General features: G+C 64.1%; 54 protein-coding genes, 1 tRNA gene and 2 riboswitches (2 of these 57 only partly in view). Of the genes, 28 read left to right on the forward strand and 27 right to left on the reverse strand.

Annotated features, from left to right (window positions below; all coding sequences use genetic code 11):
- The 3 genes from P7F60_RS13955 to P7F60_RS13965 form a co-directional block, all read right to left on the reverse strand.
- A protein-coding gene (locus P7F60_RS13955) for a GNAT family N-acetyltransferase (protein WP_277918340.1) crosses the window boundary here: on the reverse strand, positions 1–431 show its 5' portion. 76 nt of this gene lie to the left of the window's left edge; only the first 431 of its 507 coding nucleotides appear in the window; the start codon lies at positions 429–431; its stop codon lies off the left edge, out of view.
- A gap of 280 nt (positions 432–711) precedes the next feature.
- A complete protein-coding gene (typA, locus tag P7F60_RS13960) occupies positions 712–2,532 on the reverse strand; it encodes a translational GTPase TypA (RefSeq protein ID WP_277918341.1) in 1,821 nt (606 codons plus the stop codon).
- 147 nt (positions 2,533–2,679) lie between these two features.
- A complete protein-coding gene (locus P7F60_RS13965; RefSeq protein ID WP_277918525.1) occupies positions 2,680–4,770 on the reverse strand; it encodes a M3 family metallopeptidase in 2,091 nt (696 codons plus the stop codon).
- Positions 4,771–4,980: 210 nt separating this feature from the next.
- Between P7F60_RS13965 and P7F60_RS13970 the strand changes: the two genes are divergently transcribed.
- The 5 genes from P7F60_RS13970 (at position 4,981) to P7F60_RS13990 (ending at position 9,535) form a co-directional block, all read left to right on the forward strand.
- On the forward strand, positions 4,981–5,406 hold the full coding sequence (locus P7F60_RS13970; protein ID WP_277918342.1) for a hypothetical protein: 426 nt from the start codon (positions 4,981–4,983) through the stop codon (positions 5,404–5,406).
- Positions 5,407–5,705: 299 nt separating this feature from the next.
- Positions 5,706–6,167, forward strand: a complete 462-nt coding sequence (locus tag P7F60_RS13975) for a MarR family winged helix-turn-helix transcriptional regulator (protein ID WP_277918343.1) — start codon at positions 5,706–5,708, stop codon at positions 6,165–6,167.
- A 129-nt stretch (positions 6,168–6,296) separates the two neighbouring features.
- The gene (locus P7F60_RS13980) at positions 6,297–6,986 is read left to right on the forward strand and encodes an OmpW family protein (protein ID WP_277918344.1); all 690 of its coding nucleotides are present in this window, start codon (positions 6,297–6,299) and stop codon (positions 6,984–6,986) included.
- Between the two features lie 63 nt (positions 6,987–7,049).
- Entirely contained in the window at positions 7,050–7,700 is a 651-nt protein-coding gene (locus tag P7F60_RS13985; RefSeq protein ID WP_277918345.1) for a thiamine diphosphokinase, read from the forward strand.
- A 5-nt stretch (positions 7,701–7,705) separates the two neighbouring features.
- Positions 7,706–9,535, forward strand: a complete 1,830-nt coding sequence (locus P7F60_RS13990; RefSeq protein ID WP_277918346.1) for an ABC-F family ATP-binding cassette domain-containing protein — start codon at positions 7,706–7,708, stop codon at positions 9,533–9,535.
- Between the two features lie 6 nt (positions 9,536–9,541).
- Here the strand turns inward: P7F60_RS13990 and P7F60_RS13995 are convergent, their stop codons facing one another.
- On the reverse strand, positions 9,542–11,320 hold the full coding sequence (locus P7F60_RS13995) for an ABC transporter ATP-binding protein/permease (protein WP_277918347.1): 1,779 nt from the start codon (positions 11,318–11,320) through the stop codon (positions 9,542–9,544).
- Positions 11,321–11,488: 168 nt separating this feature from the next.
- Here P7F60_RS13995 and P7F60_RS14000 point away from each other — a divergent pair, with 168 nt between their 5' ends.
- From P7F60_RS14000 to P7F60_RS14025, 6 genes are all read left to right on the forward strand, one after another.
- Positions 11,489–12,325 (forward strand): MoxR family ATPase, encoded by an 837-nt coding sequence (locus P7F60_RS14000; RefSeq protein WP_277918348.1) that lies wholly within the window; start codon positions 11,489–11,491, stop codon positions 12,323–12,325.
- 29 nt (positions 12,326–12,354) lie between these two features.
- Positions 12,355–12,432: riboswitch (SAM riboswitch) on the forward strand.
- Positions 12,433–12,488: 56 nt separating this feature from the next.
- Entirely contained in the window at positions 12,489–13,412 is a 924-nt protein-coding gene (metA, locus tag P7F60_RS14005; RefSeq protein ID WP_277918349.1) for a homoserine O-succinyltransferase, read from the forward strand.
- The gene (locus P7F60_RS14010; RefSeq protein WP_277918350.1) at positions 13,402–13,866 is read left to right on the forward strand and encodes a GNAT family N-acetyltransferase; all 465 of its coding nucleotides are present in this window, start codon (positions 13,402–13,404) and stop codon (positions 13,864–13,866) included. The genes metA and P7F60_RS14010 overlap by 11 nt, the downstream gene beginning before the upstream one ends.
- Positions 13,866–15,059 carry a VWA domain-containing protein gene (locus tag P7F60_RS14015; RefSeq protein WP_277918351.1) on the forward strand — a complete coding sequence of 398 codons (1,194 nt, stop codon included), beginning with the start codon at positions 13,866–13,868 and terminating at the stop codon, positions 15,057–15,059. The genes P7F60_RS14010 and P7F60_RS14015 overlap by 1 nt, the downstream gene beginning before the upstream one ends.
- Positions 15,060–15,150: 91 nt before the next feature.
- Positions 15,151–16,167 (forward strand): aldose epimerase family protein, encoded by a 1,017-nt coding sequence (locus P7F60_RS14020; RefSeq protein WP_277918352.1) that lies wholly within the window; start codon positions 15,151–15,153, stop codon positions 16,165–16,167.
- 97 nt (positions 16,168–16,264) lie between these two features.
- Positions 16,265–16,696: a glyoxalase/bleomycin resistance/extradiol dioxygenase family protein gene (locus tag P7F60_RS14025; RefSeq protein WP_277918353.1), complete on the forward strand. Its 432-nt coding sequence runs from the start codon at positions 16,265–16,267 to the stop codon at positions 16,694–16,696.
- Here the strand turns inward: P7F60_RS14025 and P7F60_RS14030 are convergent.
- From P7F60_RS14030 to P7F60_RS14045, 4 genes are all read right to left on the reverse strand, one after another.
- Positions 16,662–17,864 carry a GGDEF domain-containing protein gene (locus tag P7F60_RS14030; protein ID WP_277918354.1) on the reverse strand — a complete coding sequence of 401 codons (1,203 nt, stop codon included), beginning with the start codon at positions 17,862–17,864 and terminating at the stop codon, positions 16,662–16,664. The genes P7F60_RS14025 and P7F60_RS14030 overlap by 35 nt on opposite strands.
- A gap of 144 nt (positions 17,865–18,008) precedes the next feature.
- Positions 18,009–19,052 carry an NAD(P)-dependent alcohol dehydrogenase gene (locus P7F60_RS14035; protein WP_277918355.1) on the reverse strand — a complete coding sequence of 348 codons (1,044 nt, stop codon included), beginning with the start codon at positions 19,050–19,052 and terminating at the stop codon, positions 18,009–18,011.
- Between the two features lie 70 nt (positions 19,053–19,122).
- Positions 19,123–19,494 (reverse strand): DUF983 domain-containing protein, encoded by a 372-nt coding sequence (locus tag P7F60_RS14040; RefSeq protein WP_277918356.1) that lies wholly within the window; start codon positions 19,492–19,494, stop codon positions 19,123–19,125.
- A 187-nt stretch (positions 19,495–19,681) separates the two neighbouring features.
- Positions 19,682–21,022: an MFS transporter gene (locus tag P7F60_RS14045; RefSeq protein WP_277918357.1), complete on the reverse strand. Its 1,341-nt coding sequence runs from the start codon at positions 21,020–21,022 to the stop codon at positions 19,682–19,684.
- Between the two features lie 364 nt (positions 21,023–21,386).
- On the opposite strand from P7F60_RS14045, the gene cyoA reads away from it, so the two are divergent.
- The 5 genes from cyoA to P7F60_RS14070 are packed head-to-tail and all read left to right on the forward strand — an operon-like array spanning position 21,387 to position 26,389.
- A complete protein-coding gene (gene cyoA / locus P7F60_RS14050; RefSeq protein ID WP_277918526.1) occupies positions 21,387–22,517 on the forward strand; it encodes a ubiquinol oxidase subunit II in 1,131 nt (376 codons plus the stop codon).
- Positions 22,518–22,574: 57 nt separating this feature from the next.
- Positions 22,575–24,587: a cytochrome o ubiquinol oxidase subunit I gene (gene cyoB, locus P7F60_RS14055; protein WP_277918358.1), complete on the forward strand. Its 2,013-nt coding sequence runs from the start codon at positions 22,575–22,577 to the stop codon at positions 24,585–24,587.
- Complete coding sequence (cyoC, locus tag P7F60_RS14060; protein WP_277918359.1) at positions 24,587–25,213, forward strand: cytochrome o ubiquinol oxidase subunit III; 627 nt, start codon at positions 24,587–24,589, stop codon at positions 25,211–25,213. The genes cyoB and cyoC overlap by 1 nt, the downstream gene beginning before the upstream one ends.
- A complete protein-coding gene (cyoD, locus tag P7F60_RS14065) occupies positions 25,210–25,602 on the forward strand; it encodes a cytochrome o ubiquinol oxidase subunit IV (RefSeq protein ID WP_277918360.1) in 393 nt (130 codons plus the stop codon). The genes cyoC and cyoD overlap by 4 nt, the downstream gene beginning before the upstream one ends.
- A gap of 55 nt (positions 25,603–25,657) precedes the next feature.
- The gene (locus tag P7F60_RS14070; protein ID WP_277918361.1) at positions 25,658–26,389 is read left to right on the forward strand and encodes an SURF1 family protein; all 732 of its coding nucleotides are present in this window, start codon (positions 25,658–25,660) and stop codon (positions 26,387–26,389) included.
- Positions 26,390–26,401: 12 nt separating this feature from the next.
- Here the strand turns inward: P7F60_RS14070 and P7F60_RS14075 are convergent, their stop codons facing one another.
- The 7 genes from P7F60_RS14075 to obgE form a co-directional block, all read right to left on the reverse strand.
- The gene (locus P7F60_RS14075) at positions 26,402–27,769 is read right to left on the reverse strand and encodes an AcvB/VirJ family lysyl-phosphatidylglycerol hydrolase (RefSeq protein WP_277918362.1); all 1,368 of its coding nucleotides are present in this window, start codon (positions 27,767–27,769) and stop codon (positions 26,402–26,404) included.
- 65 nt (positions 27,770–27,834) lie between these two features.
- Positions 27,835–29,469, reverse strand: a complete 1,635-nt coding sequence (locus P7F60_RS14080; protein WP_277918363.1) for a SulP family inorganic anion transporter — start codon at positions 29,467–29,469, stop codon at positions 27,835–27,837.
- Positions 29,466–30,194 carry a DUF1003 domain-containing protein gene (locus P7F60_RS14085; protein WP_277918364.1) on the reverse strand — a complete coding sequence of 243 codons (729 nt, stop codon included), beginning with the start codon at positions 30,192–30,194 and terminating at the stop codon, positions 29,466–29,468. The genes P7F60_RS14080 and P7F60_RS14085 overlap by 4 nt, the downstream gene beginning before the upstream one ends.
- Before the next feature lie 61 nt (positions 30,195–30,255).
- On the reverse strand, positions 30,256–30,846 hold the full coding sequence (locus tag P7F60_RS14090) for a nicotinate-nucleotide adenylyltransferase (RefSeq protein WP_277918527.1): 591 nt from the start codon (positions 30,844–30,846) through the stop codon (positions 30,256–30,258).
- A gap of 55 nt (positions 30,847–30,901) precedes the next feature.
- Entirely contained in the window at positions 30,902–32,185 is a 1,284-nt protein-coding gene (locus P7F60_RS14095; protein ID WP_277918365.1) for a glutamate-5-semialdehyde dehydrogenase, read from the reverse strand.
- Complete coding sequence (gene proB / locus P7F60_RS14100) at positions 32,178–33,332, reverse strand: glutamate 5-kinase (RefSeq protein WP_277918366.1); 1,155 nt, start codon at positions 33,330–33,332, stop codon at positions 32,178–32,180. Before proB ends, P7F60_RS14095 begins: the two co-directional genes overlap by 8 nt.
- Before the next feature lie 5 nt (positions 33,333–33,337).
- Positions 33,338–34,402, reverse strand: coding sequence for a GTPase ObgE (gene obgE / locus P7F60_RS14105; RefSeq protein WP_277918367.1), 1,065 nt, complete (start codon positions 34,400–34,402; stop codon positions 33,338–33,340).
- 85 nt (positions 34,403–34,487) lie between these two features.
- Here obgE and P7F60_RS14110 point away from each other — a divergent pair, with 85 nt between their 5' ends.
- A complete protein-coding gene (locus P7F60_RS14110) occupies positions 34,488–35,354 on the forward strand; it encodes an endonuclease/exonuclease/phosphatase family protein (protein ID WP_277918368.1) in 867 nt (288 codons plus the stop codon).
- 82 nt (positions 35,355–35,436) lie between these two features.
- On the opposite strand, the gene P7F60_RS14115 is transcribed toward P7F60_RS14110, so the two are convergent.
- From P7F60_RS14115 to rplU, 4 genes are all read right to left on the reverse strand, one after another.
- The gene (locus P7F60_RS14115) at positions 35,437–36,024 is read right to left on the reverse strand and encodes a GNAT family N-acetyltransferase (protein ID WP_277918369.1); all 588 of its coding nucleotides are present in this window, start codon (positions 36,022–36,024) and stop codon (positions 35,437–35,439) included.
- A complete protein-coding gene (locus P7F60_RS14120) occupies positions 36,021–36,650 on the reverse strand; it encodes a GNAT family protein (protein WP_277918371.1) in 630 nt (209 codons plus the stop codon). Before P7F60_RS14120 ends, P7F60_RS14115 begins: the two co-directional genes overlap by 4 nt.
- A 132-nt stretch (positions 36,651–36,782) precedes the next feature.
- Positions 36,783–37,052 (reverse strand): 50S ribosomal protein L27, encoded by a 270-nt coding sequence (gene rpmA, locus P7F60_RS14125; RefSeq protein ID WP_277918372.1) that lies wholly within the window; start codon positions 37,050–37,052, stop codon positions 36,783–36,785.
- Between the two features lie 30 nt (positions 37,053–37,082).
- Positions 37,083–37,397, reverse strand: coding sequence for a 50S ribosomal protein L21 (gene rplU, locus P7F60_RS14130; protein ID WP_277918373.1), 315 nt, complete (start codon positions 37,395–37,397; stop codon positions 37,083–37,085).
- Positions 37,398–37,713: 316 nt separating this feature from the next.
- Between rplU and P7F60_RS14135 the strand changes: the two genes are divergently transcribed.
- Together P7F60_RS14135 and P7F60_RS14140 are read left to right on the forward strand one after the other, a co-directional pair.
- Positions 37,714–37,803: transfer RNA gene (locus P7F60_RS14135), tRNA-Ser, on the forward strand.
- 207 nt (positions 37,804–38,010) lie between these two features.
- Positions 38,011–38,475, forward strand: a complete 465-nt coding sequence (locus P7F60_RS14140) for a hypothetical protein (RefSeq protein WP_277918374.1) — start codon at positions 38,011–38,013, stop codon at positions 38,473–38,475.
- Positions 38,476–38,799: 324 nt separating this feature from the next.
- Here the strand turns inward: P7F60_RS14140 and P7F60_RS14145 are convergent, their stop codons facing one another.
- Together P7F60_RS14145 and P7F60_RS14150 are read right to left on the reverse strand one after the other, a co-directional pair.
- A complete protein-coding gene (locus P7F60_RS14145; RefSeq protein ID WP_277918375.1) occupies positions 38,800–39,000 on the reverse strand; it encodes a hypothetical protein in 201 nt (66 codons plus the stop codon).
- Between the two features lie 24 nt (positions 39,001–39,024).
- Entirely contained in the window at positions 39,025–39,501 is a 477-nt protein-coding gene (locus P7F60_RS14150; protein WP_277918376.1) for a MarR family winged helix-turn-helix transcriptional regulator, read from the reverse strand.
- 44 nt (positions 39,502–39,545) lie between these two features.
- Between P7F60_RS14150 and P7F60_RS14155 the strand changes: the two genes are divergently transcribed.
- Together P7F60_RS14155 and P7F60_RS14160 are read left to right on the forward strand one after the other, a co-directional pair.
- Entirely contained in the window at positions 39,546–41,066 is a 1,521-nt protein-coding gene (locus P7F60_RS14155; protein WP_277918377.1) for an FAD-dependent oxidoreductase, read from the forward strand.
- Complete coding sequence (locus tag P7F60_RS14160; RefSeq protein WP_277918378.1) at positions 41,059–41,556, forward strand: hypothetical protein; 498 nt, start codon at positions 41,059–41,061, stop codon at positions 41,554–41,556. The genes P7F60_RS14155 and P7F60_RS14160 overlap by 8 nt, the downstream gene beginning before the upstream one ends.
- A gap of 163 nt (positions 41,557–41,719) precedes the next feature.
- On the opposite strand, the gene P7F60_RS14165 is transcribed toward P7F60_RS14160, so the two are convergent.
- Positions 41,720–42,247 (reverse strand): MarR family transcriptional regulator, encoded by a 528-nt coding sequence (locus tag P7F60_RS14165; protein ID WP_277918379.1) that lies wholly within the window; start codon positions 42,245–42,247, stop codon positions 41,720–41,722.
- Between the two features lie 114 nt (positions 42,248–42,361).
- On the opposite strand from P7F60_RS14165, the gene P7F60_RS14170 reads away from it, so the two are divergent.
- The 5 genes from P7F60_RS14170 (at position 42,362) to P7F60_RS14190 (ending at position 49,395) form a co-directional block, all read left to right on the forward strand.
- Positions 42,362–43,852 (forward strand): MDR family MFS transporter, encoded by a 1,491-nt coding sequence (locus P7F60_RS14170; RefSeq protein ID WP_277918380.1) that lies wholly within the window; start codon positions 42,362–42,364, stop codon positions 43,850–43,852.
- Between the two features lie 51 nt (positions 43,853–43,903).
- Positions 43,904–44,023, forward strand: a riboswitch (TPP riboswitch).
- A gap of 49 nt (positions 44,024–44,072) precedes the next feature.
- Positions 44,073–45,101 (forward strand): thiamine ABC transporter substrate binding subunit, encoded by a 1,029-nt coding sequence (thiB, locus tag P7F60_RS14175; protein ID WP_277918381.1) that lies wholly within the window; start codon positions 44,073–44,075, stop codon positions 45,099–45,101.
- Positions 45,102–45,165: 64 nt separating this feature from the next.
- Positions 45,166–46,791: a thiamine/thiamine pyrophosphate ABC transporter permease gene (thiP, locus tag P7F60_RS14180; protein WP_277918382.1), complete on the forward strand. Its 1,626-nt coding sequence runs from the start codon at positions 45,166–45,168 to the stop codon at positions 46,789–46,791.
- Positions 46,788–47,561: an ATP-binding cassette domain-containing protein gene (locus P7F60_RS14185; RefSeq protein WP_277918383.1), complete on the forward strand. Its 774-nt coding sequence runs from the start codon at positions 46,788–46,790 to the stop codon at positions 47,559–47,561. The genes thiP and P7F60_RS14185 overlap by 4 nt, the downstream gene beginning before the upstream one ends.
- 436 nt (positions 47,562–47,997) lie before the next feature.
- Positions 47,998–49,395, forward strand: coding sequence for a M48 family metalloprotease (locus P7F60_RS14190; protein ID WP_277918528.1), 1,398 nt, complete (start codon positions 47,998–48,000; stop codon positions 49,393–49,395).
- A 53-nt stretch (positions 49,396–49,448) separates the two neighbouring features.
- On the opposite strand, the gene P7F60_RS14195 is transcribed toward P7F60_RS14190, so the two are convergent.
- From P7F60_RS14195 to P7F60_RS14215, 5 genes are all read right to left on the reverse strand, one after another.
- On the reverse strand, positions 49,449–50,312 hold the full coding sequence (locus P7F60_RS14195) for an RNA polymerase factor sigma-32 (protein WP_277918385.1): 864 nt from the start codon (positions 50,310–50,312) through the stop codon (positions 49,449–49,451).
- Between the two features lie 186 nt (positions 50,313–50,498).
- The gene (locus P7F60_RS14200; protein WP_277918386.1) at positions 50,499–51,068 is read right to left on the reverse strand and encodes a CarD family transcriptional regulator; all 570 of its coding nucleotides are present in this window, start codon (positions 51,066–51,068) and stop codon (positions 50,499–50,501) included.
- 387 nt (positions 51,069–51,455) lie between these two features.
- Positions 51,456–51,794: a ferredoxin FdxA gene (fdxA, locus tag P7F60_RS14205; RefSeq protein ID WP_277918387.1), complete on the reverse strand. Its 339-nt coding sequence runs from the start codon at positions 51,792–51,794 to the stop codon at positions 51,456–51,458.
- Between the two features lie 198 nt (positions 51,795–51,992).
- A complete protein-coding gene (locus tag P7F60_RS14210) occupies positions 51,993–52,400 on the reverse strand; it encodes an RNA-binding S4 domain-containing protein (RefSeq protein ID WP_277918388.1) in 408 nt (135 codons plus the stop codon).
- Between the two features lie 3 nt (positions 52,401–52,403).
- A complete protein-coding gene (locus tag P7F60_RS14215) occupies positions 52,404–55,475 on the reverse strand; it encodes a helicase-related protein (protein ID WP_277918529.1) in 3,072 nt (1,023 codons plus the stop codon).
- A gap of 311 nt (positions 55,476–55,786) precedes the next feature.
- Between P7F60_RS14215 and P7F60_RS14220 the strand changes: the two genes are divergently transcribed.
- Together P7F60_RS14220 and P7F60_RS14225 are read left to right on the forward strand one after the other, a co-directional pair.
- A complete protein-coding gene (locus P7F60_RS14220) occupies positions 55,787–55,942 on the forward strand; it encodes a DUF3309 family protein (RefSeq protein ID WP_277918389.1) in 156 nt (51 codons plus the stop codon).
- Positions 55,943–56,003: 61 nt separating this feature from the next.
- Positions 56,004–56,237: the 5' portion of a YMGG-like glycine zipper-containing protein gene (locus tag P7F60_RS14225; RefSeq protein WP_277918390.1), read on the forward strand. 18 nt of this gene lie beyond the right edge of the window; 234 of the gene's 252 nt are visible here — the first part of the coding sequence; it begins with the start codon at positions 56,004–56,006; its stop codon lies beyond the right edge, outside the window.

The following is a 56,237-nucleotide window of genomic DNA, read 5'->3' on the forward strand; positions in this document are numbered from 1 at the left end:
CCATTGGAGCGGAAGAAGCGGTCGGCATTTTCGCTGTCTTCGAGGCACCAGACGACCAGCCCGTTGCAGCCGATGGATTTCAGCTGGTGGCGGGCTTCCTGAAACAGGCGGTAGCCGAGGCCGATGCCCTGATATTCCGGGCGCAGGTAGATTTCGTAGATTTCGCCTTCCTGCGGCAGCGAGCGGGCGCGGTTGAGCCCGAGCGTCGCATAACCGGCGACGACGCCGGCAACATCGGCGACGAGGATCGTCGCCGGGCCGCGCGTCGCCTTGCGCCACCAGGCTTCGCCGCGGCGCTCCAGCATCTGCGTCAGGGCCTTGTGCGGAATGAGGCCGCCATAGCTGTATTGCCAGGCGCTGCGATGGGCATCCGAAATGGCGCGTGCATCCGCCGGTTCCGCGTGCCGAATCTCGATCGTCAACGTCTTCATAACGCCACTCTGCCTTTGCCCCAACGAAGCACCCCACGCAATCATTGCAGGGGGACCGTTCCGCGGCGCAGAATCACTTCGCGCACGCAGACGGATTTAAGTCATTTTTAACGAAATCAACAAGCCGCAAACCGCGCCGAAGACAAAAAAACGCCCCGCACCTTGGGAGCGGGACGTTTCGCAAACGATGTTTCGAAGGTAGGTCCTCAGGAAGAAACTAAAATCGAAACAATTAGATAGGACACCCTTCCCTTAAAAGGGGCAGCGCCTGAAAACCGTGTCAGGCGTAGCGGGCCTTTTCGAAACGCTTGCGCTCGTTCGGGTCGAGATAGAGCTTGCGCAGGCGGATCGACTTCGGCGTCACTTCCACCAGTTCGTCGTCCTGGATCCAAGAGAGCGCGCGCTCCAGCGTCATCTTGATCGGCGGCGTCAGGCGGACGGCTTCGTCCTTGCCGGCGGCGCGGATGTTGGTGAGCTTCTTGCCCTTGAGCACGTTGACTTCGAGGTCGTTGTCACGCGTGTGGATGCCGACGATCATGCCGGCATAGACCTTCTCGCCGGCATCGATGACCATCGGGCCGCGATCTTCCAGGTTGAACAGGGCATAGGCGACGGCCTCGCCCGATTCGTTGGAGAGCAGCACGCCGTTGACGCGACCGCCGATCTCGCCCTTGTAAGGCTGGTAGTCATGGAACAGGCGGTTCATCACGGCCGTGCCGCGCGTGTCGGTCAAAAGTTCCGACTGGTAGCCGATCAGGCCACGGGTCGGCGCGAAGAAGCGCAGGCGCACGCGATTGCCGCCGGAGGGACGCAGCTCGACCATCTCGGCCTTGCGCTCGGACATCTTCTGGACGACGACGCCGGAATGCTCCTCGTCGACGTCGATGACGACTTCCTCGACCGGCTCCAGCATCTCGCCGGTCGCCTCGTCCTTGTGCATGACGACGCGCGGGCGCGATACGGCAAGCTCAAAACCTTCGCGGCGCATGGTCTCGATGAGCACGGCGAGCTGCAATTCGCCACGGCCGGAAACGAAGAACGAATCCTTCTCGCCCGACTCCTCGATCTTCAGCGCGACATTGCCTTCGGCTTCCTTGAACAGGCGGTCGCGGATGACGCGGCTGGTGACCTTGTCGCCTTCGGTGCCGGCCAGCGGGCTGTCGTTGACGATGAAGGACATGGTGACGGTCGGCGGATCGATCGGCTGCGCCTTCATGGCTTCCATGACCGAGGGGTCGCAGAAGGTGTCGGCAACCGTGCCCTTGGTCAGGCCGGCGATGGCGACGATGTCGCCCGCATGGGCTTCCTCGATCGCGGTGCGCTCGATGCCGCGGAAGGCGAGAATTTTCGTGATACGACCGTTTTCGATCAGCTTGCCGTCCTGGCCCAGAACCTTGACGGACTGGTTCGGCTTGATCGAGCCGGAATGGATGCGGCCGGTGATGATGCGGCCGAGGAAGGGGTTGGCTTCGAGGATCGTGCCGATCATGCGGAACGGGCCATCGGCGACCTTCGGCTCGGGCACGTGCTTGAGCACGAGGTCGAGCAGCGGCGCCATGCCCTCTTCCTTCGGACCATCCGGATTGACGTTCATCCAGCCGTTGCGGCCAGAACCATAGAGGATCGGGAAATCGAGCTGTTCGTCGGTGGCGTCGAGATTGGCGAAGAGGTCGAAGACCTCGTTCAACACTTCCTCGTGGCGGCCGTCGGGACGGTCGATCTTGTTGATCGCGACGATCGGCTTCAAGCCGACCTTCAGCGCCTTGCCGACCACGAACTTGGTCTGCGGCATCGGGCCTTCGGAGCTATCGACGAGGACGATGGCGCCGTCCACCATCGACAGGATGCGCTCGACTTCACCGCCGAAATCGGCGTGGCCGGGCGTGTCGACGATGTTGATGCGGGTATCCTTCCACTCGATCGACGTCGCCTTGGCGAGGATGGTGATGCCGCGTTCCTTTTCGATGTCGTTCGAATCCATGACGCGTTCCATGACGCGCTGGTTCTCGCGAAACGAGCCGGACTGTTTCAGGAGCTCGTCGACCAGGGTCGTCTTGCCATGGTCAACGTGCGCGATGATCGCGATGTTGCGAAGGGCCATAAATCTATCTCTGAAGCTGGGGCTGCGCTGAAAAACCATGCGCGCCAATTTTCATTGTGGCGCGCTCTTATCCTGTTTTTTGCATTTGCGAAAGGGGGAAGCGCCGTATGGCAGCCATGCGCGTGCCCCCGGACTCTGTCGGAAGCTTCAGGCGTCGGAGCCGGAAAGCGCTTCCGTCATCACCAGGCCCTTCTTGCGCAGCATCGCATCCGGGCTCGGCAGCTTGCCGCGGAAAGCCTTGTAGGCATCCTCGGGATCAATGGAGCCGCCGGTCGAATAGATATTGTCCTTCAGGCGCTTGGCCATGGCGGGATCGAAGGCGTTGCCGGTTTCCTCGAAGGCGGCGAAGGCGTCGGCATCGAGCACTTCGGACCACATGTAGGAATAATAGCCGGCCGAATAGCCGTCGCCGGCAAACACATGCTGGAAGTGCGGCGTCGCGTGGCGCATGACGATGGAAGCGGGCATGCCGATCTCCTCCAGCACCTGCGCCTGGATCTCCATGGGATCGCCACTGCCGTCGCGCGTATGGAACGCCATGTCGACCAGCGCCGAGGAGGTGAATTCGACGGTGTTGAAGCCGGCATTGAAGGTGCGGGCGGCCAGCACCTTGTCGAGCAGCGCCTGCGGCATCGGCGCGCCGGTCTCGTAATGTACCGCATAATCCTTGAGGATTTCCGGCACCGTCAGCCAATGCTCGTAAAGCTGCGACGGCAATTCGACGAAATCACGCGAGACGCCGGTGCCCGAGACGCTGGGATAGGTGACATCGGAAAGCATGCCGTGCAGCGCATGGCCGAATTCGTGGAACAGCGTGCGCGCGTCGTCGAGCGACAGCAGCGCCGGCTTGCCGGGCGCGGGCTTGGCGAAATTGCAGACATTGTAGATGATCGGCAGCTCGCCGCGTGCGCCGTTCTTCAGCGGCAGCTTGTGCTGCGACTGGAACGAGCTCATCCAGGCGCCGGAACGCTTGGAGGAACGGGCGAAATAATCGCCGAGGAACAGCGCCACCAATCGGTCGTCGCGGTCGCGGATTTCGAAGACGCGGACATCGGGATGATAGGCGGGAATGCCCGGCTTCTCGACGGCGCGAATGCCGAACAGGCGTCCGGCGACATCGAAGCAGGCGGCGATGATCTTTTCGAGCTGCAGATAGGGCTTCAGCTCGGCCTCGGAGAAGTTGAAACGCTCGGCGCGCAGCTTTTCGGCATAGTGACGCCAATCCCAGGGCATGACCGGATGGTTGTGGCCCTCGGCGGCGATCAGGCCGGCAAGTTCACCCTCTTCCTGGCGGGCGCGGGAAAGCGCCTTTTCCCAGACGCCGGTCAGCAGCGCATTCACCGCCTCCGGCGTCTTGGCCATGGTATTGTCGAGCTTCAGCGCCGCGTAATTGTCATAGCCGAGCAGCCTGGCTTTTTCGGCGCGCAAGGCGAGCGTCTTCGCGACGATTTCCCGGTTGTCGGTCGCTGCGCCATTTGCCCCGCGCGACGCCCAGGCGCGAAAAGCCTGTTCGCGCAGGTCGCGTCGTTCCGAAAAGGTGAGGAACGGTTCGACGATCGAGCGCGACAGCGTCACCGCATAGGATCCCTCCGCGCCGCGCTCGGCGGCCGCGGCGGCCATGGCATCGCGCAGGAAGGCCGGCAGGCCGGCGAGATCGGCCTCGTCGGAAAGGATCAGCGACCAGTCCTTTTCATCGGCCAGCACATTCTGGCCGAAATTGGCCCCGAGGCCGGCCAGTTCCTCGCTGATGGCGGCAAGCCGTTCCTGCTCGGGCTTGGCCAGCTTGGCGCCGGACCTGACAAAACCCTTCCAGTGGCGCTCCAGCACACGCATTTCTTCCAGCGTCAGGCCGAGATCGTCGCGGCGTTCCCACAACGCATCGATGCGGGCGAACAGGGCGGCGTTCATGCCGATCTTCGAATAATGCCGCGACATCTTTGGCGCGATGTCGCGTTCCAGGGCCTGGATCGTCTCGTTGGTATGGGCGCCGGCCCGGTTCCAGAACAGCGCGGAGACGCGCGAGAGCTCGTCGCCGGCCACTTCCAGCGCCACGACCGTATTCTGGAAGGTGGGAGCTTCGGCATTGCCGGCGATGGCGTCGATTTCCGCCTCATGCGCCCTCAGCGCCGCCTCGAAGGCGCCGGCGAAATCGCCATCGCCGACGGCATCGAAACGCGGCAGGCCTTCATGGCCGTTCCAATCGAAAATGGCGGAATTGGTTTCGGTCACGGACATGATTCGCTCCTTCGGCCGGCATTGGATGTGGCTATATAAGCGAGGACGACGCGATTTCCCACCATGGCGGCATGGCTGCGCAATGTGCGCGTAAGAATTCCGTCCGATTTGCGGGCAAAAAGTCACCCATGAGAATTAACGATTTGTTAACGATTGACGCTGCGGCCCTCGAACCGCTAGATTCGCGTCAGATCCGTCCGAGGAATGTCCGCCATGGAGATCAATTCTTTACGTTCCTATTACAATTACGGTTTCAGGAACAATACGCGCACATCCAAGATCTCCGGCATCGAGATCGATACCACGGACGCGATTTCGCCTGCCTCGCATTCCAACGAGCAGAATGCCTCCAACCTGGATTTCTCCTCGATGACCCCGCGCGCCCTGCGCGACGTCGCGCGCGCCAGCCTCGACGACGGCGTCATCGACCAGGAGACCTTTTCGGTTCTTTCCCAAGGCCTGCCGATGGAGGCGGTCGACCTCAGCGGCCGGCTGATCGACCTTTCGCATGTCACCGACGAGACGCCCTTCGATTTCCGCAGCTATTTCGAAAGCCAGTTGAACCTCGCCCTGTCGATCGGCGATAGCAGGTTGTCGGATTCGCTGCGCCCGGTCGCTTCCTTCGTCGGCGCGGCCTGACGTTTTCAAAAAAAGCGGAGCCTGTTTTCCCTCAAGGAAATGCAAGGACAAAGCATTCGGCCTTTTCACGAGGTAATCTCAAGAAAAGCTGGACCGCCGTACTGACCTACAGTATGGCGACGCAACCGACTTTGAGGTGGGTTTTGGCGCTCGTATGCGGGAAAACCGCTGAAGCATCCTGGAACGGCTCCAAAACAGTTGCAAGTCGGTTCAAGTCGGACAAGACTTGCTTTGGGGAAAACAAGATAGGGGCCTTTAGCGAGGGTGGCATGCCGCCCGGTCGCCGGGACTTGATGACAATGCCGAACAACATCACGCCAAACGCCCTGGGTTTCCTGATCGCCGATAGCGCCCGTCTGTTGCGCATGGCTTTCGAGAAGCGGATCGCCGGAGCCGGTCTCAACATCACCGCCGGCGAGGCTCGCACGCTGATGCAGGTCGCCGCCGTCAGCGGCAGCCGCCAGCTCGATATCGCCGCCCGCATGGGCGTCGAGCCGATGACCGTCTGCACCTTTCTCGACAAGCTGCAGGCCGAAGGACTGATCGAACGCCAGCAGGATCCGGCCGACCGCCGCGCCAAGAAGATCGTGCTGACGCCGCGCTCGGATACTATCGTCCAGGCGATCAACGACGAGATCGAAGGCCTGCTCGCCGAAGCGACGCAAGGCATGAACGACGACATGCGCAGGAGCATGGAAGGCGCGCTGGTGAAACTGCGCGACAATCTTCAGAAAGGCGAGCGCGGCGCGCGCGAGGCCTGAGCGCTTGATAACCGGCAGCGACGAAAGGTCGCGGCCTTTCCCGCCGGCGTTTTGATCCATCTCAAACCCTGTGGCGCCTGTCGTCTTATGTCTCGACCGTTACGATTTCGTTCGATCAAGGAGAGACACATGAACGACAAGGGTTCGATCCTCAGGGCAGCGCTGGCGGCGGCGACCCTTCTCGCCGGCAGCGGCGCGGCATTCGCGGCGGACATGGCTCCGGTCTCCGAAGCGCCGGTCGCCGCCGAGACCATCAGCGCGAAAAGCCCCTGGCAGGTGCGCCTGCGCGGCCTCGGCGTCATCACCCGTGACTCCGGCTTCGTCGATGGCATCGCCGGCTCCGGCCTGTCCTTCTCGGACACCGCCATTCCGGAACTGGATTTTTCCTATTATTTCACCGACAACATCGCCGCCGAACTGATCCTCGGCACCACCTATGCGAAGGTTTCCGGTGAAGGCTCCATCGACGGGCTCGGCGAGGTCGGGAAGACCTGGCTGCTGCCGCCGACCCTGACGCTGCAATATCATTTCACCGATTTCGGCGCGTTCAAGCCCTATGTCGGCGCCGGCGTGAACTACACGATGTTCTACCACCAGAAGGGCATCAACGCCTCGTCGCTCGACGTCAAGAACAGCTTCGGCGCCGCCCTTCAGGTCGGCTTCGACTACATGATCGACGATCACTGGGGCGCCAACGTCGACGTGAAGAAGATCTTCCTGCGCCCGGACTGGGAAGGCACGCTCGGCACGACGCCGATCAGCGGCAAGGCCAATCTCGACCCGTGGCTGGTCGGCGCCGGCGTCACCTACCGCTTCTGATGCGGCGGGCCACGGCGGGAAAGGCTTTCCCTTTCCCGCCGCTTTGGGTTATGGGCTTTGCCAATGACCCATTCCACCTTCGCCATCCTGCTCGGCGGCATGCTGACGCCCAATCCGCGGCTTGCCGCAACGCTTGACGGCGCGCGCGTGATCGCCGCCGATGGCGGCATGCGCCATGCCCGCGCGCTCGGGCTGACACCGGAACTCTGGGTCGGCGATTTCGATTCCACCCCCGCCGAACTGCTGGCCGAATGGCCGGACGTGCCGCGCCTGCCCTATCCGGCCGCCAAGGCGGCGACGGATGGCGAGATCGCCGTCGGCGAGGCTTTGACACGCGGCGCGACCCGCATCCTGCTGGTCGGCGCGCTGGGCGGCGATCGCTCAGACCATGCCTTCCAGCTCTATCTCTCCGCCATACGTCTTGCCGAGGACGGCCTCGACATCCTCATGACCTCGGGTGAAGAAGAGGCGATGCCGTTGCTGCCGGGGCAAAAAAATCTCGACCTGCCGGAGGGCGCGCTGTTTTCGGTGCTCGGCCTCACCGCGCTCGATGGCCTCACCATCGTCAACGCCCGCTATCCGCTCGATAATTTCCACCTGCCCTTCGGCTCGTCGCGCACGGTTTCCAACGTCGCCAACGGCCCGGTGGCGGTGACGCTTCGTTCCGGCAAGGCGCTGATCCTTGCCCGCCCCTTCGATTTTTCAGGAGCCTGAGCCCCATGGCGCCGCCCATTCTCAAACTCGACGACATCCACCTCAGCTTCGGCGGCGCGCCGCTGCTCGACGGCGCCAATTTCCAGCTCGAACCCGGCGACCGCGTCTGCCTCGTCGGCCGCAACGGCTCGGGTAAATCGACGCTGATGAAGATCGCCGCCGGCATGCTCGAGCCGCAATCCGGCGAAGTCTTCCGCCACCCCTCCGCCACCGTGCGCTACCTGCACCAGGCCCCGGATTTCGAGGGTTTTTCGACTGTGCAGGCCTATGCCGAGGCCGGCTTGGGTCCGAGCGACGATCCCTACCGCGTCGCCTATCTGCTCGAACATCTCGGCCTTTCCGGCGAGGAAGACCCGAAAAACCTCTCGGGCGGCGAGGCGCGCCGCGCCGCCCTTGCCCGCGTCATGGCCCCGGAGCCGGATATCCTGCTGCTCGACGAGCCGACCAACCATCTCGACCTGCCGACCATCGAATGGCTGGAAGGCGAATTGCAGAAGACCCGCAGCAGCCTCGTGCTGATCTCGCACGACCGCCGCTTCCTCGAAAAGGTCTCGACCGCGACCGTCTGGCTGGATCGCGGCCAATCGCGCCGCCTCGACCGGGGTTTTGCCCATTTCGAAGCCTGGCGCGACCAGGTGCTGGAGGCGGAAGAACTGGAACAGCACAAGCTCGGCAAGGCGATCGAGCGCGAGGAGCACTGGCTGCGCTACGGCGTCACCGCAAGGCGCAAGCGCAACATGCGCCGTCTCGGCGAATTGCAGCAGATGCGCGCCGATTATCGCGGCCACAAGGGACCGCAGGGCACGGTGCAGGCGAGTGCGGCCGACGCCCGCGAATCCGGCAAGCTGGTGATCGAGGCGGACAAGATCACCAAGACCTATGGCGAGCGCACCATCGTCGCGCCGTTTTCGATCCGCGTGCATCGCGGCGATTGCATCGGCCTCGTCGGCCCCAACGGCGCCGGCAAGACGACGCTGCTGAAAATGCTGACCGGTCAGCTCGAACCCGATAGCGGCACCATCCGCCTCGGCACCAATCTCGACATCGCCACCCTCGACCAGAAGCGCGAGGATCTGAACCTCGACGACACGCTCGCCCATTATCTCACCGACGGGCGCGGCGAAAACCTGCTGGTCAATGGCGAGCAGCGCCATGTGACCGGCTATATGAAGGATTTCCTGTTCCAGCCGGAACAGGCGCGCACGCCGATCTCCAGCCTCTCCGGCGGCGAGCGCGCGAGGCTGATGCTGGCCCGCATCCTCGCCCGGCCCTCCAACCTGCTGATCCTCGACGAGCCGACCAACGACCTCGACATCGAGACGCTCGACCTGTTGCAGGAACTGGTCTCGGGCTATGCCGGCACCGTCATCCTCGTCAGCCACGACCGCGATTTCCTCGACCGCACCGTGACCTCGACCATCGCCCCCGCCGACCCGGAAAGCCCGGATGGACGCTGGATCGAATATGCCGGCGGCTATTCCGACATGCTGGCGCAGCGCAGGGGTGCAGCCGAGGAAAGGCGCAAGGCGGAAAAAGCCGAGAAGGCGAAAGCCGCAGACAGCGCCCCGGCCGCATCCGCCGACGGCGCGAAATCCAAGGGCAAACTGTCCTACAAGCAGAAATTCGCGCTCGAAAACCTGCCGAAGGAGATGGCGAAGAGCGAAGCCGAGATCGCCAAACGCGAAGAGCGCATGGCCGATCCGAACCTGTTCTCCAAGGATCCCGCCGCCTTCAACAAGCTCGCCGCAGAGCTTGAAAAGCTGCGCGACGGCCTGACCCGCATGGAAGAGGAATGGCTGGAACTGGAAATGCTGCGCGAGGAATTGGAAGGATAATTCCTTTTATGCCGGCTGCGGCACCGGCTCGGCGCCGTTGGTCACTTCCAGATGCAGGATACGCGGCCGCGTGGCGGCAATGAAGGCTTCGGAGCGGCCGATATAGATGATGCCGACCCGGTCGAGGCTGGCAAGCGCCGAGGACAGCCGCTCGGCGACCTCCGGTTCCAGCCCTTCCAGCGTATCCTCGAAAACGATCCAGTCGGCCGGCGTCAGCAGAATGCGGGCGACCGCCAACGCCACCTGCTGCTCGCGGTCGAGCTGGCGGTCCCAGCGCGCGGCGACATCGAGGCGCGGGATGAGCTCGGCAAGCCCCACCCGCTCCAGCGCCGCCGCGATGCGTTCGTCGCCATAGGCATTGGCCTGGACAGGAAAGGCGATGGCATCGCGCAACGGCGCCTGCGGCAGATAGGACACATAGGGCACGAACAGCATATGCGCCTTTTCCGGCAGCACGATCGTCCCCGTCCAGTCCGCCCACCAGCCGGCCAGCGCCGCAAACAGCAGGCGGCGGTTGGCGCCGGGATCGCCGTTGACGACGATACGCTCACCGGGGCGGATGACGATATCGGTCTCCTTGAGGCGAAAGCTGCCCGAGGCCTGCCCGGCCGAGACCGCGACATTGCGCAGCACCACGGCATCCTCGTCCGCCTGGGCCGGATGCTTGCAATCGGCGGCCGGCGGATGGGTTTCCATCAGCACCAGCGCCTGGCGGAAATTGGCGACCCGCATCAGCGACGCCTTCCAGTCGGCGATGGTGCTGAAATTGTCGACATACCAGCGCAGCGCCGTATAGACCTGGTTGAAGGCGCCGACCGCCATCATCAGCCCGCCAAAGGTCAGATCCCCGGAGAAATAGACGGGCGCGGCGATCAGGATCGGCGCGATGATCGTCAGCCAGCCATAACCGGCCGAAACCCAGCGCAGGTTGGTGGTGGCCATGGCCAGCTTGCCCATGGTCTTCAGGATGGCGGAGATATCGCCGTCGATGCGCCGGCGCTCGGTCTCCTCGCCCTGTTGCAGAGTGATCGCCGTCAGGTTCTCGTTGGCGCGCATCAGCGAGGTCCGCAATTGCGCTTCCTTGGCGTAGCGCTCGGCGGTCAGCGCCGGCAGGCTGCGCCCGACGACGGTGCTGAGCAGCGAAGCCGAGCCGGCATAGAGGAAGACGGCCCAGACCATATAGCCGGGAATGGCGAGCGGCTGTCCGTGAAAGGTGACCGAGAATCCCGAGGACAGATCCCAGAGCACCCCGACGAAGCTGACCAGCATGATCGTCGATTGCGTCAGCCCGATCGCCAGGCTGGTGGTGATATCGGACAGATGCGCCGAATCCTCGTGCAGGCGCTGGTCCGGATTGACGCCGAGGATGCCGGCGGCCGAAAGCCGGAGCGCCCGGCGCGGATAGAGCCATTGGCCGAGCAGGTCGCGCGTCAGCCCGTCGCGCATGCGGATCGCCAGGATCTGGTTCACCCAGGTCTGCCCGACATTGAGCAGCAGCAGGACGCCGGCGATGACGGCGAAGATCCGGAGTTGATGCAGGAAGCCGGAGAGATCACGCCGCTCCAGCGAATCGTAAAAGGTGCCGTTCCAGTCGTTGAGCAGCACCTGCACGAAGGCGGTGGCGAGGATGATGGCGAGGATGAGCGTCCAGAAGAAGATGAGGCGGCTGCGAACCGGCGAACCCCACAAGGCCCGCAGCATCATGCGGATCTGCGACATGAAACCGATGGCCGGCTCGCCGGTATCGGCGTTGTGGCGCTCGGATGCTGCTTCGTCATTCGCCATGGAGTTCGTTGTCTTCCGCCTGAATCCCTCATGTATAGGACAGGCATCTTGTGTGAAGGTGGTTTCATTGCGGCGGCGGAAATTTTTTAAGGGCCGCGATTTCCGGTTTCAGGGCTTATGCGCTAGGGTGCCGCCGATTTTGCTTTATCGTATCGCCCAAGGGGTCACATGCAGTTTCAGGGTACGGATGCCTATATCGCCGACAAGGATCTGATGGTCGCGGTCAATGCCGCCATCAGGCTGGAGCGGCCGCTTCTGGTCAAGGGCGAGCCCGGCACCGGCAAGACCGAGCTGGCGCGGCAGGTGGCCGCAGCGCTTGGCCTCGACCTGCTCGAATGGAACGTCAAGTCGACGACCAAGGCGCAGCAGGGGCTTTACGAATACGATGCCGTCTCGCGCCTGCGCGACAGCCAGCTCGGCGACGAACGCGTCAACGACGTCGCCAACTACATCCGCAAGGGCAAGCTCTGGCAGGCCTTCGACGCGGACGAAAAATGCGTGCTGCTGATCGACGAGATCGACAAGGCCGACATCGAATTCCCCAACGACCTGCTGCAGGAACTCGACCGCATGGAATTCCATGTCTACGAGACCGGGCAGACGATCCGCGCCCGCCAGCGGCCGATCGTCATCATCACCTCCAACAACGAGAAGGAATTGCCGGACGCCTTCCTGCGCCGCTGCTTCTTCCATTACATCCGCTTCCCCGACCCGGATACGCTGGCCCGCATCGTCGAGGTGCATTATCCCGGCATCCGCCAGCAGCTGCTCTCCAGCGCGCTGACCACCTTCTACGAGATCCGCGACACGCAGGGGCTGAAGAAGAAGCCGTCCACCTCGGAGGCGCTCGACTGGATCCGCCTGCTGGTCGCCGACGAGATCGATCCGGCCGACCTGCGCGGCTCGGCGAAGAATGCGCTGCCGCGCCTGCACGGGGCGCTGTTGAAGAACGAACAGGACGTGCACCTGTTCGAGCGCCTCGCCTTCATGGCGCGCCGCGACTGATCCTTGATTCTTGCCGCGCCGGAGCGTATCTAGAACATCGTGGTGATTTGGCCGGCCGGCTTGCAGCCACGTTAAATAAGTCGCTAAAGGGCCGTGCGTCACGGACCGGTTAGCGTTTTATTCGCGCGGCCGGTTTTTCTTGTTTTGAACGAGTGACAGCACGATGCCCATCAAGATCCCCGATACCTTGCCCGCCTTCCAGACCCTCGTGAACGAGGGCGTGCGGGTGATGACCGAGACCGTGGCCGTCCGCCAGGACATCCGCCCGCTCCAGATCGGGCTCCTGAACCTCATGCCGAACAAGATCAAGACCGAGATCCAGATGGCGCGCCTGGTCGGCGCCAGCCCCTTGCAGGTGGAATTGTCGCTGATCCGCGTCGGCGGCCACAAGGCCAAGAACACCTCCGAGGAGCATCTCCTGTCCTTCTACGAGACCTGGGAGGAGGTGCGCCACCGCAAGTTCGACGGTTTCATCATCACCGGCGCGCCGGTCGAAACCCTCGACTACGAGGACGTGACCTACTGGAACGAGATGCAACGCATCCTCGACTGGACTGTTACCAATGTCCATTCGACGCTGAACGTCTGCTGGGGCGCCATGGCCGCCATCTATCATTTCCACGGCGTGCCCAAGCATCTGCTCAAGGAAAAGGCGTTCGGCGTCTATCGCCATGTGAACCTGAAGCCTTCCTCGGTCTATCTCACCGGCTTCTCCGATGATTTCGGCGTGCCGGTCTCGCGCTGGACGGAGGTGCGCCGCGCCGATGTCGCCAAGGTGCCGGGTCTGGAAATCCTGATGGAATCGAAGGAGATGGGCATCTGCCTGATCCATGAGAATGCAGGCAACCGCCTCTATATGTTCAATCATGTCGAATATGATTCGACCTCGCTTGCCGACGAGTATTTCCGTGATGTCGATGCCGGCGTGCCGATCAAGATGCCGCACGACTATTTCCCGCACAATGATGCCAGCCTGCCGCCGCTCAACCGCTGGCGCAGCCATGCGCATCTGTTCTTCGGCAACTGGATCAACGAGATCTACCAGACGACCCCCTACGATCTCGAGGAGATCGGCAATGACAGGTGAGAGCATGATCGAACTTCACATCCGCTCCATCGAGGCGAAGGACGAGGCGGACTGGCGCCGCCTCTGGACCGCATACCTCGCCTTTTACGAAACCGTGCTGCCGGAGGAGATCTACGTCTCGACCTTCGCGCGGCTGCTCAGCGGCGCGCCGAACGAATATCGCGGCTTCATCGCTTTCGATAACGGCCGCGCCGTGGGGCTGGCGCATTACCTGTTTCACCGCTCCTGCTGGCATATCGACAATGTCTGCTATCTCCAGGATCTGTTCGCCGATCCGGACGTGCGCGGCAAGGGTGTCGGCCGGGCGCTGATCGAGGCGGTCTATGGCGCGGCGCAAGCTCAGGGATCGAAGGAGGTCTACTGGATGACGCAGGAATTCAACGCCACGGCGCGCAGGCTCTACGACCGAATCGCCGAAAAGACGCCCTTCCTCGTCTATCAGCGGAATTTCTGATGTTCCTGCCCTTCTTCCTGCGGCTGAAAGCAGTGGGCGTGCCGGTCACGCTCCGGGAATTCCTGCTGCTTCTCGAAGCGATGAAGACGGGCATCGCCGATTTCGACATCGAGGCCTTCTATTATCTTGCCCGCACGGCGCTGGTGAAGGACGAGCGTTTCATCGATCGCTTCGACCGCGTCTTTTCCGAAAGTTTTCAGGGGCTGGAAGCGCTGGCGGGCACGCCCGGCCAAGCCGGCCCCTCCCCGCGCGACCTGCCGGAAGACTGGCTGCGGCGGCTGGCGGAAAAGCATCTGAGCGCCGAGGACAAGGCGCTGGTCGAAAGCCTCGGCGGCTTCGACAGGCTGATGGAAACGCTGCGCGAACGGCTGGCCGAGCAGAAGGGCCGCCATCAGGGCGGCTCGAAATGGATCGGCACCGCCGGCACCTCGCCCTTCGGCGCCTATGGCTACAATCCCGAGGGCGTGCGCATCGGCCAGGAGGGCTCCCGCCATCGCCGGGCGGTGAAAGTCTGGGACCGGCGCGAATTCCGCAATTTCGACGACACGGTCGAGCTCGGCACCCGCAACATCAAGGTGGCGCTGAAGCGGCTGCGCCGCTGGGTGCGCGACGGCGCCGCCGACGAGCTCGATCTCGCCGGCACCATCCGCGCCACCGCCGAGCATGGCTATCTCGACGTGCAGACCCGGCCCGAGCGCCGCAACGCCGTCAAGCTCCTGATGTTCTTCGATGTCGGCGGCTCGATGGACGACCACGTCCGCGGCGTCGAGGAGCTGTTTTCAGCGGCGAAGGCCGAGTTCCGCCATATGGACTCTTTCTATTTCCACAATTGCCTCTACGAGGGCGTGTGGAAGGACAATCGCCGACGCCGCGCCGAGATCACCCCGACCTTGGACATCATCCGCACTTTCGGCCCCGATTATCACGTCGTCTTCGTCGGCGACGCCGCCATGAGTCCCTATGAGATCAGCCATTCCGGCGGCTCGGTCGAGCATTGGAACCCAGAGGCCGGCGCCGTCTGGCTTTCCCGCATGACAGGCCATTTCCGCAAATGCATCTGGCTGAACCCGATGCGGCAGGAGCATTGGGGCTATACCACCTCGACCGGCATGATCCGCGCGCTGATGGGGGGACAGATGTATCCGCTGACGCTCGGCGGCCTCGACCGGGCGATGCGCGCCTTGTCGAAATAAAGCCGGTTGCAGTCGCGGCCAAAGCGACGCATCTTGCGCCCCGGTAAAGAAGCGCGAGGCGCTTCAGGAAAGAGTCGATAGCAGGCGATCCATGAGCAGCGAACGGGAAATTTTCGGCACGACGGCGAGCGGCGAAACGGTCTACCGGGTGGAGCTGCGCGGCGGCGGCCTGCGGGCCAAGGTCTTGACCTGGGGCTCGGTCATCCAGGATCTGCGCCTCGACGGCCACGCGCCGCCGCTGGTGCTCGGTTTCGAGAGTTTCGAGCCCTATCCGCTCCATTCTCCCTATTTCGGCGCCAGCCCCGGCCGCAACGCCAACCGCATCGCCAATGGCCGCTTCATGCTCGACGGCCACGAAGTCCAGCTCGACCGCAACGAGCGCGGCGTCACCCACCTGCATGGCGGCACCGGCAATATCGGCAAGAGCAACTGGTCGATCGCCGATCTCTCCGAAGACCGGGTGGTGCTGCGCATCGTCGACCCCGCCGGTCGCGCCGGCTATCCCGGCAATTGCGAGATCACCGCCACCTATCACCTGCGCGACGACGGCGTGCTCTCGGTGATCTACGATTCGACCACCGATGCGCCGACCCCGGTCAATGTCTGCCAGCATTCCTATTTCAATCTCGATGGCCGCGACGATGCGCTCGGCCACGACCTGATGATCGCCGCCGACCATTACCTGCCGACCAACGAGGCGCAGGTGCCGACCGGCGAACTGCGCCCGGTCGTCGGCACGCCCTTCGATTTCCGCCAGATGAGCCCGATGAAGCGGGTCGAGAACGGCGAGCAGGTGCTGTTCGATCATAATTTCTGCCTGTCGCGCGCCCGCATGCCGAAGCGCCCGGTGGCGCTGGCCCGCAGCCTCAATTCCGGCGTGACCCTGGAGGTGCGCACCAGCGAACCCGGCGTGCAGTTCTATGCCGGCTTCAAGGTCAACGCCCCCGTGCCCGGCCTCGACGGCCGGCGTTACGGGCCGTTTGCCGGCTTCTGCCTGGAGACCCAGGTCTGGCCGGATGCCGTCAACCATGCGGATTTCCCGCCCTCGATCCTGCGACCCGGCGAAACCTTGCGCCAGGAGACGGATTACGTCTTCTCGAAAAGCTGAAAATTTTTTGACGCGCCTGTCGGAAACGCGGCCACCGGGACGTCTTCAAGTGATCAGGACGGCGAGGATTGCCGCCCCTGGACACCAGGAGACGAACATGACCGAGACCACCGATCCGAAAACCGCGCCCTATCCGAACCCCAAGGTGCTCGGCGGCGTCGTGCCTTACCTCACCGTCGACGGCGCCCGCAAGGCGGCGGAATTCTACCGGAAGGCCTTCGGCGCCGAGCTGGTCTACGCCTATCCGGACGACGACAAGGGACGCACCATGCATGTGCATCTCTACGTCAACGGCAGCTCGATCATGCTGAGCGACGCCTTTCCCGAATACGGCCATCCGCTCACCGCTCCGCAATCCTTCGCGCTGAACGTCATCGTCGACGATATCGACGCCTGGTGGGAGCGCGCCGTCGAGGCGGGCGCCGAGCCGCTGATGCCGGTCGAAAAGATGTTCTGGGGCGACCGCTTCGGGCAGGTGCGCGATCCGTTCGGCGTCATCTGGAGCATGAACGAACCGGCGAAAAGCTGACGCCCTTGCCGGCCGCACCGGCCCCCCGCTCGGCGCCGACCAGCGACACCACCCGGTTGCGCCCTTCGGTCTTGGCCGCATAGAGATTGGCGTCGGCGCGGACGATCGCGTCATGGACGCTGCGGTCGCCGGGTTCGGCGACTGCACAGCCGAAGCTCGCCGTTACCTGCCGGTCGATGCCGATCGCCGGCCAGCCATGCGAGGCGACGGCCAGCCGCAGCATGTCGGCGAGCACGCCCGCCTCCGTCAGCGCATAGCCCGGCAGGCAGATGACGAATTCCTCGCCGCCGAAACGCGCCGCCAGCGCCTGCGCCGGCAAATAACGGGTCAGGATAGCGGCGATGGCGACCAGCACCTTGTCGCCCTGCGGATGGCCGAAAGCATCGTTGATCTGCTTGAAACGGTCGATATCGCAAACGATGACCGCGCCGGAAAATCCGCCCCGCCCGCTTCGGTCGGCCAGCGCCTGCTCGAAGCCGCGCCGGTTGAGCATGCCGGTCAGCGCATCGCGCTCCGCCGCATGGCGATAGCGCGCCAGCACGTCGAGCGCAACGGTGGCGAGCGCCGTCAGCGCCAGCAGCAGGCTTATGGCGCTCGCCGTTGTCTGCATGATCGCCGCATAGTCGGATGTCGCAAAGTCCGCCATGTCCGCCGGCACCCGCGCCAGGAGCAGGAAGATGTTGCGTAGCACGGTTTCGAGGATCACCATGCCCGCCAGCCCCAGCAACACGACATCCAGCCAACGGCGTGGATGGCGGACGCTGAGCACCAGCGGCACGAACAGCAGCAGCACGGTGACGAAATCGTTGAACAGCAGTTCGAGTTCGAGATCGCCAGCGACGAGATCGGCATAGACGGCGGCGGCAAGCCCGGCCAGCGCCAGCCCGCCGCGCAGCAGCCGGTAAGTCGGGCGCCGGAAATGCTCCAGCATCGCCTGGCCATAGAAATAGAAGGCGCCGATGAACAGCGCATCGCAGATCAGCGCCACCGCCGGGATCGGCAGCCAAAAGCGCAGAGACGGACCGGCGAAGGCCGCCGCCGCCAGCCCGTAGCCGATGCCCCAGGAAAGCGCCGGCCTTCGCTCGTAGCGCGCCACCAACAGGAAGGCGCTCCCGAAGGTCAGGAGAATGAAAGGCAGCAGAAAGGCGAAATTATCGGCGGCTTCCATCGGTCGTCCCGGCTCGTCGGCGGCTCGATGCGAGCCATGCTGCACTGCCACCGTAGACCGGGCGTCTTAAGAAATGCAAAATGGCCCGCGGCAAGACGGTCGTTGCCGCGGGGAGATCGATATCGAAATGGGACAATGGCCTTTTCAGTCGAGCACGATCTGCAGCTTGACGTCGTCGGGCCGGCCTTCCACCGCCCGCTCGAAAGCCTTGATCGACTCCTCGAAGGAGAAGGTTTCCGAAATCAGCGGCTTGAGATCGACGCGGCCCGAGCCGATGAGCGCGATCGCCCGCTCGTATTGATGGGCATAGCGAAAGACCGATTCGACGCGCAATTCCTTGGTCGACATGGTCGAGACATCGAAGGCGATCGGCTGCACCGGCATGCCGACCACGACGATGACGCCGCCCGGACGCGGCAGTTCCATGATTGTTTCCCAGGCCTTCGGCGCGCCGGAGCATTCGAAGACGACGTCGGCGCCCCAGCCGTCGGTCAGGCGGGAGATTTCCCCGGCAAGGTTCTTCTCGCGGATGTTGACGGGGATCACGCCCTGGTAGCGCGCGGCGATGTCCAGCTTCGGCTGGGCGAGATCGGCGATGACGACGCGTGCGCAGCCGCCGGCGAGTGCTGCAATCGCCACCATGGTGCCGATCGGCCCGGCGCCGAGCACCACAGCGGTGTCGCCGGGTGTGATCTTCGCCTTGGTCGCCGCCTGCATGCCCACCGCGAAGGGCTCGACCATCGCGCCCTCGGCAAAGCTGACATTGTCGGGCAGCTTGAAGGTGTAATTGGCCGGATGCACCACATGCGCCGTCAGCACGCCATGGATCGGCGGCGTCGCCCAGAAGGTCACGGCCGGATCGACATTGTACATGCCCAGCCGGCTCGCCTTGGAGTTCGGATCGGGAATGCCGGGCTCCATGCAGACGCGGTCGCCGACCTTGAGATGCGTGACGCCTTCGCCGACCTCGACCACCGTGCCGGCCGCCTCATGGCCGAGCACCATCGGCGCCTCGACGACAAACGGGCCGATCCTGCCATGCGTATAATAATGCACGTCAGAACCGCAGACGCCGACGGTGTGGATCTTGATCTTCACCTGGCCCGGACCGGTGTCGAGCGGCAGGTCGATATCGCGAAGGGAAAGTTCGTTTTGACGTTCGAGAACGAGGGCGCGGACATTTGCCATGAATGGTTCCTCCAAATGTTCGCAACCTATACAAATTCGGCGCGAAAATCGATTCCCCTCAGGCGGATTTTCAGCGCGCCAGCTTGCCCTCTTCGGCCTTGTAGAAATACTGGCTGGCCACCAGCCATCCCTTCAATGGCCGCAGCGGCGGAATACAGGTCGCAAGCATGAACGGCAGGGTGATGACCAAATGCGCCCAGAGCGGCGCCGAGAACGCCACTTCAAGCCAGACCCCGAGCAGCACCGAAGGCACGCAGGCGAAGCAGATGACGAAGAAGGCCGGGCCATCGGCCGGATCGGCGAAACCGTAATCCAGCCCGCAGACCTCGCAGGACGGCCGCATCGACAGGAAACCCTTGAAGATATGGCCCTGACCACAGCGCGGGCAGCGTCCACGGATGCCGGTCTGCATCGGGGGTAGAGGGGGCCACTGGCTTTCCATGACGGTTTCTCCTGTCATTGACGGCGTATCATGCATACAATTACATGAATGATTGCAGTCAATCAAATAGGAATTCCGCAAATCGGCGTCGATAGGCCAGATTGACGCAGCCAATGGATGCCGCACAGCGGCGGAAACAAAAAGGGAGCCCGGAGGCTCCCTTGTTATTGATCGCTGATTGACCGGATCAATTGTCCTTGCGCCGTACCGGCAGGCGTTCGCTGACGAACAGCGCCAGGATGGTGCAGATCGCACCCGACAGCAGATAATAGCCGACGAAGGGCAGGCCGAATTTGCTGGACAGCGTCAGCGCCACCAGCGGCGCGAAGCCGGCGCCGATCAGCCAGGACAAATCCGAGGTCAGCGCCGCGCCGCTATAGCGATAGCCGAGGCTGAAGCGCGAGGAGACCGAGCCGGCCGCCTGGCCGAAGGACAGGCCGAGCACGCCGAAGCCCATGATGACGAAGGCGTCCTGCCCGCCATTGCCGGAGCCGATCAGCCACGGCGCCAGGAAGCTGAACGCCGCGATTAGGATCGCCGAAACGAAAAGTTGCGCCCGGCGACCGATCATGTCGGCGATCGGCCCGGAGACGACGATGGCGGCGATGCCGACCGCAGCACCTGCGACCTGCACCAAAAGGAAGGTGCTGGTCGACTGGTTGCCGAACAGGGTCATCCACCCCAGCGGGAAGATGGTGACCAGATGGAACATGGCGAAGCTGGCGAGCGGCACGAAGGCGCCGATCAGGATATCGCGGCCATGGACACTGACGACATCGACGACCGAGCGCGCCTCGAGCTCGTGCTGCTCGAGCAGCGTGCCGAATTCCTGGGTCATGACCAGGCGCAACCGGGCAAAGAGCGCCACGACGTTGATGGCAAAGGCGACGAAGAAGGGATAGCGCCAGCCCCAGCTCAAGAAATCCTCGCTCGACAGGCTGGCGACCAGATAGGCGAACAGGATGCTGGCCAGCGCGAAGCCGATCGGCGCGCCGAGTTGCGGGATCATTGCATACCAGCCGCGGCGTTTGTGCGGCGCATTGAGGGCCAGCAGCGAGGCGAGCCCGTCCCAGGCGCCGCCCAGCGCGAAACCCTGGCCAAGCCGGAACAGCGCCAGCAGCGCCACCGACCACATGCCGAGCGTCTCGTAACCGGGCAGGAAGCTGATCGCAGCCGTCGAGCCGCCGAGAACGAACAGCGCGATCGTCAGCTTGGTGCCGCGTCCGTGGCGGCGGTCGATCTCCATGAACACCACCGAGCCGATCGGACGGGCGATGAAGGCCAGCGAAAAGATCGCGAAGGAATAGAGCGTCGCCGTCAGCCGGTCCGGCGCGAAGGGAAACATCACCTGCGGGAAGACCAGCACCGAGGCGAGTCCGTAGACGAAGAAGTCGAAGAATTCCGACATGCGCCCGATGATGACGCCGAGCGCGATATTGCCCGGCGAGACATGCTCTCCGGCATGCATGCGGCGGGCGTCGCGTTCGAGAGCGGACGACGTCGGCCTCAGATTCGTTGCAGCGGTCATATCGACAAACGCCTCCTCATTCAGCAATGCCAGCGTCAAAGCATCGCAGCCACGATGGTTCAACAAAGCGGAAAGCATATCAAGCCCGCTTGCGTCAAATAGTTCATCAAATTCATGCGCGCGGCAATTTGCCCGATTATGGCGTGTCTCTCTGGCGATCTGCGCGATTCCCGATATATTGGCTTTCGTCAAGCCGCGAACCCGGGCGCGGCGCGGCCAGAACTCCGGATCCAAGCGTTCCGAGAGACGATTTCGCATTGCGACAGCGATGCTGCACTGCGACCAAAGACCTCATATCCCTCGCCGCGACGATGCATTAGTCGCGGTCTGACCGATTGAAGAAGAGCTTGGACCCGTGAGAAGCCTGTCGAAGATTTACCGCTTTGCCCTCCTCCTGCCGCTGCTGATGCTGGCCGGCTGCAATCTGGTGGTGATGGCGCCCTCCGGCGACATCGCCGCGCAACAGCGGGACCTGATCCTGGTCTCGGTCGTCCTGATGCTGCTGATCATCGTGCCGGTCATGGCGCTGATCATGCTGTTCGCCTGGCATTACCGCCATACGAACACCGAGGCGCATTACGATCCCGACTGGCACCATTCCACGGCGCTGGAAGTGGTCATCTGGTCGGCGCCGCTGGTCATCATCATCGCGCTCGGCGCCGTTACCTGGATCAGCACCCACAAGCTCGATCCCTACCGGCCGCTCGACCGCATCGATGCCGAGCGCCCCGTCCCCGCCGGCGTCAAGCCGCTGACGGTGGAGGTCGTGGCGCTCGACTGGAAATGGCTGTTCGTCTATCCCGAGTTCGGCATCGCCACCGTCAACGAGATGGCCGCCCCCGTCGACAGGCCGATCGATTTCAAGATCACCGCCTCCTCGGTGATGAACTCCTTCTACATTCCCGCGCTCGCCGGCCAGATCTACGCCATGCCCGGCATGCAGACCAAGCTGCACGCCGTCATCAACCAGCCCGGCGAATTCGACGGCTTCTCCGCCAATTACAGCGGCGAAGGCTTTACCCATATGCGCTTCAAGTTCCACGGGTTCGACGCCAAGGGTTTCGACGACTGGGTGGCCCGCGCCAAATCGCAAGGCACCGCGCTCAATCGCGACACCTACCTCAAGCTCGAAAAACCGAGCGAACGCGAGCCGGTGCGCTACTATGCCAGCGTCGAGAACGGCCTCTTCGACGCTATCCTCAATCTCTGCGCCCAGCCCGGCAAGATGTGCATGAACGAGATGATGCATATCGACATGAAGGGCGGCGCAGGCAAGGAAAGCGCCGAAAACCGCGAGAGGCTGCAATACGACAACCGCCATGCCGAGCAGGGCGAGAAAGCCCCCGCCGCCACCTTCCCGGCGACCGGCCAGCCTGCCTTCAGCGACGAGAAGCCGGAGGGCACCGGCACCCAGTCCGGCGGGCACGAGGGCCATTCGATGCCCGGCATGGATCATGGCGGCGATCCGGCCCCGGCCCAGCTCAATGCCGAATGACCGCAGACTTCGTGGCGCGGCACGCGTCGAGACGACATCAATGAACAGGTTGACCCGATGTTTTCCAATCCTGACCTCGTGAAGTTCATCTTCGGCCGGTTGACGCTGGAGGCGATCCCCTATCACGAGCCGATCCTGGTGGTGACCTTCCTCGCGGTCGCCGTCGGCGGCCTCGCGCTGCTTGCCGCGCTGACCTATTTCAAGGTCTGGGGCTATCTCTGGCGCGAATGGATCACCAGCGTCGACCACAAGAAGATCGGCATCATGTATGTAATCCTGGCGCTGATCATGCTGCTGCGCGGCTTCTCCGACGCCATCCTGATGCGCATCCAGCAGGCCATCGCCTTTGGCGGCTCCGAAGGCTACCTGCCGCCGCACCACTACGACCAGATCTTCACCGCCCACGGCGTCATCATGATCTTCTTCGTGGCCATGCCGCTGGTTACCGGCCTGATGAACTTCGTCGTGCCGCTGCAGATCGGCGCCCGCGACGTTTCCTTTCCCTTCCTCAACAACTTCTCCTTCTGGATGACCACCGCCGGCGCCATCGTGGTGATGATCTCGCTGTTCATCGGCGAATTCGCCCGCACCGGCTGGCTGGCCTATCCGCCGCTGTCGGGGGCCGACTACAGTCCGGGCGTCGGGGTGGATTATTACATCTGGGGCCTGCAGGTGGCCGGCGTCGGCACGACTTTGTCAGGCATCAACCTGATCGCCACTATCCTGAAGATGCGCGCGCCCGGCATGACGATGATGAAGATGCCGGTCTTCACCTGGACCTCGTTCTGCACCAACGTGCTGATCGTCGCCACCTTCCCGATCCTGACCGGTGTCCTGGCGCTTTTGTCGCTCGACCGCTACGTCGGCACGCATTTCTTCACCAACGACCTCGGCGGCAATCCGATGATGTATATCAACCTCATCTGGATCTGGGGCCACCCGGAGGTCTACATCCTGGTGCTGCCTGCCTTCGGCATCTTCTCCGAGGTCGTCGCCACCTTCTGCGGCAAGCGCCTGTTCGGCTATGCCTCGATGGTCTACGCCACCTGCGTGATCATGATTCTCTCCTATATCGTCTGGCTGCACCACTTCTTCACCATGGGTTCGGGCGCCAGCGTCAACGCCTTCTTCGGCATCACCACCATGGTGATCTCGATTCCCACGGGAGCGAAGATCTTCAACTGGCTGTTCACCATGTTCCGCGGCCGCATCCGCTACGAGGTGCCGATGCTGTGGACGGTGGGCTTCATGTTCACCTTCGTCATCGGCGGCATGACCGGCGTCATGCTCGCGGTGCCGCCGGCCGACTTCGTGCTGCACAACTCGCTGTTCCTGATCGCCCACTTCCACAATGTCATTATCGGCGGCGTGCTGTTCGGCCTGTTCGCCGGCATCAACTACTGGTTCCCCAAGGCCTTCGGCTTCAAGCTGGATCCGTTCTGGGGCAAGCTGTCCTTCTGGTTCTGGCAGATCGGCTTCTGGTTCGCCTTCGGGCCGCTCTACGTGCTCGGCCTGATGGGCGTCACCCGCCGCCTCAGCCAGTTCGAGGATCCCTCGCTGCAGATCTGGTTCATCATCGCCGCCTTCGGCGCCTTCCTGATCGCGCTCGGCATCGGCTCCTTCCTGGTGCAGCTTTTCGTCAGCTTCCGCAATCGCGAGGCATTGCGCGACGATACCGGCGATCCCTGGGACGGGCGCACGCTGGAATGGGCGACCTCCTCGCCGCCGCCGGACTACAACTTCGCCTTCACGCCCGTCGTCCACGACAATGACAGCTGGTACGACATGAAGAAGCGCGGCCATGTGCGCCCGCTCGAAGGCTTCCGCCCCATCCACATGCCGAAGAACACCGGCACCGGCTTTATCCTCAGCGTGCTCAGCATCGGCCTTGCCTTCGGCCTGATCTGGTACATGTGGTGGCTGGTCGCGCTTGCCTTCGTCGGCATCATCGTCGTCTCGATCGCCCATACCTTCAACTACAAGCGCGACTTCTACATTCCCGCCGATGTCGTCGCCGCGACCGAGGACAGCCGCACCGCGCGCCTCGCCGCCCAGCAGGGAGCGCAATGATGAGCGAACCGACCGTCCAGACCATCGGCGACGAAGCGCCGCAGTTCTATCTCACCGAAGACCATCATCCCGAGAGCAGCACCAGCCTCGGCTTCTGGCTCTACCTGATGAGCGACTGCCTGATCTTCGCAACCTTGTTCGCAACTTACGCCGTCGTCGGCCGCAATTATGCGGCCGGCCCCTCGCCGGCCGACCTGTTCGACCTGCCGCTGGTGGCGGTCAACACCGCCATGCTGCTGTTCTCGTCGATCACTTACGGTTTCGCCATGCTGCAGATGGAGCGCGGCGCCAAGGCCGAGACGCTGTTCTGGCTGGCGGTCACCGGCCTGTTCGGCGCCGCCTTCCTCGGGCTCGAACTCTACGAGTTCAACCACCTGATCCATGAGGGCGCCGGTCCCACCCGCAGCGCTTTTCTCTCGGCCTTCTTCACGCTGGTCGGCACCCATGGCCTCCACGTCACCTTCGGCATCATCTGGCTGGTGACGCTGATGGTGCAGGTCTCCATGCACGGGCTGATCCCCGAAAATCGCCGTCGCCTGATGTGCCTCAGCATGTTCTGGCACTTCCTCGACGTCATCTGGATCGGCGTCTTTTCCTTCGTCTACCTGATGGGAGTCCTCGGATGAGCTCGAACGCACCCGCGCACCAGGATGCGCATCACGACCACGGTCATGGCCACACGGCCGGACACGGCAGCTTCAGGGACTACATGACCGGCTTCGTCCTGTCGGTCATCCTCACCGCCATTCCCTTCTGGCTGGTCATGTCCGGCGTCATCGAAAACCGCATCGTCACCGCCGCGCTGGTGATGGCGATCGGCGCTGTGCAGATCGTCGTCCACATGATCTATTTTCTGCACATGAACAGCCGCTCCGAAGGCGGATGGACGATGCTGGCGTTGATCTTCACCATCATCATCGTCGTCATCGCCCTGTCCGGCTCGCTCTGGGTCATGCATCACCTCAATGCCAACATGATGCCGATGAGCCCCGACATGATGCGCAACATGCCCTGATCCCCGGGCGGACCGCCGAGGCCCGCCCTTTTCCGTCCAGACGAAACTGAGACCGATGTCCGAACCGAGCGCCGCACCGGCCCGTCCCCGCCGGACCCGCCTGATCCTTGCCGCGCTCGCCGTCTTCACCGTCTTTGCGCTGGCCGCGCTCGGCACCTGGCAGGTGCAGCGTCTCTTCTGGAAACGCGACCTGATCGCCCGCATCGACGCCCGCATCCATGCCGAGCCCGCAGCCCCGCCGGCAAAGGCGCAATGGCCCGGCATCAACCCCCGCGACGACGAATACCGCCGCCTGCGCCTCGAAGGCGTTTTCGACAATTCCAGGGAAACGCTGGTCTATGCCTCGACCGAACTCGGTCCCGGCGCCTGGGTGGTCACGCCGCTGGCGCAGGCCGACGGCACCACGATCCTCGTCAATCGCGGCTTCGTGCCGGGCGAGAAACGCGATCCGGAAAGCCGCGCCGCCGGGCAGCCGCAAGGCCCCGTCACCGTCACCGGCCTGATGCGCATGGACGAGCCGGGCGGCACGCTGCTGCAAGCCAACCGCCCCGACGAAAACCGCTGGTATTCGCGCGACACCAGGGCGATTGCCGCCGCGCGCGGGCTCGCCGATGTCGCCCCCTATTTCGTCGATGCCGACGCCACGCCCAATTCCGGCGGCTGGCCGGTCGGCGGGCTGACGCGGGTCGCCCTGCCGAACAGCCATCTGATGTATGCGGTCACCTGGTATGCGATGGCCATCGGCCTCGCGGCGGCGCTGGTCCAGGTCTTCCGCCGCCGCTGGTGAGCGGCGTATCCCTCAGGGAATCGCCAGCCGCGTCTTCAGCGCCGTGGTGATCTTCGCCGCCAGCGCCTCGTAATCCTCGTCGAAATGATGCCCGCCCTCGATCGCGACCGATTCGACGCCCTTGTCCTTCAGCGTCGGGCAGGGATCGTCGTCCTCGTCCGTGCCGTAGATGCATTGCACCAGCTTCGGGTCGATCTTGCCGATGTCCTTGACAGGATCGCCGCCCTTGCCTTCGCCGTCGACACCCAGCCAGCCCTCGACGGAAATGACGTAATCCACCTGCCGCGACAGCGCCATCAGGGTGATCTGCGGCACGCGCGCCTTGTCCTTGTCGGAGAGGAGATTGTAGGTGGCGGGCAAGACGTCGGCGCCGAAGGAATAGCCGATCAGCAGCACGTGCTTGACGTTCCATTCGCGCCGGTAGGCATCCATGATTCGCGACAGGTCGTCTGCGGTCTCCTGCGGCTTGCGCTCCGACCAGAAGTAGCGCAGCGAATCGACCCCGACCACGGGAATCCCTTGCCCTTGCAAGACCGAGGCGACTTCCTTGTCGAGATCGCGCCAGCCGCCGTCGCCGGAATAGATCACCGCCATGGTGTCGTATTTCGGCTTGGCCTCGAGAATGCTGATCGGCAGGCCGAGCGGCTGGTCGGTATTGCCGGCGGCATCGACGCGGTCCGCCAGCATCTGCGCCAGGACGGAAGCGGCGGCGCCCTCCTCGTCGGTCAGGTCGACGTCGTTATGCGCTTTTTCCAGAGCCGCCGCATGCTCGCGGCCGTCCTTGGGCGCATCCTTCGTCAGCGCGATGGTGACGGTCGCCGGCAGCGGGCCGTCGGTAAAGCCGTAGACGGTGCGCCCGTTCGCCGTCTGCTTGTCGGCGGGCGTGCAGAGCACCTTCTGCAGCGGAATGCCGGCCTGCGGATCGACGGCGACCGCCTCGCCAAGCGTCGCCGCCGGGCTCTGGGAAATCATGGCGAGCGCCAGCGCCCCGCCCTCGCCGATGCCGGCGACGATCGGCGGCGCATAAGCGCTGGTGCCGGAGGCGCGCTGGATCTGCTGGGCCAGCGCCTCGACATCGGAAATCATGTAGACGCAATCGCCCTTGTCCTGCGCCAGCGCCTTGATATAGGCGGGGAAATCGATGCCGACCACGGCAGCACCCTTGGCGACCAGCGCCTCGGCCTCCTGCTGCTCGGCATCGCCCCAGCCGCCGGCATCCGAGATCAGGAAGATGTTGGCCTTCGCCGCACCATCCTCCGGCAGCAGGATATGATCGCTGGGGATCATGCCGGTATCGAATTTCTTTTCCTGCGCGATCGCAGGCGTGAGGGCCGCCGCCGAAAGCAGGGCGGTCAGGAATGCGGCATGTCTTGTCTTCATGTCAGGCTGCTTTCTCCTTGATAACGATGCCCGCCCTCGCTTCACGCGCGCATCGCGCAAAAAACCTAAACCGAGTTTTCGCCGAGGCCAAGCCGCTTCGACAGAAGGGCGACGGCATCGTCGACGCTGAAGGCGCCGCGCGCCGCCATGTCGACGGCGCCCGCCGCCGACAGCAGGTCGCGCACGCGATCATGGACACGCGCATAGACGACATCGCGGCCGGAGCGGCGCATGGCCGCGTCGAATTCCTGCAACGCATCCAGCGCCGTGCTGTCGAGATCGAAGGTTTCCTCCAGGCTGACGACGATTCCGCGCGCCGCGACGGCCAGCCGCGCCTTGCGCGCCACCTCGCCCAGCACCGGATCGGCGTTGCCGAAAAACAGGGGCTGCGCCGGCCTGAGGATGACGATATCCGCCACCGGCGCCGCATCTGGATGGCGGTCAATGTCGACGAAATCATGTCCGCCGCGCAGGCGGCCGAGCAGGATGACGTGACGGGAACTGAGGCGATGCACCAGCAGCAGGAAGGACAGGGCGATGGCGATCAGCATGCCATTGAGGATACCGGCGAGAAAAACGCCGAGGGCGGCGATGATCGCCAGGTACTGGTCGCGGTCGACGCGATTCAATTGCACGAAGGGCGTGGGATCGAGCGCATGCAGGAGCGCCGCGATGACGACCGCCGCCAGCACCGGCTCCGGCAGGCGCGCGATGATTTCAAGCCCGAAGCCGACGAGCAGCGCCAGCAGGATCGCCGCAAACAGCGCCGCGAACCGGCTTTGCGCGCCCGCCGCCTCGCTGGCCGACCCCGCCGAGAACCCGGCCCCGACCGGCATGCCGCGCATCAGGGCGCTGGCGAGATTGGCAAGGCCAAGCGCGCGCAACTCCTGGTCGGCATCGACGGCATCGCCTCGGCGCAGGGACAGCGAGCGCACCGTGCCCCAGGATTCGGCAAACAGGATCAGCACCAACGGCAGGCAAAGCCGCGCCACATGCGGCAGGTCCGCCGCCGCGAAATCCGGCAGGCCCGGCAGCAGCAAAACGAAATCCATCCGCCCGACGCTGGCGACGCCATGGGCCTCGAGATCGAACAGCATGGCCGCGACGATCGCCGCCGCCAGCACCAGCGCAGCGCCTGGAAGACGTGGAAAGCGCCGCGACACGATCAGCGCCGCCAGCGCCGCAACGCCGACGGCGAGGCTCGACCCGTTCCACTCGGCCGCACGTCGCAGCGTCTCGCCAAGAATATGAAAGGGATCCCGGCCCGCCACGGCGACGCCGGTCAGCAGCGGCAATTGCCGGATGATGATGCTGAGCGCCAGGGCGAAGGCGAAGCCGCGCAACACCGGCCGGGCGATGAAGCTGGCAAGCGCCCCGAGCCGCAGCAGCGACGCGCCGAGGAACAGCAGCCCGACCAGCCCGGTGGCGATCACCGCCAGCGTCGATTTTTCCGCCACCGAAAGCGCCGGGTCGGCCAGGATAGCGGCGAGGATCACCGCCGAGGACGAGGTCGGCGCGACGATGGCGAAGCGGCTGCGGCCGAACAGGCCGTAGACGAAACAGCCGGCTATCGCCGCCGCCAGTCCCTGAGCCGTATCAAGCCCGGCAAGCCCGGCATAGGCGACCGCCTCCGGCAGCAGCAGGCCGGCTATCGCCACCCCCGCACCGAAATCGCGCCCCCATGCCCCCGCCCCGCTCATGGCGCGCGACGATCCCGCGAGAATTCATCGAACAGTTCGAGCTGCGCCTCCTGGATCTCCGACAGACGCTCCCACTGGCCGATCAGGATGCGATCCAGCTTCTCGTGCAGGTGGCGGATCTCCAGCTCTGCCTTGAGGTTGATCTGGTAGTCGTTCTGCGAACGCAGCCGGTCCTTCTCCTCCTGCCGCCGCTGGCTCATCATGATCAACGGTGCCTGGAAGGCGGCGATCATCGACAGCAGCAGGTTGAGCAGGATGAAGGGATAGGGATCGAAATCCTGCCGCAGGATCGGCAGCGCATTCACGGCCATCCAGACGATCATGAAGCCGAGAAAGGCGAGGATGAAGGTCCAGGAGCCGGCGAAGCTGGCGGTGCGATCGGCGATGCGGTCGCCGAGCGTCACCGCCTCGCGATAGGTCTCCTCGGTGTTTTCGGTGACCATGACATGTTGCGACAGGCTGTCGATCACCTCACGGTCGAGCCGTGTCAGCTCGCCACGCTCGCGGCGGATCATCTCCTCGACCGAACGGCGACGGACGTCATGCAGGTCGTCACGGCAGATCCAGCCGGTCTCGCGCCAATCGGGGTCTGCCTTGTCGAGCTCGCCGGCGATGGAATCGCGCACCAGCTCGCAGGAGATCATGTCCGACACCGGCTTGCGCTGCTTGCAGATGCCGCAGGTTTCAAGGTGCCTGCGATGGGAAGGCATGCCGTTCTTCGACATCGGCGGGGTCTCCAGTCTGGATGGCGATTTTTCCGCAGCGGACAGGTTGCCGCCGGTCAGGTCAAGAGGGGGACTTGGCGTCACGCAGCGCCGTCGAACTGAGCGTCGAGCGCGGGCCGTGCAGAAAGGTCCAGGCGGGCGCGGGGCGCTTCCACAACACGCCGGCATCGTCCTCGTCGACACGGGCGAAGGCGAAGCGCTGCGCCATCTTCGAGGAGAGGTAGGAAAGCGTTGCGCCGGGCCTGTCGACCACCGCGATGGGGAAGGTGTTGGCGATGCCCTGCCAGTTCTGCCAACGGTCGAAGGTCTTCAGGTTGTCGGCGCCCATGATCCAGATGAAATGCACCTTGGGATTGAGCGCCTTGACGCGGGCCAGCGTCTTGGCGGTGTAGCTGCCGCCCAGCGTCTTCTCGAAGGCCGTCACCTTGACACGCGGGTCGCGGGCAATGGCCTCGCTCCAGGCGAGGCGCTCAGCCAGCGGCGCGAGGTTCGAATGGTTCTTCAGCGGATTGCCAGGCGTCACCATCCACCAGAGCTGGTCGAGCCCGAGCTTGCGCAGCGCGATGTCGCTGACCAGCACATGGCCCTCATGCGGCGGATTGAAGGAGCCGCCGAACAGGCCGACGACCATGCCGGCCTCGGCATGCGGCATGGTCAGGTATCGGCGGGCAATCGGCTCTGTTGTCACGTCACGATCTGGTCTTGCATCATGGCCTGGTTTGGCCGGTGCCGCGCACGCGGTATTTGAAGGAGGTGAGCTGCTCGACGCCGACAGGCCCGCGCGCATGCATCTTGCCGGTGGCGATGCCGATCTCGCCGCCCATGCCGAACTCGCCGCCATCGGCGAATTGCGTCGAGGCATTGTGCAAGAGGATGGCCGAATCGATCTCGCGGAAGAAGCGCTCGACGACTTCGGGGTCTTCGGCGATCACCGCCTCGGTGTGATGCGAGGAATAGCGGTCGATATGCGCGATGGCTCCGGTTACGCCATCGACCAGCGCCACCGAGATCACCGCGTCGAGATATTCGGTGCGCCAATCCTCTTCCGTCGCCGGCTTGAGGCCCGGCAGCAGCGCCAGCACATCGGCCGAGGCGCGGATTTCGCAGCCGGCTTTTTGCAAGGCTTCGATAAGCGGCTTCAGATGCGTGGCCGCGACGGCGCGGTCGATCAGCAAGGTTTCGGCCGCGCCGCAGACGCCGGTACGGCGCATCTTGGCGTTGACGACAATCTTCAGCGCCATGTCGAGATCACCAGAGGCATCGACATAGACATGGCAGAGACCTTCGAGATGGGCGAAGACCGGCACGCGCGCTTCCGATTGGACGCGGCCGACGAGGCTCTTGCCGCCGCGCGGCACGATGACGTCGATGGCGCCGTTCAGGCCCGACAGCATGGCGCCGACGGCGGCGCGGTCTGTGGTCGGCACGAGCTGGATCGCGTCCTCCGGCAGGCCAGCCTGCTTCAGGCCTCGCTGAAGGCAGGCATGGATCGCCCGCGACGACTGCGCCGAATCGGAACCGCCTCGCAGGATGACGGCATTGCCGGCCTTGAGGCACAGCGCCCCGGCATCGGCGGTCACATTCGGGCGGCTTTCATAGATGACGCCGATGACGCCGAGCGGCGTGCGCACCCGCTCGATATGCAGCCCGTTCGGCCGGTCCCATTCGGCAATGATATCGCCGACCGGATCCTGGAAGGCGGCGATGGCGCGGATGCCCTCGGCCATGTCGGCGATGCGCTTTTCGGAAAGCGTCAGCCGGTCGACGAAGGAGGGCAGCATGGCGCTGCCTTCGGTCGCCTTGAGATCGGCCGCATTGGCGGCGAGGATCTCGGGCGTGGCGGCGACGATGGCGTCGGCCATCGCATTCAGCGCCCGGTTCTTGGCGTCAGTGCTCGCCATGGCCAATGGTCGGCTCGCGGCCTTGGCACGGGCGCCGATGTCCTGCATCAGCGCGTCGATCCCGCCAGTCTGCGATACCGTATCAAGCATGGGTTGCGTCCTTCTCCTCTTGGACCCTCAGAATCGTGGTCACCATGTCGTCGCGATGCACCATGGCGGCGCGGCCGGCATAACCGAGGATGGCCTCGATCTCACCCGACTTGCGCCCGGTGATCTGGCGCGCCTCGACGGCGTCGTAGCTGGCAAGCCCGCGCGCGATCTCGCGGCCCTCAGGCCCGATGATCGCCACGGTATCGCCACGCTCGAACTGGCCGACGACGCTGCGCACGCCCGCCGGCAGCAGGCTCTTGCCCGTGGCCAGCGCCGTCACCGCCCCGGCATCGACATGCAGGGAACCGGCCGGCTGCAACTGCCCGGCAATCCAGGTCTTGCGCGCCGTCACCGGCGTGCCGGAAGCGGCAAACAGCGAGCAGCGCGCCCCATCCTCGATGGCGCGCAGCGGATGCTCCGGCTTGCCCGAAGCGATGATCATGGCGCAGCCCGCGCCCGTGGCGATCTTGCCGGCATCGATCTTGGTGCGCATGCCGCCACGCGACAGTTCCGAGGCAGCACCCCCCGCCATCGCCTCGATCTCCGGCGTGATCGCCGCGATCGTGTCGAGGAAACGCGCCTCGGGATCGAGATGCGGCGGCGCGGTGTAGAGACCGTCGATATCGGAGAGCAGCACCAGAAGATCGGCGCCGGTCATGGTGGCGACGCGCGCCGCCAGCCGGTCGTTGTCGCCATAGCGAATCTCGGTTGTCGCCACCGTGTCGTTCTCGTTGATGATCGGCACGGCGCCGAGCTTCAGCAGTTGGTTGATGGTGGCGCGGGCATTGAGATAGCGGCGGCGCTCCTCGGTGTCGCCAAGCGTCAGCAGGATCTGCCCCGCGACGATGTTGTCATGCGACAGGCTGTGCGTCCAGGCGCGCGCCAGCGCGATCTGGCCGACGGCGGCCGCCGCCTGGCTTTCCTCCAGCTTCAGTGCGCCGGAGGGCAGGTCGAGCACCGTGCGGCCCATGGCAATCGCCCCGGAAGAGACGACGAGCACATCCACGCCCTTCGCCTTCAGTCCCGCGATATCGGCGCACATGGCATCCAGCCAGGCCTGCTTCAGGCCGCTCCCGCGATCGACCAGCAAAGCGGAACCGATCTTGATGACGATACGCTTGTAGCGGGCGAGCGAAGGCGCGGCCATGCGACTCATTCCTCGTCCGACAGCGTATCGGCATCCGTCTCCGGCACGCTGCGATCCGGCAGCGCTGTATCGCCGCCTTCGGCGGCCGAAACGATGATGTCGCGCAGCGCCCTGAGCGCTTCGAGCATGCCCTCGCCGGTGGCGGCCGACAAAAGCAGCGGCGGCCGGCCGCAGGCCTTTTCCAGTTCCTTGGCCTTCTTCTTGCGCTCCTTGTCGTCGAGCAGGTCGATCTGCGAAAGCGCCACGATCTCCGGCTTGTCGATCAACTCGCCGCCATAGGCCTCCAGCTCGGTTTTCACCGTCTTGTAGGCCTTGCCGACCTTCTCTTCCTGCGCCGAGACCAGATGCAGCAGCACGCGGGTGCGCTCCACATGGCCGAGGAAACGGTCGCCGATGCCCACGCCCTCATGCGCGCCCTCGATCAGGCCGGGAATATCGGCCAGCACGAATTCGCGCCCGTCGATGGTGGCGACGCCGAGGTTGGGATGCAGCGTGGTGAAGGGATAGTTGGCGATCTTCGGCCGCGCCCGGGTCACCGTCGCCAGGAAAGTGGACTTGCCGGCATTCGGCAGGCCGACCAGGCCGGCATCGGCGATCAGCTTCAGATGCAGCCAGATGGTCTTTTCCTCGCCTTCCTGGCCGGGATTGGCCCAGTTCGGCGCCTGGTTGGTCGAGGATTTGAAATAGGCATTGCCGAAACCGCCATTGCCGCCCTTGGCAAGCCGGAAGCGCTGGCCTTCCTTGGTGAGGTCGACGATCAGCGTCTCGCCGTCCTCTTCCAGCACCTGCGTTCCCACAGGCACTTTCAGCGTCACGTCGGCGCCGTTGGCGCCGGTGCGGTTGCGGCCCATGCCGTGCGTGCCGATCTTGGCCTTGAAATGCTGCTGGAAACGGAAGTCGATCAGCGTGTTCAGCCCGTTGACCGCCTCGACCCAGACATCGCCGCCCCGGCCGCCATCGCCGCCGTCCGGCCCGCCGAATTCAACGAATTTTTCGCGGCGGAACGACACGGCGCCTGCGCCGCCATCGCCGGAGCGAATATAAACCTTTGCTTCGTCGAGAAATTTCATTGCGTGGCCGATCGTATTGTGTCTGGTTTCTTGGAAAACGTGCCGCTCTCGATATCGCCAGCGGCAGCGGAGGTCAAAGATTATCGTGAAGCTCGCGTCTTATAACATACAGTTCGGCGTCGGTCTCGACGGCCGCTACGACCCGGCCCGCATCGCAAAAAGCCTCAACGGCGCCGATATCGTCTGCCTGCAGGAGGTGACGCGCGGCTTCCATGCCAATGGTTATGCCGACCTCGCGGCAACCATGGCCGATCTGTTTGCCGGCTACCATTCCGTGTTCAGCGCGCCCGCCGACGTCTATCTCGGCATGATCGAGACGGAGGACGGAAAGCGCGTCGCGCGGCGGCTGCAATTCGGCAATATGGTGCTGTCGCGCTGGCCGATCCTGTCGGTGCGCACCCTGCTTCTGCCGCGCGCCCGCACCTTCGACAAGCTGAACGTGCAGCGCTGCGCCACCGAGGCGCTGATCGATGCGCCGGGCGGGCCCTTGCGGGTCTATTCCGTGCATCTCGACCACGTCTCGCCGGAGGAGCGCATTGCCCAGATTGGCGAATTGAAGGCGCGCGCCAATCTTTATGTCGAGGAAGGCGGCGGCCTGACGGGCGGGGCCGATCTGGACCTGCCGACCCTGCCGATGCCGGAGGATTACGTGCTGATGGGCGATTTCAACATGCAGCCGGAATCGCCTGAATATGTGGCGATGACCGGCCCGGTCGATGCCTATTACGGCCGCGTGGCGCGCCATCCCCATCCCGTCGACGCGCTCGACCGCATGGGCCGCCTGACGCCCGGTTGCTATAGCTGGATGGACCCCAGGGAGACGTCGAGCCGGCTGCATCTGGATTACGCCTTCATCAGTTGCGGCCTGCTGCCGCGCCTTAAGGATGCCCATGTCGATCTGGAGCCGCAGGGCTCGGATCATTTCCCGGTCTGGCTGGAACTGGCGGACTAAGCCTTTCACGGAGCCGGGAACACCCGGTGCATGCATCACGAAGAGGGAACGCCGCGCAAGCGGCGGTCCCCTTTTCAAAAGCTCACGGTCGCGGCGCCGGACGAAAATCCCCGGCTTCCAGAACCGTGTCGATATGCAGCACCATCGCCTGGCGGGCGGTGGAATAGACATCCGAGCAGCCGGTCAGGTGGAAGCCGAACTTCTCCTGCACCCGCAGCGAGGCGCGGTTGTCAGCAAAGAAGCCGGAATGCAGCGTCACATCCGGTAGCCGGCTCAGGAACCGCCCGATGGCGGCCGAAACGGCCTCCGTCATATAGCCCTTGCCCCAATGGCCGCTATCGAGCCAGTAGCCGAGATACCAGACGCCCTTGCGCAATTCGAGCGAGACGGTGCCGATATGGCGGTCGTCCGGCGTCGTCACCGCAAAAGTCCAGTCCGGCAAGACGGCTGCGACCCGCGGCAGCAGCCATTCCAGCGCATCCTGCTTGTAATAGGGCATCGGCACGCGGCGCAGCATGCGCGCGATGGAGAAATCGCGAAACGAGGCGGCGATCGCCTCGGCATCGTCGAGCCGATGCGGCCGCAGCCGCAGCCGGGCCGTTTCAATGACCGGGCACGGGCCCGCCGCGCGATTGACGTCGTGGGCCTGATTGTACTGTGCGGCGCTCATCGCATCCCTCCCCAGCTTCTCAAGGATATCCAGGTCTTGCGGTCGAGGCGGAACCATTCCACCGCGACCGGACCGCCCATAGCCAACGACGGAAACATGGCCGAACCTTGAAACTGGAATCCGCACTTCTGTATAACCCGCCGCGAGCCGATATTCATCACCCGGCAGCGGGCATCGATGCGCTCGATATCGCGGGTGCGAAACACCATGTCGATCAGCACATGCGCGGCTTCGGTCATGTAGCCCTGGTTCCAGTGGGGCTCGCCTAGCCAATAGCCGATCTCGACGGTCTGCTCGTCGATGGGCTCGATGCCGCAGCAACCGAGGAAATGGCCCGTTTCCGCTTTCGTGATCGCATAGACGCACTTGCCGATCCCGCCCTGTTTGGCGCGTCGGACGAAGTCGGCTGCGTCATTCACCGTATAGGGGTGCGGCATACGCGAAACCATTGTCGCGACATTCGGATTGTTGGCGAGATGGGCAAGGGCGTCGATGTCTTCCTCGTGGGGCGCCCGCAAGACGAGCCGCTCCGACAACAGGACAGGGCAATCGGTCCTTAACCGCTCCGGCCTCGGCCGTTCTTCTGGCAAGCCCCTCTGGCTTTGCCTCAACAATTCATCCTGCATGGTTCAGTCCTCCTCTGGACAAGAAAAAAGGGGAGATCGGGCGGCGCCCCATCTCCCCTTTTTCAAGTCTGGTCTGAACCTTGCAGCTCAGCCGGGTCGATGAGACGCCGGCTGTTTTAGAGCGCTACCGGCTTATTCCGCTGCTTCGGCTTTCGGCATGACGGATACGAACACGCGGCCATTGCCACGCGTGCGGAAATTCACATTGCCGGCCGTAAGTGCGAAGATCGTGTGATCCTTGCCGATACCGACGTTCTGGCCCGGATGCCACTTGGTGCCGCGCTGACGCAGAATGATGTTGCCCGGGATGACGGCTTCGCCGCCGAACTTCTTCACGCCAAGGCGCTTGGACTGAGAATCGCGGCCGTTGCGCGACGAACCGCCAGCTTTTTTGTGTGCCATGGGAGTTCTCCTTGTACCTGACCGTTGTCTTTAGGCTGCCACGATGTCCGTGATGCGGACAACGGTGTGATGCTGGCGATGGCCGCGAATGCGCTTGGAATTCTGGCGACGACGCTTCTTGAACGACAGGACCTTGTCGCCACGATTGTGCTCGACGACCTCGGCCTTGACGACGGCGCCGGCCACGAAGGGCGCACCGATCTTTGCATCGGCGCCAACGCCGACGACGAGGACTTCGTTGAATTCGATCGAGGCGCCAGCAGCGGCTTCGAGCTTCTCGATGGTCAACACGTCGTTGGCCACCACGCGGTACTGCTTACCGCCGGTCTTGATGACTGCGAACATTTTATATCCTTTCATGTTCGTTCCGGCTCTGCCTGGAATTTCGCCAGACGGCCGTCTTTTTGTCAGTCCGAATTGAGCAGGGAAATCCAAAACCCTCGAGGGGTCGGCTGGCTTCGTTCTGCCGGTGAGATCTCCACGAAAACGCGGGGATGACAAAGGCGCGCAATACACCACGCCTATTCGTCGGCGGGGATAAGGGAGCACGTGCGACCTGTCAAGACAAAAGGCGATTTTCTTGAGAATTTACGCTTGCCAACCCGCCCCCCACCCGTTATGTAGCCCCCGCACCGCCAAGCTGCGGTGCTTCGGCTTCCGCGGAGAGGTGGCTGAGTGGTTGAAAGCACCGCACTCGAAATGCGGCATACTCGCAAGGGTATCGGGGGTTCGAATCCCTCCCTCTCCGCCAAACACAATTGATTTCATTGGGTTTTTCTGGAAATCCTACTCACGATCTACTACAAGAAATCGGCGGTAGGATCGGGGCTTGATGCTCAGACTTGGCGATTCACGCGGCCGCTGCGATCACGCGGAAGTGAACGACGGGCTAGGCCCGCAAGGGGCACTTGAAGCTTGTATCCTTCGCCGAAAGTGCGGGGTGGGTAGGACGGTGGGCTTGGCGACACGCGATGAACTCTACGCAAAATTCGGCATCACGGCCGAAGCCACTCAGCTATTCGAAGCCGAACTTGGGACGATGCTACTATGTGCCCGTGGCCTTGAACACGGCTGGCACGTCGAAGCCGATCCCGACAGCGCGCGAAAGCTTCTTGACGACATAGACCGCAGCACGTTGGGCCGCTTGTTGGGAAGCTTAAGGAATTGCGTAAGCCTTGACGACGGACTGACCGAATGCTTCGCGTCCGCACTGAAAGCGCGAAACAGGCTTTTTCACGGCTTCTACGAATCACACAACTTCAAAATTCAAACCGATGAAGGCCGCGATGCGATGATTGCGGACCTTGAAGTCTTGCACGATGAGCTTTTCAACGCATGGCAGGTTGCAAGTGCGATGACTGCTACGGCGACAAAGTTCGTTCTGGAATTGCGGGGAACGCCCGTTCATCCTGTTCGAGCATGAAAAGCCCCACGGCGATGACAGCCGGGGCAAGGCAGTGCCAACCACAACGCCCGGCCAATCTCAAATCATTCCTTCCCAAACGGTGCGCCGGGATTGTCCGTCCGTGGTTGTGTGTGGCATCGCGTCGGGAAGGCCGTTCGCTTCGTCAATGTGACGGGAAACTTCGTCGGGTTCCTCGCGGGACAAGCGTTCGCTTCCATCTTTGAACGTGACGAAGGTGCCGCCGTCGTAATTGCGACCCACAAAGGCGATGGTGCCCCACACGAATGTTGCGGGTCACACCGTCTTCGTCGGTAAGCGGAATGGTAGGCATGGGCGTTCCAATCAAACTTCGACGCGCGTGCTTGCCTTGTCGACGAGCGCGGGCGTGTAGAACGCGGCGTTGATTTCGCGAGCGGTCTTGTCGTAGCGCGAGGCAGTCGCTTCGATTTCGACGCCTTCGTTTACCAAGGCGAAGGCCCTGCCTTCTTGCGCGAATGCCGAGCGAGGGCATACACCGAACAAACGACGATCTTGGGTCGTCATGCCGGCAGCGGCACGGATGCCCGCTCAACTGTCGCGGGTCACGGCGGTGGCGAAACGGCGCATGAGACGGATCAAATCCGTGACGTCGCCCGCGTCCCAGTCGGCGAATATCTCCCGCGCCATCTTTTCGCGCGCGGCGTCCACCTTGTCGGTCATCACCTTGCCCTGTGCCGTAACGACGGCTTCGCGCACCCGACGATCGGCGGCGCTCTCGCGACGTTCGGCAAGGCCGAGTTCTTCCAGCTTCGAAACCTGGCGGCTGACCGTCGTATAATCGCGCCCGACCCGGTCAGCCAGATCGACGATGCCGATCGGTCCCAGCCGTTCGATCATGACCAGGAGCGGAAACAGCGCGCGATCGAGCGCGATTCCTGCCTGGCGAACCATCTCCTCATCCCGCTGCGGTCGGTTCATGACGCTGACGATGTCGATCAGCGCTCCGTGCAATTCGCGCAACGACGCGGAATCGAGTGTATTTTGCACATTCTTTCTTGACGACATTCCCATTCTCCTATTAAGTGCATAATACACATATGGAGATCGACATGACAAATGGTTTCGCAACGGATGTACTCATCTGCGGCGCGGGCGCGGCCGGCCTGACGCTCGCCATCGACCTCGCCCGGCGCAACATTTCCTTCAGGCTCGTGGAGACGCTCGACGATCCGTTTGGCGGGTCGCGCGGCAAGGGCATCCAGCCGCGCACGCAAGAGGTGTTCGAGGATCTCGGCATTCTCGACCGGATGGTTTCGGTCGGCGGCTTCTATCCCCGGCAGCGCGAATATCGCGACGATGGCAATCATTGCGACACCGATGTCCTGGCGTCCGAGCCGGCAACGCCGGCCGAGCCCTATCATCTGCCGCTGATGGTGCCGCAATTCCTGACGGAGCGGATGATGCGCGAGCGGCTGGCGGAACTCGGGGCCGCCCCCGAATTCGGCACGGAGCTTGTCGGCTTCGAACAGGATGCGGACGGGGTGATGGCACGGCTCGCCACCAAAGCCGGCGCGGAAACCATTCGCGTGCGCTGGCTGGTCGGCACCGATGGCGGGCGCAGCGTCGTGCGTCATGCGCTCGGCATCGATTTTCCCGGCAAGACGCTGGGCGTGCGCGCCATCGTCGCGGATGTCACTCTCTCCGGTCTCTCGCGGGATGTCTGGCATCGCTTCGGCGAGGGCGACATGCAGCGCCAGATTTCGGCCTGCCCGCTGGCGGGCACCCAGCTTTTTCAGCTTCAGGGACCCATCCCGCTCCACGGCGATGTCGATCTTTCGCCTGCCGGGCTGACGGCTTTGCTGGCAGAGCGCACCGGGCGCGACGATATCGCCGTTCAGGCCGTATCATGGGCTTCGGCCTTCACCATGAATGCCCGGCTTGCGGATCATTATCGCGTCGGCCGCGTCTTGCTCGCCGGCGATGCCGCGCATATCCATCCGCCGACCGGCGGCCAGGGACTGAACACCAGCGTGCAGGACGCATACAATCTCGGCTGGAAGCTGGCGGCGGTCCTGACGGGCGGGCCCGCGAGGCTGCTCGACAGCTACGAGGAAGAGCGACGTCCGGTTGCCCAGGCGATGCTCGGCCTTTCGACGCGCCTTCTCGATGCAATGAAGCGCGGCGACATGCGGCGCGGGCGCGATGTGCACCAACTCGACATCGATTATCCCGAATCGAGCCTCGCTTTGGAGAATCCCGGGCGAACAGGCGGCCTGCTGGCGGGCGAACGGGCGCCCGACGCCCCGATCCGGGGAGCGGCCGGCCAGGCGCTGAGGCTGTTCGACCTGTTGCGCGGACCGCACTGGACGCTGATCGTCTTCGAAGGCGACCGCGGTCTCGTTTCGCCGCGCACGGGGCTTCATATTCACGCCATCGGCCGAAATGGCGATCTCATCGACGATGCAGGGCATTTCCAGGCCGCCTATGCGCCCAGTGCCGGCGACTGGTTCCTCATCCGTCCCGACGGTTATGTCGGCGCGATCATCGCCACGGAGGAGCTTCGATCCCTGACCGCCTATCTTGCCAGCGTCGGCCTGGGCCTCGATATGAAAGACGCCGCCCATGCGTAAACCGATCACGCTGCGAACCTGGGCGACCCCGCTGACCATCGGCTCCTTCCTTCTGATGGCGGCAACAGGCCTTTTGCTCTTCTTCGAGTGGAATACGGGGCTGACGACGGTCGTCCATCAATGGTTCTCGTGGTTCTTTCTCGTCGGAGTCGCGGGTCATCTGGCAATCAACGTCCGGCCATTGACGTCCCATCTGAAATCCAGCGGCGGCCGCGCCAGCATCGCGATCTTCACGGTCGTTTTGACTGCCTCCATCTTGTCATGGGGCCAGATCACCGGACCTCAACTCGAACGGCCGATCATGGCGGCGCTTGTCGAAGCGCCCCTTTCCACGCTGGCGGGGATGACGCACAGGCAACCGGAAGCACTTGTCCGGAAGTTGGAAGCGAACGGCCTGATCGCCGCCGGAGATGAGACGCTTTCCGCCGTTGCGCAAAGAAACGGGATCGGCGTCAACCACCTGCTGGGACTGATCTTTTTAACCGAATGACGATCGGCATCCGCCACATCCGCCAAAGCGCTTCCAGCCGAAGCCGGCGGCACGAAAGGCAGACGCATGTGACCGCCGACCGCCAGTCCGGCGAAACCAGGGGCGACGGTCTCGCGACCCGATTTTCATGCGCAACGCGGCCTGAGGCTCACCGGCGTTTCCGCTATTTCTGCGCGAGCGATTTTTCCCGCTGCTGATAGACCGCCTCGAAGCCGTCCATGAAGCGTTCGAAGAGACGGGCGAAACATTCGGCATCCTCATCGGGCCAGTCGGCGACGATGTCGGCAATGGCCGAGAGTTTGACGGTGCGGACTTGCGCCAGGAGTTCGGCGCCGCGCGGGGTCAGCATGACGATGCTGCGCCGCGCATCGGCCTGCGAGACGTCGCGACGTAACACGCCGCGCTCCACCAGTTCGGCCACCACCCGGCTTGCCCGCGAGGGATCGACGCGCATCATCTCGGCCACCGTCCCGACCGTGGTTTCCGTCTCGGTAAGGCTGGCGCGACGCACCACGTCCAGCACGTCGAGATGGGAAATATCGAGTTCCGGCGCCACCTGCTGGATCGCCAGCCGCCCGACCAGACGCCGGCCGATCATGAGCCGCATGCGCGACATCGACTGGCCGATGCGGTCGATATCGGCGGTCTTGTCCGCGGGCGGCGGGGCGGCGGTCTTCGGTGCGTGGTCCATGCGCCAGATCTAGCAAATCCGCAGCCGCTTGGAAATATGCCGCGCGCAAATATATGCTGTTGACAAATATATGCCATAGGCACATAAATCCGCGAAACGGATCGGAACCCCCTCATGGATATGCAGCCTGCCTTCGCACCGCTGGTCACAGACGACAAGCGCCGCCTCATCGTCTTTTCCTTCCTGATGGCCGCATTGTTCATGGCGACGCTGGACAACCAGATCGTTTCCACCGCATTGCCGACAATCGTCGGCGAGTTCGGCCAACTTGAACGCTTCGGCTGGATCGGCTCCTCCTATCTGCTGGCCACCAGCGCGGTGATGCCGCTCTATGGCAAGCTCGGCGATCTCTTCGGGCGCAAGCCGGTGATGATGGCGGCAGTGACCATCTTCATCCTCGGTTCGGCGCTCTGCGGCTTGGCGGTGTCGATGAACACGCTGATCGCCGCCCGCGTGCTTCAAGGACTGGGCGGCGGGGGGCTGATGGTCTCGATCTTCTCGATCAATGCCGATCTGTTCGAGCCGCGCGAGCGCGCCCGCTACCAGAGCTATTCCAGCCTGATGCTGATGGCGTCGGGCGCCATCGGCCCGACGCTGGGCGGCACGATGAGCGATGCGTTCGGCTGGCGTTCGATCTTCTTGGTCAATATCCCCATCGGCCTGATCGTGCTTGTCGGCCTGCTCGCCATGCTCCCCTATCGCCGGCCGACGCGCCAGCCGCGCATCGATTATGCCGGCGCGGCGCTGCTGGCGCTGGCTGTCGCCAGTATCGTGCTCGCCGCCGATAGCGCCGAACTGTTCGGCGCGCTGGCCAGCGTCGAAAGCCTTGGTGTCGTCGCCTTCGGGCTTGCCTGCGCCATCGGCTGGGTCGCTGTCGAGCGTCGCGCGCCGGAGCCGATCGTACCGCTGTCGCTGTTTGGCAATTCCACCTTCAACCTGCTGCTGGTCGTTTCCATCGTCAGCGGTTCGATCGGCATCGGCCTCGTCAATTATTATGCGCTGTTCCTGCAGACGACCACCGGACTGTCGCCCTCGGTCGCCGGGCTTCTGTTCATCGCGTTGACCGGCGGCATCGTCATCGGCTCGCTGTCGGCGGGACGGCTGATCTCGAAATTCGGCTTCTACAAGCCGTTCTCGATCGCCAGCATCGGCCTCAGCCTGACGGCCTTGGCGCTGTTCACGCAGATCCATCCCGATACGCCGATCGCGATCGTCGCGCTGGTGATGCTGCTGCACGGTTTTGGGGTCGGGCTCGGCCAGCAGGTGCCGATCCTCGGCATCCAGAATGCCGCGCCCCAACGCGATGTCGGGGCCGCGACCGGGGCGGTGACGCTGACGCGCATGTCCGGCGCGGCGATCGCCATCTCCATCTATGGCGCGATCATCAATGCGGGCCTGCGCGATATCGCCATCCCCGGCGTCGACAATCTCAAGGAATTGACGCCCAAGGCGCTGGCGTTGCTGGCGCCCGAAACCCGGCATCTGGTCGCGCTCGCCTATTCCCATGCCTTCCTGCCGCTGTTTGCCGCCGCCGCCGTCTCCGCCGGCATCGGCCTGATGGCAGCGCTGATGCTGAAGCCGGTCCGTCTGCCGCGGCATCGCTGAGTTGGCGCGAGCCGGATCTTGCCAATCCGGCCGCGCGCGTCTACATCTTCTCCTGCTCTAACGGGGTGCCGGACTTTGGAATTCCAAGGCCACCGGCTGAGAGGCGCGACCCGCCAACCCGAAGAACCTGATCCGGTTAGCACCGGCGGAGGGATTAGACGCGCCAGTTTCATGACGCCCTTTTCCCCGATCAACCGTTTACGAAGGAGGAAGAGGCGTCATGCCCAGCCATATCATCCGCAATCTCGTGTCTGCCGCAGCACTTTCGGCGGCCGCGCTGCTCGGCCTTCACGGCCCGGCAAGCGCTGCCGACAAGACGCTTACCGTCTACACCTATGAAAGCTTCATCTCCGAATGGGGCCCGGGACCAAAGGTGAAGGCCGCCTTCGAAAAGACCTGCGGCTGCACGGTGAATTTCGTCGGCGTCGCCGATGGCGTGGCGCTGCTGTCGCGCCTGAAGCTGGAAGGCGCCGGCTCCAAGGCCGATGTCGTGCTCGGTCTCGACACCAACCTGATCGACGAGGCCAAGCAGACCGGCCTGTTCGATGCCAGCGAGGTCGATACCTCCGCCGCCAAGGTGCCCGGCGATTTCAAGGATGATGTTTTCGTGCCCTATGATTACGGCCATTTCGCCGTGGTCTACGACACGCAAGCGATGAAAACGCCGCCGGCCAGCCTCAAGGATCTGGTGGAAGGCGACCCCGCGCAAAAGATCGTCATCGAGGATCCGCGCACCTCGACGCCCGGCCTCGGCCTGCTGCTCTGGGTCAGGTCTGTCTATGGCGACAAAGCAGGCGAGGCCTGGGGCAAGCTCAAGAACCGCGTGCTGACCGTCACCCCCGGCTGGTCGGAGGCCTATGGCCTGTTCACCAAGGGCGAGGCGCCGATGGTGCTGTCCTACACCACCTCGCCGGCCTATCACATGGTCGCCGAAAACAGCGACCGCTACCAGGCCGCCGCTTTCTCCGAAGGGCACTACATCCAGATCGAAGTTTCCGGCCTGTTGAAAAACGCCCCGGAAAAGCAGCTCGCCAGGGACTTTTTGGCCTTCACCCTCACCCCCGGTTTCCAGGACACGATTCCCACCAACAATTGGATGATGCCGGTCGCCAAGACATCGGAACCGCTGCCGGATGCCTTCGGCAAGCTGGTCAATCCGGAAAAAACCTTCCTGATGAGCCCGGAAGAAGTGGCGAAGAACCGCAAGGCCTGGATCGACGAATGGCTTGCGGCCATGAGCATGAACTGAGCATGTCGCGCAAAAGTGTGTAGCGGTTTCGCGAGAACGACATGCGCATAGGAAATAAGTCTTTATGCTGACAGCTCGCCAAAGGCTGGTGGCGTTATCGGGTGGCGGGCTGGTGCTCGCCGCCCTTTTCCTGTTCGTCGGGCTGGCGATTGCAAAGCTGGTGGCGCTGGGCGGCTGGGCGGCGGCGCTGGCGGTGGTGACTGACCGCTATATTCTCGGCGTGCTGCAATTTACGCTGTTTCAGGCGGCGCTGTCGACGGCGCTCTCCATCCTGTTCGCCATTCCGGTGGCGCGGGCCCTGGCGCGGCAGCGCCATTTTGCCGGGCGCATCTGGCTGGTGCGGCTGCTCGCGGTGCCCATGGGCCTGCCGGCGCTGATCGGCGCGCTCGGGCTGATTGCCGTCTGGGGGCGGCAGGGCATCGCCAACCAGGGGCTCAGCTTCCTCGGCCTCAGCGAACCCGTCAGCATCTACGGGCTGACCGGCATCCTCATCGCCCATGTGTTCTTCAACATGCCGCTCGCCTGCCGCTTCCTGCTGATCGGGCTGGAGCGCATTCCCGGCGAATACTGGCTGATGTCGGCTTCGCTCGGATTGCGCGACCGCGATGTCTTCCGCTTCATCGAATGGCCTGTCATGCGCCGCATCCTGCCGGGCGTCGCCGGGCTGATCTTCATGCTCTGCGCCACCAGTTTTACGCTGGTGCTGACGCTCGGCGGCGGGCCGAGGGCGACGACGCTGGAAGTGGCGATCTATCAAGCGCTGCGCTTCGATTTCGAGCCGCCCCGCGCCATCGGTCTCGCGCTGATGCAGATCGCCGTCACCGCGGTCATCCTCGCCGTCATCGCCTTGCTGCCGGCGCCGGAGGATCGCGGTCTGATGCTGGGCAAGCCGGTGCGGCGGCTGGATGCCGGCCGCGCGGGCGCGCGCCTCGCCGATACGGTTGCCATCGGCGTCATGCTTGTCTTCACTGCCCTGCCGCTGACCGCCGTGCTCGTCGCCGGCCTGCGCTCCGACCTGATGAAACTCGTCGCGGAACCCATCGTCCACGAGGCGGCGCTGACCAGCCTCGTCCTGTCGCTGTCGGCGGGGCTGATCGCGGTGGTTTCGGCGCTCGCTATCGTCCATGCGCAACAGGCGGCGGCGGGCGGCGGGCTCTTGCTGCGCGGCTTTTCGCTGGCTCTTGCCGCCTCCTCGGCCTTGGTGCTCCTGGTGCCGCCCATCGTGCTGGCGACCGGCTGGTTCCTGATGCTGCTGCCGACGGGCGATGTCGGGGCCTTTGCCGCGCCGTTGGTGGCGGCGATCAATGCGGCCATGGCCCTGCCCTTCGTTGTCAGGCTGGTCGGCCCCGCCTTTCGCGAGCACCGGATCCGCACCGGCAGGCTCGCCGCCAGCCTCGGCCTTTCCGGCTTTGGGCGGCTGCGGCTGATCGACTGGCCGGGCCTGCGCAAACCGCTATTGATGGGCCTGTCCTTCGCCATGGCGCTGTCGCTCGGCGATCTCGGCGCGGTGGCGCTGTTCGGCTCCGACAATCTCATGACGCTGCCCTGGCTGGTCTATAGCCGCATGGGCAATTACCGCACCGCCGATGCCGACGGGCTGGCGCTGCTGCTCGGGCTGATCTGCCTGGCGCTGACGGTCGCAGGCACCCTGCCGCGCGCCGAAACCCCGGAGGAAGACAGGAACCGATGACCGCCATCCGGCTGGAAAACGTCGCGCTGACGCTGGGCGACAAGCATTTCTTCTTCGACACGGAGATTGCGTCCGGCGCGATCACCGCAGTCACCGGCGCCTCCGGATCCGGCAAATCGACGCTGCTCAACCTGATCGCCGGTTTCGAGACGCCGGACAAAGCATTTCCAGGAAAAGTGGGAACCGGCTTTCCGTTCGGAAATGCGACAAAAAGCTCTATGGGCCGCATCCTTGTGGACGGCAAGGATATTTCCCGCCTGCATCCGGCCGAACGGCCGGTGTCGCTGGTCTTCCAGGACAACAATCTTTTCGGCCATCTCGATCTACTCACCAATATCGGCCTCGGCATCAGCCCCTCGCTGAAACTCTCGGCCGCCGACCGCGACCGGATTTCGGCGGCGCTGACGCGCGTCGGCCTCGGCGGCTTCGAAAAGCGCCTGCCGCCGACGCTGTCGGGCGGCGAGCGCCAGCGCGCCGCCTTTGCCCGGGCATTGGTGCGCAACCGGCCGCTGCTGCTGCTCGACGAGCCCTTCGCCGCCCTCGATCCCGGCCTGCGCGGCGCCATGGCGGCGCTGCTGTGCGACCTGCACCGCGAAAGCGGCAATACCGTCCTCATCGTCACCCACGACCCGGACGAGGTGGCGCGGCTCGCCGACCATGCGCTGTTCATCGAGGACGGCCGCATTCTCGTGGCGGCGCCGGTGGCGGAATTTCTGCGGCGCCGCGACAGTCCCGGCCTTGCCGCGTTTCTCGGGGCAAATCCCGCATGATCGAACCGGGGCGGCGCGTTTTTCCTGGCTCGCCACAATTCGGACGCCCGGCCATGGAATGGCAGAATTGCAAACCGGCGCAGACGACGGCATTTCAGCCAGGGAGATGCTTGCTAAAATACAACGCCGCCATAATTAAACGATACCTCGCTATGCAACGGCTGGTGAAATCGGCTACAGCAGTTTTTCGCCACGGGAGAAGCTCTGGTTGCTTTGTAGGTATTTTTCCGCACGCAATGCGGGCAATGCCGGCCAAAGCCATCGCCCGCGATAAGAGAGACCGTTGAACCACACACTGGACAGCATGACCACGCGCGCGGCCGAGTTTTCAAGCCCTGTGATCCCCCGCATTCCGGTTGCGCGGCGGCGCGTTTTCCTGCGTCGTGCCGCACCCCTGCTGGTCGCCTCCACACTTCTGGCCGGCTGCCAGTCGGTAATGGAGCAGACCTACGAGCCGAGCGTCGCGCCCTCGAACAATCCGCAGATCGTCGAGGAAGTCCAGAAGAACGATCCTCGCGCCCAGATGGGCGCCCGTGAGCATCCACGCATCGTCGCCAGCTATGGCGGCGAATACAAGGACGATCGCACCGAACGCCTCGTCGCCCGCATCACCGGCGCGCTGACGGCGGTCTCGGAAAATCCAAACCAGTCCTATCGCATCACCATCCTCAATTCGCCTGCCATCAATGCCTTCGCGCTGCCCGGCGGCTATCTCTACGTGACGCGCGGCCTGCTGGCACTCGCCAACGACGCCTCGGAAGTCGCCGCCGTCCTGTCGCACGAGATGGCGCATGTGACCGCCAATCACGGCATCGAGCGCCAGAAGCGCGAGGAGGCCGAGGTCATCGCCAGCCGCGTCGTCGCCGAGGTGCTCTCCAGCGATCTCGCCGGCAAGCAGGCCCTGGCGCGCGGAAAGCTGCGGCTCGCGGCCTTCTCGCGCCAGCAGGAGCTTCAGGCGGATGTCATCGGCGTGCGCATGCTCGGCGAAGCCGGTTACGACCCCTATGCCGCCGCCCGCTTCCTCGATTCCATGGCTGCCTATAGCCGCTTCATGTCGGTCGACCCGGAAGCGGACCAGAGCCTCGACTTCCTCTCCAGCCACCCGAATTCGGTGCAGCGCATCGAGCTCGCCCGCCGCCATGCCCGCAATTTCGGGCCGGAGGGCCAGACCGGAGATCGCGGGCGCGGCTATTATCTCGATGGCATCGACGGCCTGCTTTACGGCGACAGCCCGCAAGAAGGCTATGTGCGCGGCCAGACATTCCTGCACGGCAATCTGGGCATTCGTTTCGACGTGCCCGCCGGCTTCCAGATCGACAACAAGGTCGAGGCGGTGCTGGCGACCGGCCCCGGCGATATCGCCGTGCGGTTCGACGGCGTCGCCGACAACAACAACAGCAGCCTGACCAATTACATCTCCAGCGGCTGGGTCACCGGCCTGCTGCCGGAAACCATCCAGCCGACCACCGTCAACGGCATGGAAGCGGCAACCGCCCGCGCCCAGGCCGAGCGCTGGGATTTCGACGTCACCGTCATCCGCAACGGCAACCGGATCTTCCGCTTCCTGACCGCGGTGCCCAAGGGCAGCGCCGCGCTGGAAACCACCGCCAACGCGCTGCGGGCCAGCTTCCGCCGCATGACGCCGGAAGAGGCCGCCTCGCTGAAACCCCTGCGCATCCGCGTCGTTACCGTTCAGCCCGGCGAAACCATTTCGACGCTTTCTGCCCGCATGATGGGCACCGACCGCAAGCTCGACCTGTTCAAGCTGATCAACGCCCTGCCGAGCGGCGCCACCATCGCCCCCGGCGACCGGGTCAAGCTGATCTCGGAATGAAAAAAGCGCCGGAGACGCTCCGGCGCTTTTTTCCATGAAACATTCCCTTAAATTCAGGCCATTTCCGCCATCATCGGATCGGCGGTGACCAGCGCGTTGCGCAGCTTTTCCAGTGCCCGGCTTTCGATCTGGCGCACGCGTTCCTTGGAAATGCCGAGATCGGCGCCCAGTTCCTCCAGCGTCGCGCCCTCGTCGACGAGACGGCGGGCCTGGATGATGCGCATTTCGCGTTCGTTGAGATGGCCGAGCGCCTCCTTCAGCCAGACGCGACGGCGCTCCGTATCGATGACCATCGACACCTGCTCGTCCGGCAGCGGTTCGTCGCTGGCCAGCATGTCGAGCCGCTCGCCGCTATCGGCATCGCCCGATATCGTCGGGCTCTGCAGCGACGTGTCATTGGCCGAGAGGCGCGCATCCATGGTCTGCACGTCGGCAAGGCTGACGCCGAGCGCGGCGGCGATTTCCTCGTGGATCGCCTGCGCCGTCAGTTGCGTGTCGCCGCGCGCCAGCTTGGCGCGCAGGCGGCGCAGATTGAAGAACAGCGCCTTCTGCGCCGAACTGGTGCCGCCGCGCACGATCGACCAGTTGCGCAAGATGTAATCCTGCATCGAGGCGCGGATCCACCAGGAGGCATAGGTCGAGAAACGCACGTCACGATCCGGCTCGAAGCGGGCAGCCGCTTCCAGGAGCCCGACATAGCCCTCCTGCACGAGATCGCTCATCGACAGGCCGAAATGGCGGAATTTGCCGGCCATCGAGACGACGAGGCGCATATGCGCCATGGCGATGCGATTGCGGGCGATCTGGTCGGCGCGCTCCTTCCAGCGCACGGCGAGATCGTGTTCCTCCTCGCGGGCGAGATAGGGCGCAGCCATGGCGATCTTGATCATCCGCCGATCCGCAGACATGGTTTTCATGCATCTCTCCACGAATGGCCGGCTTCAAGGGAAACTGCCGGCACGCCACTGAACGCAAGGCATCGGAGGCGAAAGGGGAGACGCTTCACGGCCATTGCGACCGGAAAACGCGTGAGGAGCGAAAAAGTTCAAATAAAAAACCCGGCGCAAGGCCGGGTTCTTTAAAAAATGGAAAAGGGCGCTATTTCAAGCGGCCTCATCCTGGGATTCATCCTCGTCGATCGACTTGCCGCGCTTGGGACCTTTGGCAAGATGGGTTTCGACGAGACGGACCGCTTCGGTTTCGGACATCTTGTTGACGGCGGCGATCTCGCGCGCCATGCGGTCGAGAGCCGCTTCGTAGAGCTGGCGCTCGGAATAGGATTGCTCAGGCTGATTTTCGGCGCGATAGAGATCGCGTACGACTTCCGCGATGGAAATCAGGTCGCCCGAATTGATCTTGGCATCGTATTCCTGCGCACGGCGAGACCACATGGTGCGCTTGACGCGCGCCTTGCCCTGCACCACTTTCAACGCGCGCTCGACGAAATCGGTCTCCGACAGCTTGCGCATGCCGATGCTGACGGCCTTGGCGACCGGCACCTTCAGGCGCATCTTGTCCTTGTCGAAATCGATCACAAAAAGCTCCAGCTTCATGCCAGCAACTTCCTGCTCCTCGATGGCGCTGATCGTACCAACGCCATGGGCGGGATAGACGATCGCTTCACCGGTCTTGAAGCCGTGGCGCGTTGAAGATTTTTTCTGCTGGGTCGTCATGCGTTTCAAAAACTCCCTGTTACGAACCCGGCGAGGCCGCCGGGGCCGGGTCAGTCAGGCCCGAATGAAACGGAGCCGCCGGAAGGGCTGGCTCCACATCTGGTCCGTCCAAAAACGCGCGCAAAAAGAAACCCCATCGCGATCATTGACCGACAGCCAAAGTGCTTGTTGTCACGGAACCGCGGTTAGGTTATTCGTTGCTTTCGTGATGGTTTTGGGCACGCAAATGCCACAATGTGGATCAGTGTTTCGGACACTACCACAAAAATATGAGGAAATCAATAATTTGCTTTGCCAGCGTCGCAAGCGGCACTGGCCCCAACGGCGTCCGCGCAGCGCCGTTGATTCGAAATGCTTAACCCGCGACTCACCCGTCCGGGCGATGCGTCAATCGCCGGAGCCGGGTTCGGTCGAGAAATATTTTTCGAACTTGCCGGCGACGCCGTCCATTTCCTTGGCCTCCGGCAGCGCGTCGCGCTTGACGGTGATGTTGGGCCAGACGCTGGCATATTCGGCATTGATCTTGAGCCATTTGTCGAGGCCCGGTTCGGTGTCAGGCTTGATGGCCTCGGCCGGACATTCCGGTTCGCAGACGCCGCAATCGATGCATTCGTCGGGATGGATCACGAGGAAATTCTCGCCCTCGTAGAAACAGTCGACCGGGCAAACCTCGACACAATCGGTATATTTGCAGCGAATGCAGTTGTCTGTCACGACATACGTCATGATGAACTCCAGAATGAACCGTGCGGACGCGGCGTCATGTCAACGCCATGCCAGGATGGAGGAATGCGCCGAAAGGCAGGGGCTGCCCTCTTCGCGATTCCGCAGTTGGTCAGCACGTAACGCCTTTGCGGCCTCATATCAAGAATGTTTCGTGGTCGATTTCGTCGCGGTTTGAAATCCTATTCCAAACCGTCCGGCTCAAGGCTCGTCCGGCCCTTGCAGCCGGTCGAGCGCGCGACGTTCCTTTTTTGTCGGACGACCGGCGCCGGCGGCGCGTTGCGCCTGTTCGAAAGGCGTGTGGCGTTTCGCCGCATCGGCGGGCGGCGAGAGGTCTTCATAGAGAAGCTGAGCTTCCGAAAAAGGCCCGCGCCGTTCGCCGGGCAGCTTGACCATGAGCACGATGTCGCGCCGGTCGAGCGTCAACTCGACGCGGTCGCCGGGCCTGACCGCATGGCTCGGCTGCACGACGCGCTCGCCGTTGATGCGCACCAGCCCGGACTGGATCTGCGACTGCGCCAGCGAGCGCGACTTCGCCATACGGGCAAAGAACAGCCACTTGTCGATGCGCTGGCGCGAACCGGTCTGTGGCTGCCTCTCGTCCGTCATGGCTTACTTCTTCATCTGCTCCTTGAGGGCAGCCAGCTTGGCGAAGGGCGAATCCGGATCGATCGGCTTCTCCTTGCGCGGCGGCTTGGCCTCGAAACGGGCCGGCTGCGAACCGCGATCGTTGCGGTCACGGCGATCCTGTCGGTCGGAACGCTCGCCGCGTCCGCCCTGATCCCCACGGCCGCCCTCGCGCGGCTTGAACTTGTTGTCGGGGCGATCGCCGCCACGGCGGTTGTTGTCGCGGCCCTCGCGGTTGCCGTCGCGTCCGCCTTCTCGGCTGTCACGACGCTCGCCGTCCTGGCGCGCTTCGCCACCACCGCGATTGCGGTTCTGCTGCGGGCGACGGTCGCCCTGGCCACGCTGCTGGCCACGCTGGTTGTCGTTGCGCCCGCCCGGACGCCACAAGAGCACCGGCTTCGGCTCGGCCGGCTCTTCCGTCGAAGCGGCAGGCGCAGCCTCGCCGGCAACGGCCGGCGCTTCGTCTGAAACAGGCGTTTCGACAACAGCGGCAGGCGCGGCGTCCGTCTCGGCGGCGGCCGGTTCGTCGGCATCGTCGTGATCGGAAACGGGGGCGGCCGGTTCCGCTTCCGTGGCCGGCGCCGCGCTCTCGCCGGCATGGCCCGACAGGAAGGCGGCGGCCTCTTCGGGTTTCACAGCGTCGGCGCGATAGCCGAGACCCTTGAGGATCTCTTCCATATCGTCCGGCGTCGCGCCGAGAATGGAGAGCATCGCCGTCGTCGTGGTGAAGCGGCGGCCGTCATAGGCGCCGTCCGGGCGCGGCGTCGTGCCGGGCTTCCACTGCAACAGCGGACGGATGAGGTCGGCGAGGCGTTCGAGGATGTCGATGCGCACGGCCCGCTTGCCGAGGAAACGGAAGCCGGCCAGCTTGTAGAACATCCGCTCGAAGCCCGGATCGGTGACGATCGAGGTGCGGCCGGCGGCCAGCGCCGGGATCAGGTCGCCATAGCCCGGCTTGTCGAGACCGTCGTTCTTCAACGCCCAGAGCAGGGTGATGAGTTCGGCCGGCGCCGGCTTCAGCAGCGCCGGCATGAAGATGTGATAGGCGCCGAACCGCACGCCGTAGCGGCGGATCGAGGCGCGCGCCTCCTGGTCCAGCGACTTGACATCGTCGGTGACGTCGCGGCGGAACAGGACGCCGAGGTTTTCGACGAGCTGGAAGGCGAGCCCCTTGGCCAGCCCCTGCAGATCCTCGGCGCGCGACAGATCGTCGAGCGGCTTCAGCACGGTCGAGATATGGTAGTTCACGAAACGCTCGACGCGGGCGGCGACATGCTCGCGGGCATTGCCGGTCAGCTGCTCGTCGGCCAGCAGGATGACGCGCGGGCGCATGATGTGGTCGGTCGCCGCCAGACGCGCGACGGGATCGCCGAGCCAGCGCACGGTGCCGTCGGCCGAAAGCGCCAGGTCGCCGTTGCCGCTGGCATGCAGGCGCGCGGCGCGCGCCTCGAATTCCAGCGCCAGGGCCTTCTGCGCTGCCGCCTGCACGGCGCGCGCATCCGGGCCCTCGGCCCCGGCGACGGTCGTGAACCGAAAGCCGGCCAATTGCCCCACATGATGTCCTTCGACGAAGACATCGCCATTCACACTGATTTCAGCTTCCAGCATCGCATTCTCTCTCAGGCGCTTCATGAGCACAGATGTCCTGCGATCAACAAAGCGGTTCGTCAACCTTTCATGTAACGCATCGGACAATCGATCCTCGATTTCCCGCGTCTTTTCTTGCCAGTGTGTCGGATCGGCAAGCCATCCCGGCCGGTTGGACACATAGGTCCAGGTTCTTATCTGCGCGATTCGCGCCGAAAGCGTGTCGATCTCGCCATCGGTGCGATCGGCGCGCCGCACCTGTTCGGCGAGAAAATCCTCGTTGACCGTTCCGGAGCGGACGAGGTCCGAAAACAGCGACGAAATCAGATCCGCATGCTGGGCCGGCGTGATACGCCGGTAGTCCGGCAACGCGCACGCCTCCCACAGCTTTTCCACCCTTTCCGGCGACGTGGCAAGATCGTTGATTTCGGGATAGCGCGCAAGGTGTTCCAGCGCCTGCTGATCGATGGCCGGAAGCGCGCGCGCAAGGCCGGCGATCTTCGGCGGCGCTTCCAGGCTGCGGCGCAGCGCCGGAATGCTGGCGAAGTCGAACTGCTTGCTGCGCCATTGCAGCACGCGCACCGGATCGAAGCGATGGCTTTCGATCTGTTGCACCAGTTCCGGATCGAAGGGATCGACCTGGCCTGTCACGCCGAACGTGCCGTCGCGCAGGTGGCGGCCGGCGCGGCCGGCGACCTGGGCAAGCTCGGCCGGATTGAGGTTGCGGAACTGGTAACCGTCGAACTTGCGGTCCTGGGCGAAGGCGACGTGGTCGACGTCGAGATTGAGACCCATGCCGATCGCGTCGGTGGCGACGAGATATTCGACGTCGCCGGACTGGTAGAGGCCGACCTGGGCGTTGCGGGTGCGCGGGCTCAGCGCCCCCAGCACCACGGCCGCGCCACCGCGCTGGCGGCGGATCAGCTCGGCGATGGCATAGACCTCGTCGGCGGAGAAGGCGACGATGGCCGTGCGCTGCGGCAGGCGGGTGATCTTCTTCTGCCCGGCATAGAAGAGCTGCGACAGGCGCGGGCGCTCGACCACGGTGAGGCCCGGCAGCAGTTGTTCCAGAATCGGCCGCATGGTCGCCGCGCCGAGAAGCAGCGTCTCGTCGCGGCCGCGCAGATGCAGGATGCGGTCGGTGAAGATATGGCCGCGCTCGAGATCGCCGGCAAGCTGGACCTCGTCGATGGCGACGAAGGCGGCGCGCGTCTCGCGCGGCATCGCCTCGACGGTGCAGACCGAATAGCGCGCCCCCGGCGGGGCGATCTTCTCCTCGCCCGTCACCAGCGCCACATGAGCGACGCCAACCCGCTCGACGAGCCGGGTATAGACCTCGCGCGCCAAAAGTCGCAGCGGCAGGCCGATGATGCCCGAACCATGGGCCACCATTCGCTCGATGGCGTAATGCGTCTTGCCGGTATTGGTCGGTCCCAGAACCGCGGTCACGCCGCGTCCGCTGAGGATCATGGGCTGCGAATTCAAAATCTCGTTCCGTGCATAGGCGGGCGCATGTCCGGGGAAAGGTCAGACCGGTCCTGCGTCCGGAAATGCGCGCAATCAAGCCGCCACCCGCGACGCGGCCGCCGATGACCGTCCACACATGGCGATCCTTGCCGGCAAAGGCAAGTGCAGAATGCCGCCCAAATCCGCCCGCCGCGGCAATTTACGGCAAGCCGGCGACCGCTTCGCACCAAGGGCTATGTCGAAAAGCCCGGAACCTTTCCGGGATACGTGCATTTTACCCCGCGAAAAGCGCATTCGATCCAGGAGGAACACACATGCTCGGCACAATTCTTCTCGTCATTCTCATACTTCTGCTGATCGGCGCTTTGCCGAATTGGGGCTACAGCCGCGGCTGGGGATACGGCCCTTCCGGCGGCCTCGGCCTCGTCGTGGTCATCATCATCATCCTCCTGCTGATGGGCCGAATTTGACGACGCTTGGCGGCCCGGCTTCTGTCGGGACTATTTTGACCGGAACCAAAGGATCCCTCTCATGAAAAAATCGATCATCGCAGCAGTGCTCGTTCTTCCCATGCTGGCCTCCTGCTCCCAGACGGAGCGTTCGACGGCGGTCGGCGCCGCCTCCGGCGCGGTCATCGGCGGCGTCGTGACCGGCCGTGCCGGCGGCGCGCTTGCCGGTGCCGCCATCGGCGGCGCGGCCGGTTACCTCGTCGGCCGCTCCAGCCGCGCCGACTACTGCATCTACCGCGACCGCCACGGCCGCCGC

Source organism: Rhizobium sp. YJ-22 (assembly GCF_029601685.1).
Classification (GTDB): Bacteria; Pseudomonadota; Alphaproteobacteria; order Rhizobiales; family Rhizobiaceae; genus Metarhizobium.

Coding starts and splice junctions, on each gene's coding strand:
- typA (WP_277918341.1), bottom strand. CDS start 2,532: ATGGCCCTTCGCAACATCGCGATCATCGCGCACGTTGACCATGGCAAG.
- P7F60_RS13970 (WP_277918342.1), top strand. CDS start 4,981: ATGGAGATCAATTCTTTACGTTCCTATTACAATTACGGTTTCAGGAAC.
- P7F60_RS13975 (WP_277918343.1), top strand. CDS start 5,706: ATGCCGAACAACATCACGCCAAACGCCCTGGGTTTCCTGATCGCCGAT.
- P7F60_RS13980 (WP_277918344.1), top strand. CDS start 6,297: ATGAACGACAAGGGTTCGATCCTCAGGGCAGCGCTGGCGGCGGCGACC.
- P7F60_RS13985 (WP_277918345.1), top strand. CDS start 7,050: ATGACCCATTCCACCTTCGCCATCCTGCTCGGCGGCATGCTGACGCCC.
- P7F60_RS13990 (WP_277918346.1), top strand. CDS start 7,706: ATGGCGCCGCCCATTCTCAAACTCGACGACATCCACCTCAGCTTCGGC.
- P7F60_RS13995 (WP_277918347.1), bottom strand. CDS start 11,320: ATGGCGAATGACGAAGCAGCATCCGAGCGCCACAACGCCGATACCGGC.
- P7F60_RS14000 (WP_277918348.1), top strand. CDS start 11,489: ATGCAGTTTCAGGGTACGGATGCCTATATCGCCGACAAGGATCTGATG.
- metA (WP_277918349.1), top strand. CDS start 12,489: ATGCCCATCAAGATCCCCGATACCTTGCCCGCCTTCCAGACCCTCGTG.
- P7F60_RS14010 (WP_277918350.1), top strand. CDS start 13,402: ATGACAGGTGAGAGCATGATCGAACTTCACATCCGCTCCATCGAGGCG.
- P7F60_RS14015 (WP_277918351.1), top strand. CDS start 13,866: ATGTTCCTGCCCTTCTTCCTGCGGCTGAAAGCAGTGGGCGTGCCGGTC.
- P7F60_RS14020 (WP_277918352.1), top strand. CDS start 15,151: ATGAGCAGCGAACGGGAAATTTTCGGCACGACGGCGAGCGGCGAAACG.
- P7F60_RS14025 (WP_277918353.1), top strand. CDS start 16,265: ATGACCGAGACCACCGATCCGAAAACCGCGCCCTATCCGAACCCCAAG.
- P7F60_RS14030 (WP_277918354.1), bottom strand. CDS start 17,864: ATGGAAGCCGCCGATAATTTCGCCTTTCTGCTGCCTTTCATTCTCCTG.
- P7F60_RS14035 (WP_277918355.1), bottom strand. CDS start 19,052: ATGGCAAATGTCCGCGCCCTCGTTCTCGAACGTCAAAACGAACTTTCC.
- P7F60_RS14040 (WP_277918356.1), bottom strand. CDS start 19,494: ATGGAAAGCCAGTGGCCCCCTCTACCCCCGATGCAGACCGGCATCCGT.
- P7F60_RS14045 (WP_277918357.1), bottom strand. CDS start 21,022: ATGACCGCTGCAACGAATCTGAGGCCGACGTCGTCCGCTCTCGAACGC.
- cyoB (WP_277918358.1), top strand. CDS start 22,575: ATGTTTTCCAATCCTGACCTCGTGAAGTTCATCTTCGGCCGGTTGACG.
- cyoC (WP_277918359.1), top strand. CDS start 24,587: ATGAGCGAACCGACCGTCCAGACCATCGGCGACGAAGCGCCGCAGTTC.
- cyoD (WP_277918360.1), top strand. CDS start 25,210: ATGAGCTCGAACGCACCCGCGCACCAGGATGCGCATCACGACCACGGT.
- P7F60_RS14070 (WP_277918361.1), top strand. CDS start 25,658: ATGTCCGAACCGAGCGCCGCACCGGCCCGTCCCCGCCGGACCCGCCTG.
- P7F60_RS14075 (WP_277918362.1), bottom strand. CDS start 27,769: ATGAAGACAAGACATGCCGCATTCCTGACCGCCCTGCTTTCGGCGGCG.
- P7F60_RS14080 (WP_277918363.1), bottom strand. CDS start 29,469: ATGAGCGGGGCGGGGGCATGGGGGCGCGATTTCGGTGCGGGGGTGGCG.
- P7F60_RS14085 (WP_277918364.1), bottom strand. CDS start 30,194: ATGTCGAAGAACGGCATGCCTTCCCATCGCAGGCACCTTGAAACCTGC.
- P7F60_RS14090 (WP_277918527.1), bottom strand. CDS start 30,846: ATGCCGCATGCCGAGGCCGGCATGGTCGTCGGCCTGTTCGGCGGCTCC.
- P7F60_RS14095 (WP_277918365.1), bottom strand. CDS start 32,185: ATGCTTGATACGGTATCGCAGACTGGCGGGATCGACGCGCTGATGCAG.
- proB (WP_277918366.1), bottom strand. CDS start 33,332: ATGGCCGCGCCTTCGCTCGCCCGCTACAAGCGTATCGTCATCAAGATC.
- obgE (WP_277918367.1), bottom strand. CDS start 34,402: ATGAAATTTCTCGACGAAGCAAAGGTTTATATTCGCTCCGGCGATGGC.
- P7F60_RS14115 (WP_277918369.1), bottom strand. CDS start 36,024: ATGAGCGCCGCACAGTACAATCAGGCCCACGACGTCAATCGCGCGGCG.
- P7F60_RS14120 (WP_277918371.1), bottom strand. CDS start 36,650: ATGCAGGATGAATTGTTGAGGCAAAGCCAGAGGGGCTTGCCAGAAGAA.
- rpmA (WP_277918372.1), bottom strand. CDS start 37,052: ATGGCACACAAAAAAGCTGGCGGTTCGTCGCGCAACGGCCGCGATTCT.
- rplU (WP_277918373.1), bottom strand. CDS start 37,397: ATGTTCGCAGTCATCAAGACCGGCGGTAAGCAGTACCGCGTGGTGGCC.
- P7F60_RS14145 (WP_277918375.1), bottom strand. CDS start 39,000: ATGACGACCCAAGATCGTCGTTTGTTCGGTGTATGCCCTCGCTCGGCA.
- P7F60_RS14150 (WP_277918376.1), bottom strand. CDS start 39,501: ATGTCGTCAAGAAAGAATGTGCAAAATACACTCGATTCCGCGTCGTTG.
- P7F60_RS14155 (WP_277918377.1), top strand. CDS start 39,546: ATGACAAATGGTTTCGCAACGGATGTACTCATCTGCGGCGCGGGCGCG.
- P7F60_RS14160 (WP_277918378.1), top strand. CDS start 41,059: ATGCGTAAACCGATCACGCTGCGAACCTGGGCGACCCCGCTGACCATC.
- P7F60_RS14165 (WP_277918379.1), bottom strand. CDS start 42,247: ATGGACCACGCACCGAAGACCGCCGCCCCGCCGCCCGCGGACAAGACC.
- P7F60_RS14170 (WP_277918380.1), top strand. CDS start 42,362: ATGGATATGCAGCCTGCCTTCGCACCGCTGGTCACAGACGACAAGCGC.
- thiB (WP_277918381.1), top strand. CDS start 44,073: ATGCCCAGCCATATCATCCGCAATCTCGTGTCTGCCGCAGCACTTTCG.
- thiP (WP_277918382.1), top strand. CDS start 45,166: ATGCTGACAGCTCGCCAAAGGCTGGTGGCGTTATCGGGTGGCGGGCTG.
- P7F60_RS14185 (WP_277918383.1), top strand. CDS start 46,788: ATGACCGCCATCCGGCTGGAAAACGTCGCGCTGACGCTGGGCGACAAG.
- P7F60_RS14190 (WP_277918528.1), top strand. CDS start 47,998: ATGGAGCAGACCTACGAGCCGAGCGTCGCGCCCTCGAACAATCCGCAG.
- P7F60_RS14195 (WP_277918385.1), bottom strand. CDS start 50,312: ATGAAAACCATGTCTGCGGATCGGCGGATGATCAAGATCGCCATGGCT.
- P7F60_RS14200 (WP_277918386.1), bottom strand. CDS start 51,068: ATGACGACCCAGCAGAAAAAATCTTCAACGCGCCACGGCTTCAAGACC.
- fdxA (WP_277918387.1), bottom strand. CDS start 51,794: ATGACGTATGTCGTGACAGACAACTGCATTCGCTGCAAATATACCGAT.
- P7F60_RS14210 (WP_277918388.1), bottom strand. CDS start 52,400: ATGACGGACGAGAGGCAGCCACAGACCGGTTCGCGCCAGCGCATCGAC.
- P7F60_RS14215 (WP_277918529.1), bottom strand. CDS start 55,475: ATGATCCTCAGCGGACGCGGCGTGACCGCGGTTCTGGGACCGACCAAT.
- P7F60_RS14220 (WP_277918389.1), top strand. CDS start 55,787: ATGCTCGGCACAATTCTTCTCGTCATTCTCATACTTCTGCTGATCGGC.